The following is a 56120-nucleotide window of genomic DNA, read 5'->3' as shown; positions in this document are numbered from 1 at the left end:
GCCTCCGCCGACCCGACGCGGCTGACCGCCCGCGCCCAGCTCTACCTCCGCAAGCACGGCTTCGAGGGCGAGATCTACCCGGTGCATCCGCGCGAGTCGCAGGTGCTGGGGGAACGGGCCTACCCGACCGTGACCGACATCCCCGGCCCGGTCGACTTCGCCTATATCCTGCTGAACACCCCGCATGTCGAAGGCGTGGTGAACGCCATCGCCGCCAAGGGCATCCCCGCCGCCTGCGTCCTGGCCGACGGCTTCGCCGAGGCCGGGCCCGAGGGCGCCGCACTGCAGGCCCGGCTGCTGGCCACCGCGCGGGCCGCCAACCTCCGCCTGCTCGGCCCGAACTCCATGGGCCTCATCAACCTCAACGCCCGCATCGCCTGCTCGGTGAATGCGGCGCTCGAGGCCCCGTCCCTCCACGCCGGCCGCCTCGCCCTGGTCAGCCAGTCCGGCTCCATGATGGGCGCCATCATGTCGCGCGGCGCCCCGCGCGGCATCGGCTTCTCCCATATCATCGGCACCGGCAACGAGGCCGACCTGACCGCCGGCGAGGTCGCCGGGCTGCTGGTGGACGACCCGAACGTCGATGCCATCCTGCTGTTTCTCGAGGCCATCCGCGCGCCGGAGCACTACGCCGACCTCGCCCGCCGGGCGCATGCCGCGGGCAAGCCGGTCATCGCCTACAAGCTCGGCCGCAGCCCCTATGGCGCGGAGCTCGCCACCAGCCATACCGGGGCGCTGGCCGGCTCGGATGCCGCCGCCGAGGCCTTCTTCCGGGCGCATGGCATCGCCCGCGTCACCACCCTGGAAGGGCTGCTGGAGCTGCCGGCGCTGCTGGCCGGCCGCAAGCCCATGGCGCGTGCCCATCGCGCCGTCGGCGTCACCACCACCACCGGTGGCGGCGGCGCCATGGCGGTCGATTGCCTCGGCGTGCTCGGCATCGAGGCCCGCGCCCCCGACCCGGCCGCGGCCGCCCTGCTGGATGCCGCCGGCATCCAGCACCACGGCCGGCTGCTGGATCTGACCCTGGCGGGGGCAAAGCCGGATCGCGTGGCGGCGGCGATCGGCGCGCTGCAGGCGGCCGAGGATACCGACCTGGTGCTTTCGGTGATCGGCTCCTCCGCCCAGTTCAAGCCGCAGGATGCGGTGGCCGGCATCCTGCGGGCCCGCGATGCCGGCGGCGCCAAGCCCAGCGCCGCCTTCCTAGTGCCCCAGGCGGATGCCTCGCTCGCCCTGCTGGCGGCCGAGGGGATCGCCGCCTTCCGCACCCCGGAAGGCGCCGCCGACTGCATCCGCGCCTGGTGCGACTGGACCGCGCCGCGCCCCGAAAGCACCGCCCCCGCCATCGCCCACGACCTGCCCGCCCGGCCGGACGAGGCCGATGCCCGCCGGCTGTTTGCCGCCCTCGGCCTCGCCAGCCCCTTCGCGGTGCTGGCCGGCCCGCAGGATGCCGCCGTCACCCCCTACCCCGTCGCGCTGAAGATCCTCTCCCCCGACCTCGCGCACAAGACCGAGGTCGGCGGCGTGAAGCTCGGCATCGCCAATGCTGAGAGGCTGAAGCAGGAAGCCGCGGCCATGCACTACTGCGTCGCCCGGATGGCGCCGGAGGCGCGCCTGACCGGCTTTCTGGTGCAGCCCATGGTGAAGGGCCTGGGCGAGGCCATCCTCGGCTTCCGCCGCGATCCGGAGGTCGGCCCCGTGGTGCTGCTCGGCACCGGCGGCGTCACCGCCGAGCTCCATCGCGACGTGACCCTGCGCCTCGCCCCGGTCGACCTCGCCGAGGCCGAGGCGATGATCGCCGAGGTGAAGGGCCTCAAGCCGCTGGCCGGCTGGCGCGGCCTGCCGCGCGGCGACCTGGTGGCCCTGGCCCAGGCCGTGGTCGCCGTCTCCCGCCTCGCGGCGCGGGCGGACATCGCCGAGGCCGAGATCAACCCGCTCATCATCGGCGCCGAGGGCACGGGCGTCACGGTCGCGGATGCCTGGGTCGTGCGGGCCGCGGACTGAACGGCCAGTTGCGGCGATCCCGGCACCCATGGCCCCTGGACCGCCGAAGGGCCGGGGCAGTGAAGATCCGGGCGCCGAAGGGTCTGGGCGCCGCGGCCCGGGCCTGCCATCCTCCCGGCATGTCCGAGAACGATCCAGATGCGCTGATCCGCGGCCGCTACGGCATCACGCCGGATACGCCGCTCCCCTTCGCGCCCGTGCCGGAGGTCGCCCCGGCGCTGGCCGCCCTGCTCGACCGCCGCGTCACCCGCCGCTACGCCGCGGCGCCGGTGCCGGAGCCGCTGCTGCAAACCGTGCTCGCCGGCGCCCAGTCGGCGCCCAGCAAGTCGGACCTGCAGCAATATGCGATCATCGTCCTGCAGGATGCGGCGAAGATCGCCCGCATCGCCGACTGGATCGGCGGCATGGACTGGATCAAGCAGGCGCCGGTCTTCCTGCTGTTCTGCGGCGACATCCGCCGCGGCCGCCGCGTCGCAGCACTTCATGGCCGTGACCACGCCAACGACAACGTCGACACCTTCCTCAACGCCACGGCCGATGCCGCCCTGGCGCTGGGCTTCACCGTCATGGCGGCGGAGCACGCCGGGCTCGGCACCTGTCCGATCAGCTATGTCCGCAACCACGTCGAGAAGATCGCCCCGCTCTGCGCCCTGCCCAGGGGCGTCTTCCCCGTCGCGGGCCTGACCCTCGGCTGGCCGGAGGGGGCGCGCAATTGGCTCTCGCCCCGCCTGCCGCAGGCGCTGGTGGTGCATCGCGAGACCTACGACGACAGCGGCCTGGAGGCCGCCCTCCCGGCCTACGACGCCGCCCGCCCGCCGGCGAAGCCGCGCTACCCCGAGATCCACGGGCCGGTGCCCGGGGGCTGCGGCTGGAGCCAGAACGCCGCCCGCCAGCTCTCGGTGCCGGAGCGCTTCGGCCTCCGGACCTGGCTGAAACTGCAGGGATTGTCGCTTGACTGAACATTCCGGTGCCATCGAGCACCCGACCGACGACAACCCCGGAGGCCCCGCCGAGGCCAGGCGCGCGGCCACCCGCTCCGTCACCCCGCGCAACGCCGCCAGCCTGATCCTGTGGCGGCAGGCAGCCGCCGGGCCCGAGGTGCTGATGGGGCTGCGGCATGCCTCGCACCGCTTCATGCCGAACGTGCTGGTCTTCCCCGGCGGCCGGGTCGACCGGCCGGACCACCGGGCGGCGGCGCTCAGCGAGCTGCCGGACTTCACCCGGGCCTGCCTGGAACGCCAGGCGGCGCCCTCGCTGGCCCGGGCCATCGGCATCGCCGCGGCGCGCGAGCTGCACGAGGAGACCGGGCTGGTGCTCGGCCGGATGGATGGGCACCGGCTGCTGCCGGAGCTCGGCGTGGTCGAGTACCTCTGCCGCGCGGTGACGCCGCCCAACCGCTTCCGCCGCTTCAACGCCCGCTTCCTGATCGCCCCGGGCGAGGCGGCGCAAGGCGCCCTGAAGGGCAGCGGCGAGCTGGAGGAGCTGCGCTACTTCTCCTTCGAGGAGGCCTTCGGGCACAAGATCGCCACCATCACCGCCAAGGTCCTGGCCGAATTCCAGGCCTGGCTGGCGCTCTCCCCGGCGGAGCGGGAGGTGCGGGCGCTGGTCTGCTTCCGCGGCATGGACAGCCGCACCGCGGAACGCTAGCCGGCCCTTACCCGGCCGGCGCTGTCGTCCAGGCCTCGCCATCCCGCCGCGCCTGCCCCTCGGCGCCGAGCTTGATGAGGTGGCTCAGCAGGCTGCGCCCGGCCGGGCCGACCAGCCGCGGGTCCAGCGCGCCATAGACCGGCGGCACCAGCTCGGCCGGCGTCGCCCGCCCCGCCGCCCGCAGCGCCTGCAGCACCAGCGCCTCCCGCTCGAGCCGATGCGCCGCCAGCGCCGCCAGGAAGGGCTTCGGGTCGGTGATCGCCGGGCCATGGCCGGGCAACAGCATGGTGTCGTCGCGGGCCTGCAGCCGCGCCAGGCTGCGCATGTAGTCCGCCATGTCGCCGTCCGGCGGGGAGACCACGCTGGTCGACCAGCTCATCACGTGGTCGGCGCTGAACAGCACGCCGGTCTTCCCCGTGGGGCCTTCGAGCGCGAAGCACAGGTGGTTGGCGCAATGCCCCGGGGTATGCAGCGCCTCGAGCGCCCAGTCCCCGCCCTCGATCCGCTCGCCGTCGGCGACCCGCACGTCCGGGTGGAAGCCGTGGTCGCCGCCCTCGCCGCCGGCATCGGGCGGGGTCAGGTGCGGGCCGAAGCCGTAGGTCTTCGCCCCGGTGGCGGCGACCAGCGCCCGGGCGCCGGGGGAGTGGTCGCGGTGGGTATGGGTGACGACGACATGGGTGATGGTCTCGCCCTCGGTCGCCGCCAGGATGGCCGCCAGATGCGCCGCATCCTCCGGCCCCGGGTCGATCACCGCCACCGTCCCGCGGCCGACGATGTAGCTATTGGTCCCGCGGAAGGTGAAGGCCGAGGGATTGGGGCAGACGATCCGCCGGACGCCGGGCGCGGTCTGTTCCACCGCCCCATGCGCCAGCGGGTCCTGCTTCAGGAAGGGGATGCTCATTCTTGGCTTTCCTCGGGCTTGTCGCGGGGCTTGTCACGTTGGCGCACCAGCTCCCGGTGCAGGATGTACAAGCCGGCCGCCACGATCAATGCGCCCCCCGCCAGCATGCTGACCCCCGGCACGTCGCCGAAGGCGACCCAGCCGAACAGCACCGACCAGAGCAGCGCCGAATAGGAATAGGGCGCCAGGGAGGAGACCTGGGCGGAGGCCCAGGCCTCGGTCAGCAGCCATTGCGCGGCACCGCCGACCAGCCCCATCAGGATCAGCAGGGCAAGCTGCAGGGGCGTCGGCGTCACCCAGACGAAGGGCAGCAGCACCAGGGCGAAGCTGCCCATCAGCAGCGACTGCCAGAGGGTGATGGTGGTTGAGCTCTCGGTCGCCGAGAGCTGGCGGACCAGCAGCGTGGTCAGCGCCGAGAACAGCCCCTGCGCGACGGCGGTGCCGATCCCGAGGCCCGGCGCCCCGGCGACGCCGCCCAGCGCCCCCTGCCCGGCGGCGATGATCAGCACGCCGCAGAAGCCGGCCACCACCGCCGACCAGCGATGCAGGCCGACCTTCTCGCCCAGCAGCGGGATCGCCAGCATGGTCACGAACAGCGGCTGGGTGAAGCCGAGCGCGGTCTGCTCTGCCAGCGGCAGCAGGGTGAGGGCGAAGAAGCCGCAGGATTGCGCGGCGATGCCGGTGCCGGCGCGCAGCACATGCCCGCCGATGCGCTTGGTCTTCAGGGTGCCGACGCCGAGCCCCGAGCGCCACAGGATCGCCAGCAGCACCGGCAGGGCGAAGACGCTGCGGAAGACCATCAGCTCGATCACCGGGATGGTGGCCGAGAGGTCCTTCACCAGCACGCCCATGGCGGTGAACAGCGCATGCGCCGCCAGCATGCAGAGCGCGCCGCGCCTGACGTTATGCCGGAGCGCCACCCTTCAGCCTCCCCGCCGCGCGTTCCCCGGCGCGCCGCACCCGCTCCCGGTGCACGTTGTAGAGCCCGGCGGCCACCACCACCGCGGCGCCGCCGAGCGTGGTCCAGGCCGGCACCTCGCCCCAGATGAGATAGCCGATGCCGATGCCCCAGAGCAGCGGGGTGTACTCGAAAGGGGCGATGGCCGAGACCGGGGCCAGGGCGAAGCCCCGGGCGAAGAGCATCTGCGCCGCGCCATTGGCCAGGCCGAAGGCGACCAGCGCCAGGATGCCGAACAGGCTCGGCAGCAGCGGCGGCGGCCCGCCCCCGGCCGGCCACAGCGCCGGGAAGGGCAGCAGCAGCAGCCCGACCGGCACATGGGTCAGCAGCAGCCAGAATGCGATGGTATTGGGGTGGTCGGTGCGGGTCAGCACCCGGGTCCAGATCCGGGTCAGCGCCATGGCCGCGGTCGCCACCAGCAGCATGCCGGAGGTCCAGCGCCAGAGCTCGCCGCCCGGCTGCAGCATGAAGAGCACGCCGCAGAAGCCGACCGCGGTGCTGGTCCAGCGCCGCCAGCCCACCTTCTCCCCCAGCAGCGGGATGGCCAGCAGCGTCATCAGCAGCGGCGAGGCGCTGGCCACCGCGTAGCTGTCGGCCAGCGAGACCCCGGCCACCCAGGCATAGTACCAGGTGACCGAGATGCAGCAGTGCAGCAGGCTGCGCACCGCCAGCAGCCGGCGGTTGACCGGGAGCAGGCCGCGCCCGCGGGCGAAGCAGAAGACCAGGAAGGCGCCGATCGCCCCGCGCCAGACCAGCGCGGCGGCCGGGCCGATCTCGGGCAGCACCCATTTCACCGCGGCATCGGCGGCGGAGATGACGAGGTAGCCGATGCCGACGAAGACCAGCCCGCGCATGGCCTCCTCGCCGGTCGGCAGGGCGCGGTAGCCGGCGGCGGCGGCGGCGGCCGGCGCGGTCACGCCGAGGCTGCCGGGATGGGGGCGGCCGGGAGGGAGATGGCCGGGCAAGGCGGGTCAGTCCTCACGGCGGAGCAACCGGTAGCCCTCGATCTCCGCCGCCGGGCGGTAGCGCCGCAGCGTCTCCGCAAACAGCGGGTGACGCGAAAAATACTCCAGCACGTCGAACTCCTTCCCGCACCAGGGTATGCCGGGGTTGCGGGCGATCAGGATGGCGGCCGGTGGCGCGCGGGAGAAATCCTCGGCCACCGTCCGATAGACGAAGAATTCGGTGCGCGACATCTCCCAGGTTTCGCGGTAGCGCGCGCCATTCTCCGGACAGGTGCCGTAGACCCCCTGCAATAACCAAAGGTTCATGGTTCGCAGCGTCGACTGCGCCCGGGCGTAATTCAGCGCCGGGTAGACCGGGAAGATATCGGGCGAGAGCACCAGCAGCCGCTCGCCATAGGCCTCCCGCTTGAGCAGGTCGGAGACCTCGCCGGCGCGGGACCAGCTCCAGGTGATCTCGCGCCATGGCGCCTCGGCCCCGGCGAAATTATGGAGGCCGATGCCGAAGGCCGCGACCACGGCGAAGCCCGGCGCCACCCGCCGCGCCCGGCTGCCGGGCAGCGTCGCCTCCAGCCAGCGCGCCGCCAGCACCACCGCCAGCAGCCCGGCCAGCATCCGCACCGGCACCACGTGGTAGGACCAGCCCTTGTGCTGCACCACCGCGGAGACGGTGGCGCCGAAGGCCGCGACCGCCAGCACCCGGGGCAGCGCCCCGAAGCCGCCGCGCGCGGCGACCACCGCCAGCGGCAGCAGCAGCATCAGCGCGGTGCCCAAGCGCTCCGTCAGGATCACCTGCCACCAGGCGAAGCCGCCGAGGTCGAGGTAGAAGTCCCAGACCAGCGGCAGCACGTGGCCAAGGTAGTCCGGGAAGAGCACGGGAATGCTGAGGAGATAGGCCAGCCAGACCCCGGCCATGGTCCAGGGCACCGGGTCGCGCAGGGTCCGCCGCAGCCCGGCGCGGCCGAAGCCGCGGTGCAGCAGCACCAGCGCCTCCACCAGCCCCGGCACCGCCAGGAAATGCGGCTTCAGGGCGAAGCCGAGCCCGGCCAGCAGGGCGGTGCCGAGGGTGAGGCCGCGGCCGGTCGCCACCCCCTCCATCCGCCGCGCCGCGAGCAGGACGTAGGGGATGGCGGCCACCGCCATGAGGTGCTCGCGCTGGCCGAAGTCGTAGCCGGCCGCCAGCATCAGCAGCGGCAGCACCGCCGCCAGCGCCGCCGCCTCGAGCGGCGCCCCGGCCGCCGGCCGCGCCAAGCGCAGCGCCAGCCGGGCGGACAGGGCGCAGAGGCCGAGCAGGCAGACCAGCAGACCCTGCACCTCGTCGAGCGGCGTGAAGGCCCCGATCGCCGCCGGCAGGAGGTTGAGGACGAAGATCAGCGGCGGGTTGACGTCGATCAGCTCGGCATAGAGCCGCTCTCCGGCGATCCAGCGCGCGGCGAAGTTCAGCACGGCGGCGACGTCGTGGTTCAGCGGCGGCGCCACCACGGTCAGCAGGAAGGCGAGCACCGGCAGCAGCGCCAGCAGCCGGAACGGCCAGGCGGCGGGCGGGGCGGCGCGCCGCTGCGGCAGCGGAACGACGACAGACGGAATGTGATCGGGAGGGGTCATGGGGCCGGCGGCCGATCCTGCTAGCCGATTGCGGCCGGGATGCGGCACCGGGCGCGGCATTGCACCCCGATGTGTTGCGGCGGCGCCCTATTTCTGCCCCGCATCCCATGGCAAGAAACCAGCCGTGGAAGCCACCGAATACGACCTGATGGATGCCGTCGAGGCGGGGATGTGGTGGTACCGCGCCCTGCATGCGCATGTCATCGACGCCCTGGTGGCCGCCGGCCCTGCCCGAATCGGCCAGGGCGCGGGGCTGCTCGACGCCGGCTGCGGCACCGGCGGCATGCTCGCCCGGGTCCGGCAGGCGCTGCCCGACCTGCCGGCGACGGGCCTCGAGTATTTCCCGACCGCCGCGGCCCGGGCCAGCGCGAAGGCCGGGGTGCCGGTGGCGGCGGGCACGGTGAACGCCCTGCCCTTCGCCGATGCCAGCTTCGGCGCCGTCGTCAACCTCGACGTGCTGTCGCATGCGGCGGTGGATCCGGCCGCCGCCCTCGCCGAATTCACCCGGGTGCTGGCCCCGGGCGGGCTGCTGGTGCTCAACCTGCCGGCCTTCGACTGGCTGCATTCGGCGCATGACATCCGGGTGCAGAACGCCCGCCGCTTCACCGCGGCCGGGGCGCGCACGCTATTGGCAACCGCAGGTCTAGGCACTATCCGCATTTGTTACTGGAACGCGCTGCTGCTTCCGCTGATGGTGCTGCAACGCAAGATTTTGGCACGCGCGCCCAGCCATGGCTCGGATGTCGCCCCGTTCTCGCCCTGGCTGGACCGCACCCTGCACGGCGTGACCGTGGTGGAGCGCCGGCTGCTGGCGGCAGGGCTGCACTTCCCGGCCGGTGGTTCGGTCCTCGCCATCGCCAGCAAAGACCGAGGGTGACCACCATGGGTTTCGAGGACCGCCGCATGTCGCTCTCCATCGCCGAGCCTGCGGCTGCCGCCGCGCTGCCGCCGCAGCATCCGGTGGGACTCTCGATCGTCGTCCCGGTCTACCGGGGCGCCGCCACGGTCGGCAAGCTGGTCGAGGCGCTCACCGCCCTGGCCCCGGCCGGCGGGCTGGAGGTGGTGCTGGTGAACGACGGCAGCCCGGACAATTCCGGCGACGTCTGCCGGGCCCTGGCCGCGACGGCGACCATCCCGCTCACCTACATCGAGCACGCCCGCAACTTCGGCGAGCACAACGCGGTCATGACCGGCCTGCGGCACGCCCGCGGCGCCTATGTCATCACCATGGACGACGACCTGCAGAACCCGCCGGAGGAGGTCCTGAAGCTCTACGACCACGCCCGGCTCGGCGGCTGGGACGTGGTCTACACACGTTACGCGGAGAAGAAGCACGAGGGTTGGCGCAACCTCGGCAGCCGCTTCGCCAATGCGGTCGCCGACCAGCTGCTGGACAAGCCGAAGGGCCTCTACCTCTGCTCCTTCCGCTGCATGTCCGCCCTCGTCGTCGCCGAGATCGCCAAGTACCGCGGCCCCTACCCCTACGTGGACGGGCTGATCATGCAGGTGACCCAGCGCATCGACAGCATCGAGGTGAAGCACCTGGCCCGGGCCGAGGGGCGGTCCAACTACACCATGAAACGGCTCGTCATGCTGTGGATGAACCTCGCCACCAACTTCTCCATCCTGCCGCTGCGCCTCGCCATCTTCGCCGGCATCGCCATGGGCCTGCTCGGGCTGATCGGCGCCGTCATGGTGGTGGTCGAGGCGATGGTGACCGGGACACCCTCCGGCTGGGCCTCCTCGATGACCACCACGCTGCTGATCTCGGGCGTGCAGTTCCTCATCCTCGGCGTGCTCGGGGAATACGTCGGCCGCGCCTTCCTCTCGGCCAACGGCAAGCCCCAGGGGGTCGTCCGCCAGGTCATCCCGGCGCGCGAGCGGGAGGATGCCCGGCAGTGACCATCTACTGGGTCGCGCTGGCCGCGGCCATCTGCACCTCGCTCGGCGGCCAGGTGCTGCTGAAGGCGGGCGCGGTGGCGGAAGGCCATTTCATCGCCCAGCTGCTCCGCCCGTCCACGATCATCGGCCTCGGCGCCTATGGCGGCGCGGCGCTGCTCTACATCGTGGCGCTGCGGAAGATCCCGATGAGCGTGGCGCTGCCCTGCACCGCGGCGAGCTACGTCGCGGTGGCGCTGATCGGCCACTTCATGTTCGGCGAGCAGCTCGGCGCCCAGAAGATGGCGGCGATAGGCCTGATCTGCGGCGGCGTCGTCCTGCTGGCGAGCGCCCACGGCTAGGCCGCCCCGGGGCCCGAATTTAACAATACGGAACATTCCGGCGGCTATCCTCGGGCGTCTTTTCCCTGGGATAGGCCGACATGCTCAACCGCCTGCCGATCGCCGCGCGGCTCCACCTCACCACGCTCGTCGCCGTGCTCGGCCTCGTCGCCCTGGCCGGGATGGAGATCGCCGCCCGAATGCAGGAGGCGGAGGCCGACCGCACCGCCATCCTGCGCCATGTGGTCGAGGCCGCCGCCGCCATCGCCGCCGGGCAGCAGGCCGAGGAAGCCGCCGGCCGGCTTTCCCGGACCGAGGCCCAGGGCCGCGCGATCGAGGCCATCCGCGCCATCCGCTACCGTGGCCAGGAATACGTCTGGATCAACGACATGGCCCCGGTGATGGTCATGCATCCCTTCCGCCCGGAGCTGGAGGGCAGGCCGCTGGGCGAGGTGCGGGACCCCAGCGGCTTCCGGCTCTTCCTCGGCTTCGTCGCGGCGGTGCGCGCCACCGGCTCCGGCACCGTCGGCTACCTCTGGCCGCGGCCGGGGGACGACCAGCCGGTCGAGAAGATATCGTACGTCCAGCGCTTCGCCCCCTGGGACTGGGTGCTGGGCTCCGGCATCTACGTCGACGACCTGCGGGCGCTGCAGCACGCCATCCTGCTCAAGGGCAGCGCCGTCGCGCTGGCCGCCGCGCTGGTGGTCGCCCTGCTGGCCTGGGTGATCGCCCGCAGCATCGTCGGTCCCCTCGGCATCGCCACCCGGGCGACCGTCACCCTGGCCGGAGGCGACCTCGACACGCCGGTCCCCGGCACGGACCGGCGCGACGAGCTGGGCATCCTGGCCAGGGCGCTCGAGACCTTCCGCGCCGAGGGCCTGGAGAAGCGCCGCATGGTGGCGGAAGCCGCCCGGCAGGAGCAGGTCCGCGACCGCCGCCGCCTCGCCATGGTGCAGCACACCCAGGACTTCGGCGCCTCGATCTCCGGCGTCATGGGCCGGCTCGGCCATGCCGCGGATGCCATGCGGCAGGCGGCGGGCGAGGTCGCCAGCGGCATCGAGGGGACCCGGGACGGCACCGCCGAAACCCTGGCCGGCGCCGAGGCCTCGGCGCAGAACCTCGCCGCCGTGGCCGCGGCCACCGAGCAGCTCACCTCGAGCGTCACCGAGGTCGCCCAGCAGGTCGGCCATGCCGCGAAGGCCTCGGCCGATGCGGTGACCGAGGCCGGCGGCATGGAGCGCAGCATCGCCAGCCTGAGCGAGGTCACCGCCCGGATCGGCGGCGTCGTGCGGCTCATCAGCGAGGTCGCCGGCCAGACCAACCTGCTGGCCCTGAATGCCACCATCGAGGCGGCGCGGGCGGGCGAGGCCGGCAAGGGCTTCGCCGTGGTCGCCTCGGAGGTGAAGGCCCTGGCCGGCCAGACCGCCGCCGCGACCGAGGAGATCGGCCGCCACATCGCCACCATCCAGGCAGCGACCGAACAGGCGGTCGCGGCAATGCGGACGGTCGGCGGCGCCATCGGCCGGGTCGATGGCGTCTCCGCCGCCATCACCGCCGCGGTCGAGCAGCAGGCCGCCGCCACGCGGCAGATCGCCCGGCAGGTGCAGGCGGTCTCCCGCCAGACCGAGGTGGCCACCGCCTCCCTCGCCCGGGTGGCCACCGCCGCCGAGGCGGCCGGCGCGACCGGCGGCGTGGCCCGCACCGCGGCCGCGGATGTCGCGCGGGTCGCCCAGACCCTGCAGGGGGAGGTGGACCATTTCCTCATCGCCATGCGCCAGGTGGGCAACAGCCGCCGGCACTACGAAAGGCTGCCCGGCGGCAACGCCGCCGCGACCCTGCGCCTCGGCGGCAGGGAGCTGCCGGCCCGGCTGCAGGACATCTCGCGCGGCGGCGCCGCGCTGCTGGCGACCGTCCCGCCCGGCGCCGCGCCGGGGGACGAGGCGAGCCTGACCCTGGCGGAGGTCGGCCGTCCCGTCCCGGCCCGCGTCGTCCGCACCTTCACCGGGGGCCTCGCCCTGGTCTTCCTCGAGGATGCGGAGACCCAGGCGGTGCTGGATGGCGTCATCGCCCGCCTCGAGGCCGCCGGCCACGCCCCCGCCGCTGCCGCGGCGGTGGCCTGAGCCCTGCCGCCGGCCCCGTTGCGCGGGGCCGGTTGACCGGCGATGGCCCGCGCGGGACGATGCTGCACCGCGACAGGAACCCCCGCATGACCGATCTCTGGCGGCTTTCGGCCACCGACCTCGCCGCACGCATCCGCCGCCGCGACATCTCCGCCCGGGAGGCCGCCGCCGCGGCGCTGGCGCGGCTCGGGGCGGTCAACCCGCGCATCAATGCGGTGATCGCGCATGACCCGGCGGAGGCGCTCGCCGCCGCCGACGCGGTCGATGCCGCCCTCGGCCGCGGCGAGGACCCCGGCCCGCTCGGCGGCGTGCCCGTCACCGTCAAGGTGAACATCGACCAGGCCGGCTGGGCCACCACCAACGGGCTCCGCCTGCAGGAGAAGGCCATCGCCGGGCAGGACAGCCCGGTGGTGGGCAACCTGCGCAAGGCCGGGGCGGTCATCATCGGCCGGACCAATACCCCGGCCTTCTCGCTGCGCTGGTTCACCCGCAATTCGCTGCACGGCGCGACGCTGAACCCGCGCGACCCCGCCATCACCCCGGGCGGGTCCTCCGGCGGCGCGGCGGCGGCGGTGGCCGCCGGCATCGGCGCCCTGGCGCATGGCACCGATATCGGCGGCTCGATCCGCTACCCCGCCTATGCCTGCGGCATCCATGGCCTGCGCCCGACCATCGGCCGGGTGCCGGCCTGGAACCAGACCGGGCCGGACCGCTTCATCGGCGCCCAGCTCATGGCCGTCTCCGGCCCGCTCGCCCGCAGCATCGCCGACCTGCGCCTGGGGCTGGCGGCGATGAGCGGCGCCGATGCCCGCGACCCCTGGTGGACCCCAGCACCGCTGGAAGGCCCCGCCTATCCGAGGCGCGCCGCCTTCTGCACCGCCCCCGAGGGCATGAACACCGCGCCCGAGGTGGCCGCCGCGCTGCGCGACTCCGCGGCCCGGCTGGAAGCCGCCGGCTGGGTGGTGGAGGAGGTGGCCGCGCTGCCGCCACTGGCCGAGTCCGCCCGGCTGCAGGCGCTGCTCTGGCTGGCCGAGACCCGGCGCGGCGGCGGTGCCGCCTTCGCCCGGGAAGGCGACCCCGATGCGCTGGCGGTCTATGGCTACATGGAGCGGCTCTGCCCGGCGCCGGATCTGGATGCCTTCCAGGATGCGCTGCAGCGCCGGGTCGGACTGCTGCGGGAATGGCTCGCCTTCCTCGAACGCTACCCGGTGGCGATGATGCCGGTCTCCGGCGCGCTGCCCTTCCGCGACCATGCGGACGTCGAGAGCTTCGAGGGCTTCCAGGACATCCTGGCGGCGCAGCTGCCACAGGTCGGGCTGCCGCTGCTCAGCCTGCCGGGCCTGGCGGTCAGCACCGGGCTGGTCGGCACCGTCCCGGTCGGGGTCCAGCTCGTCGGCGGCCGCTACCGGGAGGATATCCTGCTCGCCGCCGCCGAGGCGATCGAGGCCGGCGGCACCCCGCCCTCCCCCGTCGATCCGGCGTGATGCGGCCGCATCCGATCCTCGGGGCGCTGCTCGGCCTGCTGGCCGGCTGCGACACCTACCGCGCCGCCACCCGCTGCAGCCCGGTCGAGGCGCGGCTCGAGAATGCCTCCGGGGCGGCGGTCGAGCAGCTCTACCTCGCGCCGGCCGGCGCGGACTGGGGAGCCGACCTGATCGGGCCGGACTTCCTCGGCCGCGGCGAATTGCCCAGCGGCGGCATCGCCCCGCTGCCCTTCCCCGACGCCGGCCCCTTCGCCCTGCGGGTGGTCTGGGCCGATGGCCGGGCGGCGGAGATGCAGGGGCTGGACGGCTGCGCCATCCAGCGGGTCACCTTGCTGCCGGCCGGGCTGCGGGCGGAATAGGCGGCCGGGCTATTCCGCCGCCAGCCGCATGGTGGCCGGCAGCACCGCCCGCAGCGCGACCACCAGCTCGGCGATCATCGCATCCGTATGGAAGGGTGTGGCGCAGAGCCGCAGCCGCTCGGTGCCGCGCGGCACGGTCGGGTAGTTGATCGGCGTGGCGTAGATCGCGTGCTCGGCCAGCAGCCGGCGCGCCACCTCGCGGCAGAGCGCGGCCTCGCCCACCCAGAGGGGGATGATGTGGCTCGGCCCCTCCATCCGCGGCAGGCCGGCGGCGTCCAGCGCCGCCTTCAGCGCCGCGGCCCGTTCGGCCAGCGCCGCCCGGCGCGCCGGGTCCCGCTTCAGCACCCGCACGCTCTCGAGCGCCGCGCCGGCCACGGCGGGCGGCAGGGCGGTGGTGAAGATCAGCCCCCCGGCGACGCTGCGGATGTAGTCCACCACGGTCGCGTCGCCGGCGACGTAGCCGCCCAGCACGCCGAAGCCCTTGGCCAGCGTGCCCTCGATGAGGTCGACCCGGTCCGCCACGCCGTCCCGTTCCGAGATGCCGCCGCCGGTCGCGCCGTAGAGGCCGACGGCATGCACCTCATCGAGGTAGGTCATGGCGCCGTAGCGCTCGGCCAGGTCGCAGATGGCGCCGATCGGGGCGATGTCGCCGTCCATCGAATAGACGCTCTCGAAGGCGATGAGCTTGGGCGCCTCGGGCGGCGCCGCGGCCAGCTTCGCTTCCAGGTCGGCCAGGTCGTTGTGCGCCCAGATGACCCGCTGCGCCGCCTTGGCGCCGCGCATCCCGGCGATCATGGAGGCGTGGTTCTTGGCGTCGGAGAAGACGATGAAGCCCGGCAGGGCTTCGAGCACCGCGGCGATGCCGGCCTGGTTGGCGATGTAGCCGCTGCCGAAGAGCAGCGCCCCGCCCTTGCCGTGCAGCCCGGCCAGCTCGGCCTCCAGCGCGGCATGCAGCGGGGAGGTACCGGAGATGTTGCGGGTGCCGCCGGCGCCCGCGCCATGCTCGGCGATGGCCCGGGTCGCCGCGGCGAGCACCGCCGGATGCGCGCCCATGCCCAGGTAGTCGTTGGAGGACCAGACGGTCACCTCCCGCACCCCGTCCGCCGCATGCCAGCGGTAGATCGGGAAGCGCCCGGCCAGTTTCTCCAGCCGGGCGAATTCGCGGTAGCGCCCCTCCTGGCGGAGGGCGCCGAGGCTGGCCTGGCAATGGGCGAGGAAGGCGGAAGGCGTATTCATCAGTCCGGCGCCGATGCTGTTGCTGGCGCCCATATGTCGCCGAAGCGGGGAAATTCACAGTGAATCCAGCGCAACCCTGCCTCCCGTTTCGCCGGCCGCGTGCCGGCCGGGGCGCTCAGAAGTCGTTGAGCAGCCGGTCGATCTCGGTCTGGGCCAGGTCGGGGCCCGCCTGCGCCGGCTCCGCCACCGTATGCCGCACGGCGTTGACCTGCAGCTTCTCGGCGGTCGGCACGATCCCGCCCGGCACCATCCCCTCGAGCATCGTCTCGACCTGCTGCAGGTGCTGGATCGCCCGGCGGATGCGCTGGCCGGTCACGTCCTGGAAGCTGCAGGCCTCGAAGATGGAATTCACCTTGGCCGAGACGGCCCGCAGCGACTCGGGGTCGTGCTTGCCGCCCTCGAGCCAGCTCTGGATCTCCTCGGCGGCTTCCATGATGACATTGGCCGCCTGCTCGGTCGCCTGGACCACCGCCTCCAGCTCCAGGCCGCTGTTCCGGGTGGTGGCGGCGGGGATGGCGACCAAGCTGGCGATCTGCTCATGGATCCGGCCCAGCTGGCCGGACAGGTTCTCCTCGGAGTAGTCGACCAGCTGCACCGTCGCATGCACCTCGGCGCTCAGCTCGGCGATCCGCCGGTCGACGAAGCCGCGGAGCTCGGCGAACATGCCGCCCATGTCGGCCCGCAACGCCTCCCGCAACGGCTCCGCCATCTCGGCGCTCGTCTCACGCTGCATCGACCCTGCCTCCACGCCCCGGCTCCGGCCAGAGGATGCCCGCGGGGAATGAACATGCTCTTTAAGCCGGTCCACGCGCCGGGTTTATGATTTGCCCGGCTTGCTCTAGGAGCGGGACCGCGACGTGGATGGGAGCAGGATGACGGTCAGCGTGGATCTCGGGCGGAACGATGCCGGCGCCCCCGCGCTGCTGGACCTCGAGGAGCTCCTGGCCACCCGCCTGCTGGTCCAGGGCAATTCCGGCTCGGGCAAGTCGCACCTGCTCCGCCGCCTGCTGGAGGGCAGCGCCCCCTGGGTGCAGCAGGCGATCATCGACCCGGAGGGCGACTTCGTCACCCTGGCGGACCGCTACGGCCACCTCGTCATCGACGCCGCGGCCCATTCCGAGCCCGGGCTGCAGCTGGCCGCCGAGCGCATCCGCCAGCACCGCGTCTCGGTCGTGCTCGACCTCGAGGGGCTCGATACCGAAGGCCAGATGCGCCGCGCCGCCGCCTTCCTCGGCGGGCTCTTCGACGTGGACCGGGAGTTCTGGTCGCCGATGCTGGTGGTGGTAGACGAGGCCCAGCTCTTTGCCCCGATGGTCGGCGGCGAGGTGCCGGACGAGGCCCGGAAGCTCTCCCTCGGCGCCATGACCAACCTGATGTGCCGCGGCCGCAAGCGCGGCCTGGCCGGGATCATCGCCACCCAGCGGCTGGCCAAGCTGGCCAAGAACGTCGCCGCCGAGGCCTCCAACTTCCTGATGGGCCGCACCTTCCTCGACATCGACATGGCCCGCGCCGCCGACCTGCTGGGCATGGAGCGGCGGCAGGCCGAGATGTTCCGCGACCTGCGCCAGGGGCATTTCATGGCGCTCGGCCCGGCGCTCTGCCGCCGGCCGCTGGCGGTGCGGATCGGCCCGGTCGAGACCGAATCGCGCGGCGCCGCCCCGAAGCTGACGCCGCTGCCCGGCATGCCGCTGGCCGAGGCCCGCGCCGTCATCCTGCAGCCGNGGCCCGCGCCGTCATCCTGCACCCGCCGGCCCCCGAGGCCCCCCGCCCCCGCCGCGCCCCGCCGCCGCCGCCGCCCGACATCCTGGCCCAGCTGGCCGCCACCCCCCGCCCCGCCCCGCCCGCCGCCCTGCCGCCGCCGGCCCCGGCCGAGCTCGCCGCCCAGCGCCGGGCGCTGGAGGCGGTGATGCGCGAGGTGCTGCAGGACCCCGACAGCGGCTACCGCCCGGTGGCGACGCTCTACCAGGACTTCCTGGTCCGCTGCCGCATCCACCAGATCGGCAGCCGGGTGCCGGACCTCGCCGGCTTCAGGCGGCTGCTGGCGGTGGGCAAGGCGGGGGTGACCGCCGAGCTCGCCGACCAGCCGGAATGGGCGGAGGCCCTGGCCCTGGCGGCGCCACTGCCGGACGACCTGCAGGGGGTCTTCCTGCTGCTGGCCCAGGCGGCGCTGGCCCAGGCCCCCTGCCCCTCGGATGCCGCCATCGCCCGGGCCTACGGCACCCGCTCGGCCGGGCGGGCACGGCGGGCGCTGGGCTACATCGAGGAGCAGGGCGCCATCATCCTGCGGCCGGATCTCACCGGCCGGCGGATCGTGACCATCGCCGGCCTCGGCTGGGAGACGACGGCCGGCGACCCAGGCGAGGCGTAGAGCAAGCTCCGCTCTGATGGACTCATCAGAGCGGAGATATTTGCTCGTCAGACAACAAGCTAGGGCGGGCTCCGTGAGCCCGTGCGAACGGAAACCGTTCTAGCGCCCAGAGCGGCGCCCTTCGCACCGGCTCATGGACCCGCCCCGGCTATTGTTCTGCGGTGGCCGGCCGCAGCCGGGCCACCGGGGCGTGGCCGAGGCCGAGCGCCAGCGGGACCGCCAGGGCGCTGGCCGCGGCCATCACCCAGAAGGCGCTGCCGCCGAGCGCCTCGTACAGCGGGCCCGAGACCAGCAGCAGCGCCGCCGTCCAGGCCCCGGCCCCGAGCGAGGCATGCAGCGACTGCGCCGTCGCCGCCTGGTCCGGCGCCGCCACCCGGGCCAGCACCGCCATGGCGGCCAGGTGCTGCGCCGCATAGGTCAGCCCGTGCAGCGGCTGCGCCAGGAGCAGGACCGGCACCGCATCGGTCACCGCCATGAGCCCCCAGCGCAGCAGCCCCGCCGCCGCCGCCAGGGCACAGAGCCGGCCGGGGCCGAGCCGCGCCAGCAGCGGCCGGCCGAGCCAGAAGAAGACCAGCACCTCCGCCGCGACCGAGAGCGACCAGAGCAGCCCGATCACCCCCGGGGCGATGCCGGCGGCCTGCCAGCGCAGGGTGGCGAAGCCGAGGTAGAGCGCGTGGCTGCCCTGCACCAAGCCCGAGACCAGCAGCAGGCGACGGAACTCCGGCAGGGCAAAGAGCGCCCGGATGGTCCCGGGACCGCCGGCCGCCGCGGTACCGGCCGGAACCGCCGCCCGCGCCGGGGGCGGCAGCCGCAACGCCGCCACCGCCGCCAGGCCGCAGAGCCCGGCGTTCAGCCAGAGCAGCACCAGCGGCGATCCGGCCATGCCGGCCAGCCAGCCGGCCAGGGCATTCGCCAGGATGAAGGCCGCCGCCCCCGCGCCCCGCACGATGCCGTAGTCCAGCCGGCCCGCGGCCGCCGACCGCACCGCCAGCGCATCCGGCAGCGGCCCCATCGGCCCGGTGGCCACGGCGTGCAGGACGCCGACCAGCAGCAGCGGCAGGAAACCGAGCGCCAGACCGTAGCCCAGGGCGGCCAGGCCGGCGGCGGCCAGCAACGCCGCCAGCACCTGCCGCGGCCGGTCCCAGAGGTCGGCCAGCCGGCCGGCGACCGGCATCGCCACCAGCCGCACGACGACGCCGAGGCCGAGCAGCAGCCCGATCTGCGAGGCCGAGGCGCCTTGCACCGCCAGCACCGCCGGCAGGAAGGGACTCAGGACGCCCCAGCCCAGGAAGAGCAGCACGAAGAGGCCGAGGTAGGCCCCCCGGTCGCTGCCGATCCGGTCGGACGTCACTTGACCTGGGGCAGATCCTCCACCCGCACCTCGCCCGACTGGCTGGTGAAGCGCATGCTGCCGCCCTGGGCCTGGACGCCGCCGATGCGGTGGTCGCCGGTGTCGTGCAGGGTCACGGTATCGCCGCGGCGGATGGCGAGGCGCCGGGCCTCGGGGAAGAAAGCGTAGTGGATGTCGTTCTGGCCGCCGCTGCTGGCCGGCTGGCCCAGCTCCTTCGGCCACCAGGGCGGCCCGAAGTCGAGCGGCTTCATCGGCTCCATGGGCTTCATGGGTTCCATCGGCTTCATCGGTTCCATGCGGTCTCTCCGGCGGCGTTCGGCGCTGAACGCCGCAGGGCGGCCGGAGTTGGCGCGGCGGAGGGAGGAGCCCCGATACCGGCGCCGCCTAGCCGAAGGCCCCCACCTCATGCGTGATCGCCGCCCCGCAGCCCCGCACCAGCCCGAACAGCGTCGCCATGGGCCGGAAGATCGCCGCATGTTCCGCGGCATAGCTCAGCCCTTCCCGCGGCGGCGCCGGCTCGCCGAAGTCGAGACCGACGACGGCGCCGGGAGCCGCGGGGAAGACCTCCTCGAGCAGGGTCAGTGCCGCCTCCACGTCAAGCTGCAGGATGCGGGTGACCAGCGTGTCCCGGGCCGCGCCGTGCCGCGGCGAGAATTCCGGCACCGCCACCGCCAGCAGCCAGATGCGGTGGATCAGCGCCAGGCGCAGCGCATGCAGCAGCACCAGCCGGTCCTGCATCACCGGCAGCTCCGGCCAGGCGTGGCGCAGCGCCAGGTGGTCGGCCTGCAGCCGGCGGAACAGCTTGCGGACCGGCGCATCGAGGTCGAGGCCCTCCACCGCCGTCGCCACTTCCAGCAACTCCTCGCGCCGGCCTGGCCGCCGGGTGAAGCCGGCGCGGTCGAGCCAGGGCCCGGGGTCGAGGGTATCGACCACCGCCCGCAGCACGCCGAGGTCGGAGCAGGCGGCGGCCCGCGCCGCCATGGCCAGCGCCCGGGCGAAGCGCGGGGACTTCGCCCGTAATTCCTGGAAGGCATCCGGATTGGCCGAGGCCGCCGCGCCCAGCCCATGCACCGAATTCGCCATCCAGCCGAGCTGCTGCAGGATGGCGTTGTTCGGGATGGCGCGCAGCTGGCCGGGATGGCTGATCCGCACCGGGCCGCCCATGCCATCGGCCTGCCGCACCGCCGGGCGTGAGCCGGTGCGGTCGAGCAGCCCCGGCCCGAAGGCGCCGAGGAGTGCGGCATAGCCGGGGTCGGCGACCAGCGCCTGCATCTCCCGCCGCACGGTGGCGAAGAAATCCGCGACGTAGTCGGCCTCGGCATAGACCGGGTCGTTCACGTCCCCGGCGGGCGCGAAGGCATGCCGGGCGATGCCGGCGATGGTCGCCCGGGCCAGCGCCGGGGTGCCGAACAGCAGGTAGCCGTCGCCACCCTGGAAGGCGGTCTCCTCCCGCAGCTTCAGCCCGGCCCGGTCGAGCGCCATCCGCGCCTGCGGCGGCGAGAGATAGGCGAAGCGGTCCGCCAGGCTGTCCGGGTGGCCGCCGCGGCCGACGCTCTCGCCATGGGTGTCGAAGAGCACCACCTCGATGCCGTCCAGCTTGTGCCGCCGCAGCAGCTCCACCAGCCGCAGCTTGAGGCGCTCCGCCAGGTAGCTGCCGGCGAGCTGGCCGACGTAGCGGCCGCTGTCGGAATAGCCGAATTGCAGGCAGATGCGGCCCTGGGCGCGCAGGTAGTCGCGGTAGTGCGGGCTGCGCAGCGCCTCCTCCAGCACCCGCTCGCCGCGGTCGAGCGCCTCCGCCGTCTCGAACAGCGGCGAGATCTCGATGGCGCGGTCGGCGCCCAGCCGCCTGGCCAGCCACAGCGCGGCGAGCAGGGTGTAGCCGGTCTCGGTCTCGGCGATGAGGAAGCGGATCGGGGCGGAGCCATCCACATGCTTGGCGATCTGGGCGCAGATCAGCATCAGCCGGGCGGCCGAGGCCTGTTCCGCCAGCAGCGCGCCGAAGTCGACCGGCAGCGGCTCCACCGCGCCGAGCGCCTCGTTGATCTCGACCAGCAGGCCGCGGCGCTGGGCCATGTCCTCGGCGCTGATGGTCAGGCCGAGGCGCTGGCGCACCGCATTGTGCAGCTGCGCCGCGTTCAGCCGCATGTGGGTATGGGCCAGCGCCAGCCCATGCGCCGCCAGCCCGGCGCGGGCGACGGCCAGGCCCATCCGGGCGGCGTCGTCCGGCGCGGCGGCCAGCGCCGCCGGGAAGAGCGCCATGAGCGGCTCGGTGCCGACCATCGCCGCGTCGCGCCGGCCGATCAGGGCCGTGGCCAGGGCCTGCACCGCCAGCGGCTCCGGCTTGTCCGGCACCGCCTCGATCTGCGCCTCGACCGCCGCGAGGGCGGCGGCCACCCGCTCGGCCAGCGGCGCGGCGCAGTCGCCGAGCCTGCCGAACTGTGCCGCCAGCCGTTCGAGCTGCAGCCGCTTCATGGTCAGCCGCAGCCGCAGCGTGTCCCACCAGCCGATGTCGGTGCGGCCGTCGGTGTCGTAGCCGACCCAGGTCGCCAGCAGCACCGGCCGCGGCACCAGGCTGGACCAGCGGTCGGGCCAGACGGCCTTGCCTGCGCGCAGCAGCGCCTCGGTCAGCCCGTCGATCGCATCCCGCCCGCGCTCGATCGCCGCCGCGGCCTGGCGGAATTCCTCGGCCAGGGTGGGTGCGCTGGGCCGGTGGCCGAGGCCGAGCGGGAACGCCGCCCCGCTCGCCGCCACGGCCAGCGCCGCGCCGGTCTCGGGCGGCAGGGAGAAGGTCGGGTGGGCGGTGAAGACCGCGGCGAAGCGCGGCGTCTCCAGCAGGGCGCGGTAGCGGGCGAAGGGGACGGGGCTGTCGTCCGGGTCCGGCCGCACCAGCCGGGCCGCCAGCGCCGCCATGTCCGGCACGCCGCCGCCGGCCGCGGCCGGCTCCAGCCCGACATAGGCGGCGAGGCGCCGGGCGCGGTCGGTCGCCGCCGCATCGGCCAGCCGCTGCACCATGTCGCCCAGCTGGGCGAGGTCGAGCGCCCCGTCATCCATCCGCCGGCTGATGGCGAGGGCGATGAGCAGCACCGGGTCGCCGAAGGGGTCCTGCGCCGCGGCGGCGCGGGCCTCCCGGAGGCGGGCGAGGAGTTCCTCGAGGGGGTCGGGGGCGATGTCGGGCATGCCGTGATGTTGCACCTGCGAAGGAGAGGAAGGCCAGCCGTTTCCGCCCGGCCGGCCGAGGCGCCCCCGGGCTCAGCCGCCCTGGGCGACCTCGCGCATGATCCGCGGCAGCTCCGCCGGGATCTCCCGGGCGAGGAAGCCGATCGGCCCCTGGGCCTGCGCCAGGCGGTTGCCGGCCTCGCCATGCAGGAAGACGCCCCAGAGGGTCGCCACCACCGGCGCGGCGCCGCGCGCCATCAGCGCCGCGATGATCCCGGCCAGGGTATCGCCGGAGCCGGAGGTGGCGAGGCCGACGTTGCCCTGGTCGCAGGACCAGGCCTGGCCCTGCGGCGAGACGATGTGGGAGCAGCCGCCCTTCATCACCACCACGGCGCCGAGCAGCGCCGCGGCCTGCCGGGCCGCCCCCAGCGGATCGGCCTCGACCGCCGCCTTCGGGAGGTCGAGCAGCCCGGCCATCTCCCCGGCATGCGGCGTCAGCACCAGCCGCCCGGCGTGACGCCGCAGCGCCGGCCGGCAGTCGCGCAGCCCCGCCAGCGCCTCGGCATCGAGCACGAAGCCCGCGCTGCCCTCGGCGTCGGCCAGCAGGTCCCGGGTCAGGGCGGCGACCGCCGCCGCATCGAGCATGCCCGGTCCCAGCACCACGGCATCCACGCCGCCGATGCGGCCGGCGAGGCGGGACGCCTCGGCCGGGTCGATCCCGCCCGCGGGGGTTTCCCCGAGGCCGGTGACCCGGGCCTCCGGCATGGCGAGGGCAAGCTGGGGGGCCATGCTGCGGACGGTGGCGATCTGCAGCTTGCCCGCCCCGGCCCGCAACGCGGCCATGCCGCTGAGATAGGCCGCGCCCGGCACCTCGGTGCTGCCGCCGATCACCAGCACCCGGCCGCGGCGGTTCTTGTCCTCACCCTCGCGGTGCTCGGGCAGCGGCATGGCGCGCAGCAGCGCGGCGTCGACCGGCTCGACGGCGCTCATCGGGCCGCCCTCGGGGCGTCCGCCTCGGCCGTCACCGGGGCGCCGCCGGCCTCGAGCGGCACGGTGAAGTTGTAGGTCTGCAGCACCAGCCCGCCGCGCGGCCCGGCCGCCGCGTCGAAGCCATAGGCGGTGACCCCGCAATTGGCGACGTCGCCCTCGGCATCGATCGCCAGGATCTGTTCCTCGGTCATCTGCTCCAGCAGGTAGCGCAGGCAGAGCACCACCACCTGGTGCGCCACGATCAGCACCCGCGCCCCGGCATGGTGCAGCGAGATGGTATCGAGCGCCCCGCGCAGCCGCAGGATGACGTCGCACCAACTCTCGCCGCCCGGCGGCCGGTGGTAGAACTTGCCGAGGATCCGCCGCATCTCGGCCTGGTCGGGGTGATCCGACTCGATCCCGTAGCGGGTCAGCCTGTCGAGGATGCCGAATTCCTTCTCCCGCAGCCGCTCGTCGAGGATGAAGTCGGCGGGCGCCGCCGCCACCCCGCCGGCGGCCTGCATGAGCTCGGCGGTCTGCCGCGCCCGCAGGTAGGGCGAGGCCAGGACCACGTCCGGCCGCTCCGGCTGCTCGGCGAACCAGCGCCCGAGCGCCGAGGCCTGGGTCTCGCCCCGCTGGCTGAGCGGCACGTCGACGTCGCGGCCGAGGGTGTCGATCCGCGGCAGCCGGGCCGCATGGGCGAGGTCGCGGGCGACGTTGCCGCTGCTCTCGCCGTGGCGGACGATCCAGAGCCGGTCGGGCCATCGCTGGCGGCCGCCGGGGCTGGGCATCGATGGGGTCATGGGGTGGGGCTCATGGCGGCTCGCTCAGCGGTGCAGCCATGGCTAACGCGGCGGGTGGCCGAGGTATGCGCGCCCGGCGGCGGGAAATCCCCGCCGCCGGGCGCTTTCGCGGGTGCCTCAGCCCGCCAGGTTGCGCAGCCCGGCGCAGACGCGGCCGACCTGCTCGTCGGTCAGCTCCGGGTACATCGGCAGGCTCACCACCTCCTGCGCCGCCCGCGAGGTCTCGGCGCAGCCGGCCGGGCCGAGGGCGGTGCGGCCGGCATAGGCGGATTGCTCGTGCACCGGCACCGGGTAGTGGATGCCGGTGCCGACGCCATCGGCCCGCAGCCGCGCCATCAGCTCGGCCCGCGCGCCGGTGCGGAGCACGTACTGGTGAAAGACATGCTCGCTGTCCGCCCGGCGCACCGGCGGCGACAGCGGGCCGCCCTCCAGCGCCGCGTCGTAGGCGGCGGCGATCTCCCGTCGGCGGGCGTTGTTGGCGTCCAGCACCTGCAGCTTCACCCGCAGGATGGCGGCCTGGATCTCGTCCAGCCGGCTGTTCACCCCGACCAGGGAGGAGACGTAGCGCTCGCGCCAGCCGTACTGGCGGATGGCGCCGATGCGGTCGGCCAGCTCGAAGTCGTCGGTCGCCAGGATGCCGCCGTCGCCGAGGGCGCCGAGATTCTTGGTGGGATAGAGCGAGAAGGCCGCGGCATTGCCCATGGTGCCGACCCGGCGGCCGCCGAGCATGGCGCCATGCGCCTGGGCGCAGTCCTCGATCAGCGCCACCCCGGCCCGCTGGCAGGCCGCCAGCATCGGGTCGAGGTCGCAGGCTTGGCCATAGATGTGCACGGCGATGGCGGCGCGGATCGGCGGCAGGCCCGGCGGCGGGTCCTCGAGCACCGCGGCCAGCTCGTCCGGGTCCATGGTGAAGGTGTCGGGGTCGATGTCGAGCAGCAGCGGCGTGGCGCCGGCCATCTCGATCGCCGCCACGGTGGCGACCGCGGTATGCGAGACGGTGGCGACGGTGCAGCCCTCGCCGATGCCCATCCCGCGCAGGATCAGCGCCAGCGCGTCGGTGCCGTTGGCGCAGCCGACGGCGCGGGTGGTGCCGAGCCACTGGGCGAATTCCTGCTCGAAGGCCTCGCCCTCCTTGCCCAGGATGTACCACCCCGAATTAAGCGCGCGGGCCACCGCGGCATCGATCTCGGCCTGCTGCGCCCGGTAACCGGCCCCGGGATCGGCCTGGGCGATAATGCTCTGCGTGGCGTTCATGACGGTGTCCCTTGGACCGTGTCGCAAGACTCTTCGCGGAAGGCGGCCGGGGAGGATACTAGCCGATTCTCTCCCCGCCGGCGTCCTCGTCCGGCTATCGCCGGGCTCAGGTGTAATCGGCCAGCCGCGTCCGGTACCAGTCGAGCGACCGGGCCAGCCCCTCGTCCAGCCCGACCCGGGGCGCCCAGCCGGTGGCGGCCCGGAAGGCCCGGTCGTCGGCGTGGTAGCTGCCGATGTCGATCGGCGCCCGGTCGGCGGGGAAGGACTTCACCGCGTAGTGGCCCTGGCCGCCATTGGCCGAGATCAGCCGGTCGGCGAGCTCCAGCAGGCTGGCCGGCGGCGAGCCGCCGAGGTTGAAGACCCGTCCGGCGACCGCCGGGCGCGGCGCGTATTCGGCCGAGCGCAGGAAGGCGTCCACCACGTCGTCGACATAGGTCATGTCGCGCAGCTGCTCGCCGCCCCAGACCTCGAACCCCTCGCCCTTCAGGCACTGGCGGATCCAGATGCCGAGGAAGGTCTGCCGGGCGTCGCGGATGCGCAGGCGCGGGCCATAGCAATTGGTCAGCCGCAGCGAGACGACGGGGCGGCCGAGCACCCGCTGCTCCAGCAGCCAGTACTGCTCGCCGGCCCATTTCGAGACGCCGTTGGCATCGGGCGGATTGACCGGATGGACCTCGTCGACCGGCAGGTAGGTCGGCCGGCCGTAGAACTGCCGGGTCGAGGCATGCACCACCGTCGCCTGCGGCGCCGCCTCGCGCATCACCTGGATCAGCCGCACCTGCGAGACGGCGTTGATGGCGATATCCGCCACCGGGTCCTTCTGCCCGCCCATGTGGCTGGTCTGGGCCGCCATGTTGAAGAGCACGTCGACGCCCTGGCAGAGCGAGGCCAGCTCCACGTCGCGGATGTCGCCGCGCACGAGCAGCACCGAGGCGCCCTCGAGATTGGCGATATTGGCGCCGCCGTCCTCGAACATCGCGTCGAGCGCGGTCACCCGCGCGCCCTGCGCGGCCAGGGCATGGCACAGGGCGCTGCCGAGGAACCCTGCCCCGCCGGTCACCAGCACGCGCTTGCCGCGCCAGAAGGCGGCTCTCTCCGCGTCGGTCATCGATCCCTGTCCTTCCCTGCCGCGCCACTTGGCACGGCGACACCCTATCCGTCACCGATGAATGCGGCGGAACCGCGCCTATTCCCCGGCCCCGCCGCGGCGCACCACGCCGGTCTCGCCGCGCTGCGCCGCGGCGGCACCGAGCGGGCGCGATGCCGCCCCGGAGATACCATGCCCGGACATTCCACCCATGGGGGAATAAGCAATCCGCGAGGCAGCGGAACCGTGACCATCCGGCGCCGGTCCCGGCTGGTCCGGCAGCCCGGCGCGGCTGCCGCGCATGATCTCGAAGAAGCCGAAGAGCAGCAGCAGCTGCGCCAGCAGCATCTGGATGCTGGCCAGCAGCCGGATGCCGTCGTCCGACGGCAGGATATCGCCGTAGCCCACGGTGGAGAGCGTCACCACGCTGAAATGCAGGGCATCCGAGAAGCCGACGTGGATCGGCCCATGGGTGCTGTTGAACAGCGGCGCCGAGGAGAGCCCGTCGGCGATCCGGTAGAGGCAGCCGAAGACCACCGTCAGCAGCGCCCAGAGGCTGGAATAGGCGGCGATCGGCACCGCCAGCCGGGACAGCCGCAGGGTCACCGCCCGGAAGATCACCGCGATGTCGACCAGCAGCCGTACCACGTCGCCGACCGCGACGGCGCTGACCACGGCGATCACGCCCATGGCGCCAATCAGCGCCAGCCCCTGCCCCGTCTCGTCCAGCCGGTTGATCGGGAAGGCGAGCGAGACCACGCCGACCACCCCGATCACCGCCAGCCAGCGGGCGAAGCGCGGCAGGTGGGCGAGGTCGGCCGCCTGCTCCTCCTGCGCCCAGGCGGCCAGCGTGGCGCGCCGCAGCCAGCAGGCGCCGACGAAGCTGGCGACCGGCAGGATGAAGCCGATGCCGCGCGCCCAGCCGGCCGCGCCCGGGAAGCCGGCCCGGCCGAGCACGACATAGAGGCAGGCATACATCGCCAGGCCATTGGCGGTGCCGAGCGAGAAGGCCGGACCGTGCGGAAACAGCAGGTACAGGGCGCCGATCGCCGCCGCGGAGCTGCCCAGCACCACCAGCGGGAAGGCACCGCCCCGGTCGGCGATGCCGCCGGCGACCAGCAGCATCAGCACCAGCGACAGGCCGAGCGCCGAGAGGAAGCCGCGCGGCGTGCGCCGCCGGCGCAGCCGCGCCGCGGGCGTCACGCGACGTCGGCGGCCGGCAGGGCGGCGACGCCGGTGATCTCGACCCGCCAGCGCGGGTCGACCAGCGGCGCCTGGATGGTCATCCGCGCCGGCTTCGCCCTGGGGTCGAGCCAGCGGTCCCAGGCGAGGTTCATGGCCGCCGCATCGCGGATATCGGCCAGCACCACGGTGATGCTCAGCAGCCCGGCCTTGCTGGTGCCGGCCTCGGCCAGCAGGATGTCGATCTGCGCCAGCACGTCGGCGGTCTGGCCTTCGGCATCGAGACTCGGGTCATCGGCCACCTGGCCGGCGAGATAGACCAGCCCGCCATGCACGACGGCACCCGAGAGCCGTCCCTCCTCCGCCAGCCGCCTGATCGCCGCCATCGCCTGCCTCCCCGCCCGGTCCGAAGCGGCACGTTACGCAGAAAGCGGCAGCGCGGGTACCCGCCACGACAGCGCCACGATACTGCCCGCCGCAGCGCCTCCGGCGGCGGCCGGCCAGGGCAGCCTGGCTTCGGCCGCCCTTGGTCGCGCGGCGGGCCCGGCCTAGCCTTCCCGCAGCAGCCAGGGAGGCCGGCAATGGCGATCATCGATGCCCAGGTCCATGTCTACGAGCGCAACCACCCCGGCCGCCCCTGGGTCGATGCCCTGAACGGCCCGCCCGAGGTCACCGCCGATACCATGGTCGCCGCCATGGATGCGGTCGGCGTCGACGGCGCGCTGCTGGTCTCGGTGCATTCCATGTACCGCTACGACGCCAGCTACGCGGTGGAGGCCCACGCCGCGCATCCCACCCGCTTCGCGCTGATCAAGCCGGTGGACCCGGCGGACCCCGCCGTCGCCGAGACCATCGCCGACTGGAAGGCGCAGCCCGGCACCGTCGCCATCCGGGTGATGATGCGCGCCGACGTCCCGACCGATCCGGCCGACCCTGGGCTGAACCGGGTGCTGGCCGCGGCGGGGCGGCATGGGCTGCCGGTGAACCTGCTGGCCTATGGCCGGCTGGAGCAGGTCGCCGGCCTAGCGGCGCGCAACCCGGATACCAGCATCGTCGTCGACCACCTCGGCCTGCCGCAGCCCTTTGTGCCGCCGGCGCCGCCGGAGCCCTGGGCCGAGCTGCCGAAGCTGCTGGCGCTGGCGGCGCGGCCGAACGTCGCGGTGAAGATCACCGGCGCCTGCACCCTGTCGCACCGGCCCTACCCTTACGCGGATATCTGGGCGCCGCTCAGCCGGATCTTCGAGGCCTTCGGCCTCGAGCGCTGCCTCTGGGGCACCGACTGGACCCGGGCGGTGGCGCTGCTGAGCTATGCCGAGGGCGTGGAGGCCTTCCGCAGGTCCGACCTGCTGTCGGACAGCGACCGCGCCATGCTCATGGGCGGCAGCGCGGCGCGGATCTACCGCTGGACGCCGGGATAGGCCCCCGGGGGGAGCACCGCTCCCCCCGGCTTCGCCTCAGGCCCCGTCGAGCCCCGCCAGCACCCGCGGCGGCGACATCGGCAGCGCATAGAAGCGCTTGCCGAGCGCATTCGCCACCGCATTGGCGACCGCGGCCAGCGGCGGCACCAGCGGCACCTCGCCGACGCCGCGCACGCCCTGCGGGTGCTTCGGGTTGGGGATCTCGATCATGACCGTGTCGAGCATCGGCAGGTCGGAGCAGACCGGCATCCGGTAGTCGAGGAAGCCGGCGTTATCGACCTTGCCGTTCCTGTCGTAGATGTATTCCTCGCTCAGCGCCCAGCCGATGCCCTGGGCGGCGCCGCCCTGCATCTGGCCTTCGACGTAGCTCGGGTGGATGGCACGGCCGACGTCCTGGAACGAGGTGTAGCGCAGCACCCGGACGATCCCGAGCTCGGCATCCACTTCCACGTCGCAGATATGGGTGGCGAAGCCGCCCTCGGCGCCGGTGGTATTGAGCTGGACGCCGGCGCCGATCGGGCCGCCGGTCTCGCTCGCGCGGGCGGCGAGGTCGGCCAGGCTGAGGCCGGGGAATTTGCCGGCGTTGTCGCCGGCCGGCCGGGCCTCGCCATCCTCCCAGGTGACCGCCTCCGGGTCGATCTTCCAGATCTTCGCGGCGCGTTCACGGAGGGTGGTGATGACCTTCTCGGTCGACTGGGTGACCACCATGGCGGAGGCAAACAGCACGCGGCTGCCGCCGGTGAGGTTGCTGTAGCCGATGCTGGCGGTGTCGCCGATCTGGACCGAGACCCGGTTGTAGTCGATGCCCAGCAATTCCGCGGTGATGTTGGCGATCGAGGCGCGCGAGCCGCCGATGTCCGGATGGCCGGTGGTCACCGCGACGTTGCCGTCCTCGGTGATGTTCACCTGGGCGCTGCTCTCGCCGCCGGCGTTGAACCAGAAGCCGCTGGCCACGCCGCGGCCCTGCAGCTTGCCCAGCGGCGCCTTGTAGTGGTCATGCGCCCTGGCCGCCTCGAGCGTCTCGACGAAGCCGATGCGCGGGAAGACCGGGCCATGCGCCGCCTTGGTCCCCTGCTTCGCTGCATTCTTCAGCCGCAGCTCCAGCGGGTCGATCTTCAGCGCCTCGGCCAGCTCGTCCAGCACGCATTCGACCGCATAGGCGCCGATCGGCGCGCCCGGGGCGCGATAGGCCGCGACCTTGGAGCGGTTGGAGACGACGTCGAAGCCGAGGGAGTGGACGTTCGGGATGTCGTAGGGGGCGAAGGCGCAGCCGGCGGCGCCGCGGATCGGCGAGCCCGGCAGGGCGCCCGCCTGGAGGTAGAAGGTGCCCTGGCCGGCGACGATCTTGCCGTCCCGGGTGGCGCCGATCTTGACCGTACTTTTGGAGCCCGAGGTCGGGCCGGAAGCGCGGAAGACCTCCTCGCGGCTCATGGTCATCTTGACCGGGCGGCCGGATTTCTTGGCGAGCAAGGTCGCCACCGGCTCGAGGTAGATGATGGTCTTGCCGCCGAAGCCGCCGCCGATCTCGGCCGGGATGGCGCGGATGTCGCTCTGCGGGATGCCGGTCAGCAGCGAGGTCATGGCGCGGACCATGAACTGCCCCTGGGAGGAGCTGAAGATCACCGCCTTGCCGTCGCCGGAGACGCTGACCAAGCAGGCATGCGGCTCGATGTAGCCTTGGTGGACCGGCTCGGTGCTGAAGCTGCGCTCGATGATGACATCGGCCCCGGCGAAGCCGGCCTCGACGTCGCCGAGCTTGTGCTCGAGCTTGCCGGCGATGTTGGAGGGCTTGCCTTCGAACTGGATGAAGTCGTGCAGGATGGGCGCGCCCGGCTGCATCGCGTCATCGATGTCGATGACATGCGGCAGCACCTCGTAGTCCACCACGATGAGCCTGCAGGCCTCGGCGGCGATCTCCTCGGAGGTGGCGGCGACGGCGGCGACGGGGTGGCCGTGGAACAGCGCCTTCTCCCGCGCCATCACGTTGCGGCACATCCAGCGCATGTCCTGGATGCCCAGCATGACCGACTTGTCGAGCGGGAAGTCCACCAGATCCTTCGCCGTCACCACCGCCTTCACCCCCGGCAGGGCCTCGGCCTTGCTGGTGTCGATCGACTTGATCCGGGCATGGGCATGCGGGCTGCGCAGCACCTTGCCCCAGATCAGCCCGGGCAGCGTGGTATCGGCGGAATAGGCGGCACGGCCGGTGACCTTGTCGGCACCGTCCGGACGGATGGTGCGCTGGCCGATCCACTTGTTGCTGATGACGTTCATGCCGCGTTCTCCCGCATGTCGGCGGCGGTCTCGAGCACCGCCCGGACGATCTTGTCGTAGCCGGTGCAGCGGCAGAGGTTGCCGGCCAGCCAGAAGCGGACCTCGGTCTCGCTGGGGTCGGGGTTGCGCTCGAGCAGCGACCGCGCGGCCATCAGCACGCCGGGGGTGCAGATGCCGCACTGCAGCGCCGCCATCTCGAGGAATTTCTGCTGCAGCGGATGCAGCGCCTCGCCGGTCGCCATGCCCTCGATGGTGGTGATGCTGGCGCCCTCGGCCTCCATCGCCAGCATCAGGCAGGCGCAGACCAGGCGGCCGTCGAGGGTGACGCTGCAGGCGCCGCAGTCGCCGGAGCCGCAGCCTTCCTTGCTGCCGGTCAGGCCGAGCGGGCCGCGCAGGACGTCGAGCATGCTCTGGTGGGGCTCGCAGAGGAACTCCATCGGCTCGCCGTTGATGGTCGTCGAGATATGCTGCTTGGCCATGGGCTCAGCCCCCCTTCGCGCGGTCGGCGGCGATCGCCACAGTGCGCTTCAGCAGCACGCCGGCAACCTTGGTGCGGTAGACGATGGTGCCGCGCTTGTCGTCGATCGGCTTGCAGGCGGCGCGGCAGGCGGCGGCGGCGGCCTCGACGGAGGCCTCGTTCAGCGTGCTGCCGATCAGGGCGCGGGCGGCATCCCCGACCAGCAGCACGGTGGGCGCCACCGCGCCGAGGCCGACCCGGGCGGCGGTGACCTTGCCGCCGGCCATGGTCAGGCTGACGCCGACGCCGACCACCGCGATGTCCATCTCGGTGCGCGGGATCATGCGCAGATAGGCGTCGCTGGAGCCGGCCGGGCGCGGCGGCAGGGTGAAGCTGACAACGATCTCGCCGGGCTTGAGGTTGGTGCGGCCGGGGCCGGCGGGGACCGCCTCGACCGGCATCTCGCGCCGGCCGGCGGGGCCCTGCACGGTGACGACGGCGCCGGCGGCGATCATGGCGGGAACGCTGTCCCCGGCCGGGGAGCCGTTGCAGAGGTTGCCGCCGGGCGAGGCGCGGCCCTGGACCTGGGTGGAGCCGATGAGGTTCACCGCCTCGAGCACGCCGGGCCAGACCCGGCCGAAGCGCGGATGCTCGCCGAGCGCCGCGCCGGAGACCGCGGCGCCGATCCGGAAGCCGCCGCCGGCGGTCTCCTCGATGCTGGTCATCTCCGAGATCTTCTTGATGTCGACGATCAGCCCGGGGCGGATCACGCCGGCACGCATCTGCACGAGGAGGTCGGTACCCCCGGCCAGGATGCGGGCGGCGCCCTGGGCTGCGGCAAAGGCACCGACCGCTTCGTCGAGCGTCTTCGGCGCCAGGTATCGGATGTCTGTCATTGGTTGTTTCCCGTCCCCGGTCCACCCCCGTTGGTCCGGAGGCGTCGCCCCTGGTCAGGCACGCAGGGTCCGGGAAGGCTACGCTGGCAGGCGGAGGTGGTATAGCCCTCTTCATTCCGCCTGACGGCGTCCCGGCAGGCCGGATTCAGGGTCCGGCAGGTGCCGGCCCGGCGATTGACCCGGCGGCGGGCGGCGCCGCATCCTCGGCCGGATGCGCCCGCGAGAGGCGCCGCTACCCGGAGGAGTCGCCATGCAGATCGTCCGCGCCGCAGACCGCCCCACCAGGCCCGCCCCGGCCGCCAACTTCACCGGCACCGTCTACCAGGATGAGGTGGTCACCGGCACCCTGCCCTCCCGGCTGCGGGCCAGCGTGGTCTCCTTCACGCCGGGTGCCCGGACCGCCTGGCACCGGCATCCGGTCGGGCAGACCCTCTATTGCCTCTCGGGCGTCGGCCGGGTGCAGCGGGAGGGCGAGCCGGTGCGGGCGCTGCATCCCGGCGACACCGTGCTGATCCCGCCGGGCGTGCGGCACTGGCATGGCGCCGCGCCGGACCGGATCTTCGCGCATCTGGCCATGTCCGAGAACGGCCCGGGCGGCGAGGGTACCGAATGGCTGGAGGCGGTCGCTGAGGCGGATTACGCCGCGGCGCCGCCAGCAGCCTGAGGCCTGCCGGCGCCCGGTCCGGGCGTCAGTCGATGATGGCCTGGTAGGTCAGCACCCGCAGCTCCCGCCGGATCGGATAGGTCGAGGAGGGCATGAGCTGGGTGAGGAGGATGACCGCCATCTCCTCCGCCGGGTCGATCCAGAAGGCGGTGCTGGCGGCCCCGCCCCAGGCGTATTCCCCCGGCGTCCCCAGCACCTGCGCCCGGGCGGGATCCAGCATGACGGAGAAGCCGAGGCCAAAGCCGATGCCCTCGTAGCTGGACTCGCTGAAGCGGGGCTGGCCCATCGCCGCCATGTCGCCGCCGAGGTGGTTGGCGGTCATCAACTCCACCGTCTTGCGGCCCAGCAGGCGGGTGCCGTCCAGCTCGCCCTTGTTCAGCATCAGGCGGCAGAAGCGGAGGTAGTCGCCGGCGGTGGAGCAGAGGCCGCCGCCGCCCGAGCAGATCCGGCCGGGCTGGATGAAGCGGCTGGTCGCGGGATCGTCGATCAGCGCCGGCCGGCCATCCGGGCCGCGGGCGTAGTTGGCGGCGAAGCGGGGCAGCTTCTCCGGCGGCACCTGGAAGCCGGTGTCGGCCATGCCGAGCGGCCGGAGCACCCGCTCCTGCAGGAAGTCCTCGAATGGGCGGCCGGAGATGACGGCAACGAGGTGCCCGAGCACGTCGGTGGCGATGCTGTAGTTCCAGGCGGTGCCGGGCTGGGCCAGCAGCGGCAGCCGCGCGGCACGTTCCACCACCTCGCCCAGGGTCGCGTCGGAGGTCTGGAAGTCGACGCCCTCGGACCGGTAGAGCGCATCCACCAGGGTGGATTCCATGAAGCCGTAGGTCAGGCCGGAGGTATGGGTCAGCAGGTCGCGGAAGCTGATGTCGCGGACCGCCGGCACCGTCTCCACCCGGCCGCGGGCGCCGCCGGCCATGACGCGCTGGTCACGGAAGCAGGGCAGGAAGCGGGTGATCGGGTCGTCGAGCTGGAAGCGGCCCTCTTCGTACAGCATCAGGATGGCCAGGCTGGTGAGCGGCTTGGTCATCGAATAGATGCGGACGATGGTGTCCTCGGCCATCGCGGTGCCGCGCGCCTGGTCGGCCAGCCCGGCAGAGCGGCGGTAGGCCACGCCGCCACGGCGGGCGACGGTCACGCTGAGGCCGGCGAGCTTGCCCTCCTCCACCAGCCGGTCCATCCAGCCGTCGATCCGGCCGAGGCGCTGCGACGACAGCCCCACGGCTTCGGCATCCGTCCGCACGACCATGTCCATGGATCTTCTCCGCCCCCGGCCCCGCAATCCGGAGCATCCGGGGAAGGTGTAGCCCAGGCCGGCAGAGGCTGTCTAAAGCGCCAGCGTGACCAAGCCCGCGACCGGCACCGATCAGTAGGGCGGCGGCCTCTGCTCGCGCTGCCGGCGGCCGGCCTCCGTCCACCAGTCGAGATCCTCGGCGAAGCGCGGGAAGGCGCGGGCCAGCGCCTCGCCCCCCTCCCCCACCGGCGCCCCGCCCTCGTCGAGGGCCTTGGTGATCGGCCCGACCATCAGGGTGCTCGAGATGACGACCATGCCCATCTCGGAAAGGATGCCGTGCCAGACGAAATTGGCCCGGGCCCCGGCCAGCCGTCCGGCCGAGTAGCTGGCGATGGCCGCCGGGCGCCAGAACCATTCCTCGAGGAAGTGGTCGGTCAGGTTCTTGAGGCCCGGCTGGACCCCCCAGTTGTACTCGCCGGTGACGAAGACGAAGGCATCGGCACGCCGGATCTTCCCTGCCAGCGTCTCGAGAGGCTCGGGCGCCGTGCCGGCGGGATATTCCTTGTACATGCGGTCCAGCATGGGCAGGCCGATGGCCTGGGCATCGATCAGCTCGGCCTGGGCTCCGCGCGCGGCGAAGGCGGCGACGAGGTAGCGGGCCAGCCGGATGCCGGCGCGGTCCGCGCGGTAGGAGCCGTAGAGGACGAGAATCGACGCAGCCATGGAACCTCCTGGACCGGCCCGGGCGCGTCCGGCGCCGGCGCTGCGACCGATGATAGCAGCCCGGCCAAGGCCCCGGCGTCACGCGGCCGTGGGCGACGGCGGCAGGATCGGCGGACGCCATCGCCGACCGCACCTGAGGTCGTTTCTCAGCGCCGCGCTGCAAGTGCTTCAGCCGGCCCGCTATAGTTGCCAGTTAATGAACCGGCGTTCGGCGGGCAACGCGGCGCCTCTGCGCGTGCTTTCGAGGAGAGCACAACTTATGCGGGTAAAATCGCCGTGGGGCCACCACCAGACCCCTCACAGATCAGCAAATCGGGCGCAGTATCTTACCCAGAGCTTGCTGAGCTTTTATGTGGGGAGTTGCAGCGATGGCTGTGCTGCTGGTCGAGGATGATACCGTTGTCCGGCTGACGCTGGCCGATTTTCTCCACGAGACTGGTCTTGAAGTCCTGGAGGCGTGCAGCGCCGACGAAGCGATGCGGATCCTGGTGGACCCGCTGCAGCACGTGGACATCCTGGTGACAGACCTCGACCTCGGTCCCGGTGACGATGGCCTGGTCCTGGCGAGCAAGGCGCGGCGGCGCCTCCCGGACCTGCAGGTCGTCTATGCGACCGGCAGTCCCGAGAAGTTCGTCGGCCACGTCTTAGCTCCCTGGGAGAAGCGCTTCGCCAAGCCCTTCGATCCTACGGTCCTGGCCAGCACCGTGGTCGGGCTCAGCGAGACGATCGACCGCCAGCGGCTGGCTCAGCTGCGACCGGCTCCGGCGATGGTGGCGTCGAGCCTGTAGCCGCCGTTCTCGGTCAGCAGCAGACGGGGCTGGGCCGGATCGGCCTCGATCTTCTGCCGCAGGCGGTAGACGTGGGTCTCGAGGGTGTGGGTCGAGACCGCGCTGCTGTAGCCCCAGACCTCGTTGAGCAGCACCTGGCGCGCCACGCGCTTGCCGCCGGCGCGGTAGAGGAACTTCAGGATCGCGCATTCCTTGTCGGTGAGCCGGATCTTGCGGTTGCGGGCGGGCTCCTGCAGCAGGCGGACGCTGGGGCGGAAGACGTAGGGGCCCATCAGGAAGACCGCGTCCTCTGAGTTGTCGAACACCCGCAGCTGGGCCCGGACCCGGGCGAGCAGCTCGGGGAGGCGGAAGGGCTTGGCGAGGTAGTCGTTGGCGCCGGCGTCGAGGCCCCGGACCACGTCCTTCTCCGCATCCGCGCCCGTCACCATGATCACCGGCATACGGCGGCCGTCGCGGCGCAGCTTGGCGCAGAAGTCGCGGCCGTCGCTGTCGGGCAGGCCGACGTCGAGCAGGATCGCGTCGTAGCGGGCGCTGGCATTGGCCAGCAGCAGCTCGGCCGCGGCCGCGCTCTCGGCTTCGTCGGCGCTGAACTCGCCCCCGGAGAGGATCTGCTCGGCCATGGTGGCCCGGAGGGCGGCATCGTCTTCGACGATCAGGATATGGCGCAGGGCAGACATCGGGGGCTCCGGACGATTTCTTTGGTTCACCAGTGAACCTGCAGATCGTCTACAGGTTGAACCTACAGGTGCAAAATCACTCATTTGCGAGTTTTGTCGCAAAATTCGAGAAGTCGTGACCGGATGCCTCATCTTTGTCGACGGCGAGACGCAGTGCCGGGCTGCGGCACGCCCGACCGGCTGATCGCGTCAACGGCGCGGCGGCCCGGGGCGTGTACAACCGAAACGCAAGCTCCGCAGCCTCATCCAACGCATCCGTTACGGCGGGTCCGGTCACAAGACATCAGGGCATGCCCCGGGGGACCCACTCCGGAGCTCGTCCTCCGCTCAGTCGCTTTTACGCCCGGAAGCGCCGGTTTTTGGACAGGCCGGGCCATCGCAGGCTGGCCTTGAACGCGAAGCCGGCGCGAAGGGGCCCGGTGCCCGTGTCGCGTCCTGGCACCGATGCGGCATGCGCCTGGCCGGCCGCCGTGGTCAGAGTTGCGCCTCGATCGGCAGCAGCCGGACCAGACCGGCCAGGATCCGCCGTCGCAGCGAGGCATGCGGCTCCCCGGTCTCGATGCGATGCTGCCCCTGCGCGTCCCGGTCGCTCCAGACGAGGCGGCCTTCGGCCAGGCGCGGCCGCCAGCTCCGGGATGGCAGCGCCAGGCGGTCATGCTCGGCCTGCAGCCCGAGCGCCAGGCTGGTGTGCTCGGCGAAGACGCCCATTTCGGTGTTGAGCACCGTGGACCGCGGATCGAGGTTGAAGGAGCCGACGCAGACCAGCCGGCCGTCGACGACGAAGGCCTTGGTATGCAGGCTGGCCCCGCGGGAGCCGAAGAGGCTGGAGGTTTCGTCGCCGCTCGGCTTCAGCTCGAACAGCGCGATGCCGGCCTGCAGCAGCCGGCGGCGGTAGCGCGCGTAGCCGCCGTGGACCGCGACGACATCGGTCGCCGCCAGGGAGTTGGTGACGACGGAAATCCGGACGCCGCGCCGGGCCAGGCTCTCCAGCAGGGCGAGGCCGGCCTCGCCGGGGACGAAGTACGGGGAGATCAGCAGCGCCTCGGACTGCGCCTGGCGCAGGGCCTCGGCGACCTCGGGACCCAGGCCGCCGGCCGCCCGGGCCAGGCGGCGGGCCCGCAGCCCGCGGCGCGCCTTCCGCGGGGAATCGGCGACCACCCTGATGGCCCCGGCCGCCATCGCGGCGAGGTTGCGGGCCAGGTGCTCCGACAGCGTCGCCGTGCTGGGCAGCAGCGGATGGAAGGCGCGGGCGGCCGGCGAGGCCGCGGTGGCCGCGAAGCGGCGGCGCAGCGCCGGCAGCCCCCCTTTCGCATCCCGGGCGGCGCTGACCTCCCCGGCGCCCCGGGCCAGGGGGCTGCGCCAATAGGTTTCGAAGACCGCGGCCGCCTCGCGCGCCGGGGTGCCGGCCATGACGAGGTCGAGGTCGCGGAAGTTGAATTCCTCGGCGGCGTCGAAATAGGCATCGCCGATGTTGCGGCCGCCGGCGATCGCCAGGCAGCCATCGGCAATCCAGGCCTTGTTGTGCATCCTCCGGTTGAGGTGCCAGCCGCCGAGCAAGACCTCGAGGGCGAAGCCGAACCGGCCGAAGGCGGGCCAGCGGGTGCCGTTGAAGAGCCGCACCTCGATGCCGGGATGGCCGTCGAGGGCCGCCAGGACACGCTCGTGCCCGAGCGCGAAGACGTCGTCGAGCAGCATGCGCACCCGCACCCCGCGGTCGGCCGCCAGCAGCGCCTCCTGCGCCAGCAGCCGGCCGGTCAGGTCGCCGTGCCAGGCATAGTACTGGAGGTCGAGGCTGCGGCCGGCGGCGCGGGCGGAGGCGACCCGCAGGGCGAAGGCCTCGCGTCCCGAGACGACCAGGGCCGCCGCGGCCTCGGCGGCGCCGATCCCGGCCAGCGCCTGCGCCACCGTCGCGTCAAGGGCGGTGGCATCCGACGGCGGCCATGCGCCCTGGGGCGCGGCCGAGGCTTCGCCCGGGGCAACGACGGTCTCCGGCATCACCGGCGACAGCGACTGGCCATGGCCCATGTCCCCTCCCGCACGCCGCCTGATCCTTGCTGCAGCCTCAACGGTCGGGACGCGTCCGGGTTTGGCCGTGTCGCCGCCCGCTCAGGCCGCCTTGGCCTGCATCGGAGCGGCCGCCTCCAGCCCCGGCATGGCGAGCCTGATCCTCGCCTTGAGCGGCAGGTGATCCGAGGCGACCCGGGCCAGCGGGCTGTGATGCGCCTCGATGGTGAGGACGCGCGCCCGCGGGCAGCCCAGGATGCGGTCGAGCGAGAGCAGGGGCCGCCGCGAGGGAAAGCTCGCCGGCGTCTGGCCCACCGGGCCGAACAGGGGCTCGAAGGCGCGCAGGCCGGAACGGCGGGCGTCGCCCCGCCACTCGTTCAGGTCGCCCATCATCAGCGTCGGCAGGTCGGAGCCCGCCGCCAGGGCCGCCAGCACCGCCTCGACCTGGCGGGTGCGGCAGCGGCGGAGCAGGCCGAAATGGGCGGCGATGACCTGCAGCGGCGCGCCCGACCCGGGCAGGACCAACTCGGCGATGACGGCCCCGCGCGGTTCCGCACCCGGCAGGGCGAGGCGCCGGAAGCGGCAGATCGTGCCGGGGCGGACCAACAGGGCATTGCCATGCCAGCCGAGCCCATCGGGGATCTGCGAGACCGGGACCGGTACCAGCCCGGCACGCTGCTCGAGGGTGCGGACATCCAGCAGCCCGGTGCGGCGGCCGAAGCGGCGGTCCGCCTCCTGCAGGGCAACGACGTCGGCATCCAGCTCCGCGATGACGGAGGCGACGCGGCAGGGGTCGAACTTCCCGTCGGTGCCAACGCATTTGTGGACATTGTAGGAGGCGACCCGCAGGTCGATCGAGGGTGATGCGGGCGGTACCGCCTCGAGGCCCCGGCCGATGGCACCATGGGCTGCGGCGCGGCGGTCGATGCCATGCAGGTGACGGCCAGCGACGGCGTGGGAAACGGGCTGGCCCAGGCTCGACAGGCGCGACAGCTTCAACGGGCAAATCCTTGAGTTGCGGCAAGGTACCACTGATCCGGGCAAACAGGTGGCGTGGCAAGGCGGAAATCCAAGCCATGGGCCTCCGCGTGGCGATCCGTGCTGCCATGCAACCGCCCGTTCAGGTGCGGCGACCACCCCCTCGCCAAGCGCGGGATGCCGGCGGGCATCCGGCAAGCCGGGCGCAGCCAGGACCCTGGCTGCGCCCGGCCAGCGGACCGATCGACCTCAGGCGAGGTCGAAGCGATCGAGGTTCATCACCCGGGTCCAGGCCGCGACGAAATCACGCACGAACTTCCCCTGCGCATCGTCGCTGCCATAGACCTCGGAGACGGCGCGCAGCTGGGTATTGGCGCCGAAGACCAGATCGACGCGGGTTGCCGTCCACCGCGGCGCGCCGGTCGTGCGGTCGCGGCCCTCGTAGATGCCCTCGGTCTCCGGCGCCTTGGTCCAGCTCGTTCCCATGTCGAGCAGGTTGACGAAGAAGTCGTTCGTCAGCTGCCCCGGCCGCCTGGTGAGGACGCCTTCCACGACCTGGCCGTGGTTGGCGCCGAGGACCCGCAGGCCGCCCAGCAGCACCGTCATCTCCGGGGCCGTCAGCTTCAGCTGCTGCGCCCGGTCGAGCAGCAGTTCCTCGGGCGGGCTGCTGTAGTGCGCCTTGAGGTAATTGCGGAACCCGTCGGCGACCGGCTCGAGCACCTCGAAGGACTCCGCATCGGTCTGCTCCGCCGAGGCATCGGTGCGCCCGGGCGCGAAGGGCACCTCCACCGCCTGCCCGGCCTGCTGCGCCGCCTGCTCGACGGCGGCGCAGCCGCCGAGCACGATCAGGTCGGCGAGCGAGACCCGCTTGCCGCCGGCGGCCGAGCCGTTGAACTCGCGCTGGATGCCCTCGAGCTTCGCCAGCACCGCCGCCAGCCTGGCCGGCTCGTTCACTTCCCAGTCCCGCTGCGGCGCCAGGCGGATGCGCGCCCCGTTGGCCCCGCCGCGCTTGTCGGAGCCGCGGAAGGTCGAGGCCGAGGCCCAGGCGGTCGAGACCAGCTGCGCGGTGGTGAGTCCGGCGGCGAGGATCTTGGCCTTGAGCGCCGCGATGTCGGCGGCATCGACCAGCGGATGGGTCACCGGCGGGACCGGGTCCTGCCAGATCAGCTCCTCGGCCGGCACTTCCGGTCCGAGGTAGCGCAGCTTCGGCCCCATGTCGCGATGGGTCAGCTTGAACCAGGCCCGGGCGAAGGCATCCGCGAACTGGTCGGGATTCTCGTGGAAGCGCTTCGAGATCGGCGCGTAGATGGGATCCATCCGCAGCGCCAGGTCCGTCGTCAGCATCATCGGCGCATGCCGCACGGCGGGGTCGTGCGCGTCCGGCACGGTGTCCTTCGCCGCCGGGTCGGTCGGCGTCCACTGCCAGGCGCCGGCCGGGCTCTTGGTCAGCTCCCATTCGTAGCGGAACATGGTGTCGAAGTAGCCGTTGTCCCATTGGGTCGGGGTCGGCTTCCAGGCCCCCTCCAGGCCGCTGGTGATGGCGTGCAGGCTGTGGCCCTGGCCGAAGCTGTTCTTCCAGCCGAGGCCCATCTCCTCGATCTCGGCGCCCTCGGGCTCACGGCCGACATGGCTGACCTCGCCGGCGCCGTGGCATTTGCCGAAGGTGTGGCCGCCGGCGATGAGGGCCACGGTCTCCTCGTCGTTCATCGCCATGCGGGCGAAGGTCTCGCGGATATCGCGGGCGGAGGCGAGCGGGTCCGGCTTGCCGTTCGGCCCCTCCGGGTTCACGTAGATCAGCCCCATCTGGACCGCGGCCAGCGGCTTGGCCAGGTCGCGTTCCCCGGTGTAGCGCTTGTCGCCCAGCCAGGTGTCCTCCTCGCCCCAGAAGATGTCCTCGCCCGGCTCCCAGTGGTCGACGCGGCCGCCGCCGAAGCCGAATGGCTTGAGGCCCATGGACTCGATCGCGCAATTGCCCGCGAAGATGATGAGGTCGCCCCAGGAGATGCTGCTGCCGTACTTCTTCTTCACCGGCCAGAGCAGCCGCACCGCCTTGTCGAGGTTGCCGTTGTCCGGCCAGCTGTTCAGCGGCGCGAAGCGCAGCGTGCCGGCGCCGGCGCCGCCGCGGCCGTCGCCGGTGCGATAGGTGCCGGCGCTGTGCCAGGCCATGCGGATGAAGAGCGGCCCGTAGTGGCCGTAGTCCGCCGGCCACCAGTCCTGCGATGTCTTCATCAGTGCGAAGAGGTCCTGGCGCAGGGCGTTCAGGTCGAGTTTCTTGAACGCCTCCGGGTAGCTGTAGCCCTTGCCCAGTGGATTGATCTCGGGCGGGTTCTGATGAAGAATCTTGAGGTTCAACGCATTCGGCCACCAGTCGCGGTTCGACCGGCCGCCGAAGCTCGTGTGCCGTGCCCCGCCGTGCATGACGGGGCACTGGCCGCTGCTGGTGCTGCTGTTGCCGTCCATGATGTCCTCCGGTGCTGATTGCTTTCCCCGCGGACCGAGCCCCGGCCGCGGTTGCCTCGCCGCTGCTTCGCTCCGTGCCCGGCGCGAGACAGGAATACCGGGTGGCGCCCGATGCTGGCCCGTCGCCCCGGCCAATCCCGGCGGGGCGCGTCACCGTCTGCAGGCGTTCTCCGGTCCGCCGTGCCTCCTTCGTTGCCTGGCGTGGCACGACGCTACCGGCATCCCCACGGTAAAAGGAAGCAAAGGCTTCCAACCTTTTTGATAGGCTCCGTCTATCATGGCAGTGACACTGACCCGATGAACCTGCGCGACCTCAGATACCTGCTGGCGGTCGCCGAGCATGAGCATGTCGGCCGCGCCGCCGAGGCCTGCGGCATCAGCCAGCCGACGCTCTCGGTCCAGCTGCGCAAGCTGGAGGAGCTGCTCGGCGTCGCCCTGTTCGAGCGCGGCAGCAAGAAGGTGGTGCCGACCGCCGCCTGCGAAGCACTGATCGGCCATGTCCGCACCGCGGTGGCCGAGGCGGATGCGATCCTCGCCGTGGCCCGCGGCCTGCACGACCCCATGGCGGGGCGCTTCCGGCTCGGCATCATCCCGACGCTGGCGCCCTATCTGCTGCCGCTGGTCTTCGGCCCGCTGCGCGATGCCCTCCCGGCGCTGGAGCTGGAACCCTGGGAGGACCAGACGACCGTGCTGCTCAAGCGGCTGCGGGCGCATGAGCTGGATGCGGCCCTGCTGGCCTCCGAGGTCGACGGGCCGGACCTGGCGAGCCAGCCGCTCTTCGCCGAGCCCTTCCTGGCGGCGCTGCCGCCCGACCATCCGCTGGCCGGGCAGGCGGTGGTGGCCGAGGCCGAGCTGGCGCCGGATATCCTGGTGCTGGCGGACGGGCACTGCCTGCGCGACCAGGCGCTCGAGGCCTGCGGGCGCAGCGGGGCGCTGGGCCATACGCTGCGGGCCGCCAGCCTCTCGACCCTGCTCAACATGGTGGCCGCCGGCTACGGCACGACGCTGCTGCCCGCCCTGGCCGCCGGCGCGGCGCAGGACGCGGGCATCGTGCTGCGGCCGCTGGCCACCAATGCGGGGCGGACCGTGCGGATCGCCTGGCGCACCAGCTTCCCCCGGCGCCTGGCCCTGGATGCGGTGGGCGGGGTCATCGCCACGCGGCTGCGCGGCTTCGCGGCCGGGGCGGCCACGGGGATGGTCTAGCGGGCCTGATGGGTCGCCGCCGCCGTCGCCGCCGCTACTCGGACCGCACGCCGGAGGCCAGGACGATCTGGCGCCAATTCTCCGAATCCTCGCGCATCAGGGCGAGCATCGCCTCGGGCGAGGTCCAGGCCGCTTCCGCGCCCTGGCTGGCCAGCTCCCTCCGCACCCCGGGCGCCTCGCTCGCGTCCTTCAGCGCGGCCGAGAGCCGGGCGGCGATGGGCGGCGGCAGCCCGCGCGGCGCCACGGCGCAGTACCAGTTCTCCGCCAGGAGCTTCGGGAAGCCGACCTCGCCGGTGGTGGGCACCTCCGGCAGCGCCGGGCTGCGCTGGCGCGCCGCCAGCGCGAGGGGCGTCATCGCGCCGGCGCGGATATGCGGCAGCAGCGGCGGCAGATCGGCGAAGAGCAGCTGGATCTGCCCGGCGATCAGGTCGGTCACCGCCGGCGCGGCGCCGCGATAGGGCACGACCTCCACCGCCGCCCCGGTCTGCGCCCGGAACAGCAAGGCCGTCAGGTGGCTGATGCCGGCGGCGCCGGCCGTGCCGATGTTGAGCCTCCCCGGCTGGCGCCGTGCCAGGTCCAGCAGCGCCGGCATGGTCGTCACGCCGAGGCCGGGATGCGCGACCAGCGCTTCCGGCACGCGGGTGACGACCGATAGCGGCGTCACCTCCTCCGGCACGCGATAGGGCATCCTCGGCTGGGTATGCGGCAGGATGGTGAGCGAGCCGCCGTCGATGATGCCGAAGACATAGCCGTCGGCCGGGGACTTCACCACGAAATCGGTGCCGCTGACGCCCGAGCCGCCGGCCCGGTTCTCGACCAAGACGGTCTGCCCCAGGATAGGTCCCAGCGCCTGGGCGTAGAGGCGGGCGATGATGTCGTTCGGCCCGCCGGGCGGATAGGGCACGACGGCGCGGACCGGCCGGTTCGGCCAGGCCCCACCGTCCTGGGCGGCTGCCCCTGCCGGCGCAAGGGCGGCCGTGGCGAGCAGGCGGCGGCGCCCGAGCAGCAGGTCGATGGAGCGCATGGTGTTTCCCGGACCGGTGTCGCTCCCGCATGATGCGGCCGGTCAGGGCGCCGTGCCAAGCGGTGCCGCCGTCAAAGGCCGACGGCGCGTGCCGCCGCCTCGACCAGGTCCTTGTCGGCGGCGCCGAAGACGGTGCGGGCGAAGCGCGCCGCGCCACGGCTGGACATCCCCTCGGCCCGCGCCAGCAAGGATACCGCCACCGCCTCGGCCGTCACCCCCAGCAGGGCGGCCAGGGCCTTGACCTCGGCGAGCCCGGCCGCCGCTTCCAGCTGCACCAGGACCTCGGGCGGCACGTTGCCCTGCAACCGGCCTTGCCGCAGCGCCTCCATGTTGCCGGTCCAGTCCACCTGGTCGAGGCTGCCCCGCAGGTTTCCCGGTGCGGCTGCGGTCGCCGTAATCGGCACCCCCCGGCTGGCCCCGGACCGGGCGCGGCTGGACAGGCGCCCGAATGCCCCGGCACCGCGCGGCGGTGGCGGGAAGCCCGGATCCCGCCGGCCCGCCTCGGCACTGCCGGACTGGACCATGCGCGGCGGCCGGCCGGAGCGGGGCGCGGGCGAGGCGGTGGCGTCGGGCGGCAGAGCCATCCCGGCCGCGGCACGGGCGGAGGCCGGCATGGCGGCCACCACCGGACCCGCATAGCAGGCGGCGTCCATCGGCATGAGCGGGTCCGGGCCGGCCAGGGGTCCCAGGGACATGAGTGGCACCTTGCGCTGTGCCGGGATGCCCTGCTGCGCCTCGCCCGCCGCATCCACCAGGACCATCGAGGTCAGGTGGCAGACCACCCCCTCGGCCTCCGCCAGGGCCACGGCCTCCGCCGCCCCCAGGCGCGGCAGCGCCAGCCAGGCGGCATAGGCGGCGATCGCCCGCCCCTCCCCCGCCTCGGCCCCGGTCTCGGCGGGAGCGGCCGGCGTAGCCGCAGGCTCCCAGCGGGCGGTGGCCCGCATGCCGCCCGTCAGGGCTGCGGCGCTCTCAGGCGCCTGGCCGGCGGCGATCCCCGGCTGGTGCAGCCGGGCGCCGCGCAGGGAGGCGATGGCCCGCTGCAGCACCTCGGCGAGGTCGAGGCCGGAGGAGACGAAGATCTCCCCGCCGGTCAGCGCCGCCAGGTGCCCGACATTCGCCTCGAGGCTGTCCTCGCCGACCAGCACCACGGTGAAGCGGGCGCCGCGCCGGGCCAGGCCATGCACGTCGAGGGCGTGGCTTTGGCCGTCGGTCACCAGCAACACATCCGCTGCCCCCTGCCCGGCGAGCGCGGCCTCGATCGCCTCTCCCGTCTCGGTCCCGCCGGTGGGCGGCCGCAGCCGCGCGACCAGCGCGCCCACGGCGGCGGCGCCGACCCCGAGGCCCAGATGCCGCGGCCGGCTGTTGAACTCCCAGACATCCAGCCGGTCGGCGGGGCGCAGGCCGGCAGCGATGTCCGCCAGGCCATGCAGGGCCACCGCGTGCTTGGAGGGCATGCGGGCCCGGCTCCCATGGCCGCCGGCCGCGGCCTCGTCCATCGAGCCGGAGTTGTCCAGCAGCAGGAGGGCGTCGAGCACGGCTTCGCCCGCCGGCGCCGGCTCGATCGCCAGGGTCACGGCGCGCCCGTCGGCCGCCAGGCCATGCAGCAGGCGCGGGGCCGCGCCCGTCACCCGGATGGCGATGGGGGCATTGAGGGTGACGCGGGCCCTGCCCTCCACCAGTCGGCCGCCCTCAAGGGAGGCGAGGCCGCTGTCGCAGCGCACCTCGAGATCCGCCTCCAGCAGGATGGGCGCATGCATCAGGTCGTCGCTGTCCGGCAGCGGGCTGCGGCCATAGACATCGCCGACTGTGGTCGGGATGACCAGCCGGGCGCCGCCGCCGGCCGCGGCCAGCGGAATGGCCCAGGTGCCCAGGACGGCGACCTCCTGGCCCGGCGGGACGTGGCCGACGCTGATCATGTGCACCCCGCGCAGCACCTCCTCATGCAGCACCGCGGTGCGGCCGTCATCGATCGCCGCCTCGTAGGTCGCGCGGGCCGCCGACCTGCGCTGGGTGGCGGCGACGACCCGCCGCTCGCCGATCCGCGCCGACATGCCGACCAGCGCCGCCTGGACCGGCACCGGGAAGGTCATGGTGGCCTCGATGGAGTGGTCCTCGTCGTTGCGGAAGCACCGCTCCGCCGTCACCAGCGCCAGGTTGCCGAGGAAGCGGACGGCGAAGCGGGTGGCGGCCAGGGGGATGGGCCGCTGGGTGCCGGCCAGCACGGCGAGGTGGCGGAAGCGGCCCAGCGGGTCTTGGATGGGGGTGGCGCTAGCCGGCATCGGGGGGTTCCTTGGTGGGATGCTGGAGGAAGGCGCGGAGCGCGGCCTCGGCGCGGTCGCCGATGGCGCGGGGGTGGGTATCGGCGGCGAGCAGCGCCGGGGTGATCACCAGCGTGACGCCGGGCGCCAGCGGGATCCGCTCGGCATCCCGCGCCTGGGCCTCGGCCTCGAGCAGGATCCGGATCTGCGCCGGCTTGTAGTCCTGCCGCAACCGCTGGTAGCGGCGAATCGCCTCGACATGGCTCTCCCGGTACTCCGGCCTGGCACGGCTGCCGTCCGGATTGGGGATGAAGCCCTCGGCGATCAGGTAGCGGATCTGCCGGGGTGTCTCCCCCACCACCTCCGCCAGCTCAATGATGTTCACGAAAGCCTCTATCGACATTCTTTCTTGTCGATAGATGCCCCCTGGCTCGGGACCACGCAAGCCATTTCGACATGTTTTTTTGTCAGTAATCCGAGAGGGTGATCTCGGGCTCGGTCCGGTGCCGGGAGTTCGGCAGGATGCCGCGAGCAGCCCCCGGTCGGGCGGCGCGGATCGACGCGGAGCGACACTCCGCCCTGAATCGTCGGTGCGATACTGAACCTCAGGGCCCGGCCGTGCGCTGTCTCCCGATAGGCAAGGATCTCCGCATGAAGCCCATTCTCGTCATGACCCTATGCGCCGTGCTCGGCACCGCGGCAGCCCCTGCTTCGGCGCAGGACATGCAGGACACCATCGGCCGCATCCTGCAGGGTTTCCAGGGAGGGCAGAGCCAGCAGCAGGATCAGCGTGGCGGCGCCCAGCGCCGGGGCGACGAGCGGCGGCCGGTCTATGACGACCGCTCGGATCCGCGGGATCGCATGCGCATGCTCGACGAAGCGGACCGGCGGCTGGATGCGCAGCAGCGGCAGCTCGACGAGGACCGGCGCCGGATCGAGGCGGAGCGGCGCAGCCTGTCGCGGCAGTGACGCGGGGTGGCCCGGGGCGGCGCAATCCGCAGCGTCGCCAACGGGCGCGCAATAGATGAGTGATTACAATGCAATAAGTCCGGTATACGGTCGAACGTGACCCTAGGTTAAAACTAGGGTTTGATTGTGAGTGGCCAGCATTTTTCGCGCCGCCAAGGTGGCTTCCCCGACCACGGCGCGGACCGATGGACGGCACAGCGTGACTGGGCCGAACCGGAACATGGTTTCTATGCGTTCTGCACAGACATTCACCAGGCCGCCACTGAAGCCGATGCCGACCGCCTCTTTGCCTGGTTCATCCGGATTTGCCTCCTGGCGCAGACCCGGAAGATCGAGTTTGCGTTGGTTGGCGAGGAGGCGGAGCGCGGCGGCTTGGCGTCCAAGGCCGATTGGTTGCTCCGCTGGCAGATTTAGTCTGCGAGGTCTCGCCGCTCCGATATCAAAATAAATGAGGATCGAGCTGCTCCTACCGGGCCGGGCTTGGTAGTTTAGGCTGACGCGTGGAGGGGCGCGCCCTGCCGGCCTTCAGGCAAACGAACCCCAGAGTGCGACGGCGGCCAGAATGATTGCTAAGCCGATGGCGCCGTAGAGCCGGTACGGACGAGACGCGTCGAGGGTGCTGGTGGGAACGAGGGGAGAAACAGGCCCCTCACGCTCAGCCTTGCGGACAGCGGCGATCATCTCTGGTGACGGCGGTTCGCCTGCAGCTTCGTCATCAGTGCCGAGCGACGCCATCGAGGGGTCCAGTACCGCCACCTTGTCGCCCGTGGCGCCACTGACAATGTCCTGCCGGAGCTGAGCAACGGTCGATCGCGGGCCACTCGGTGCTGGCACCCTTGGCCTCGGCTCCAACTCGGTCGGATCATCGTGGCGTGGCATATCATCGTGGCCGGTCATTCGATGTCCTGTGGTATGGAGAGGGACATGGAACGCCGAGACCTCGTCGGCAGCGGCAAAGAAAGGCGATGTGGTATCGAGTTGCCGCACCCTTGCCGCCGGTGCCCAGGCAGCAGCTTCACGACCCAAACCTGGACCGGCGATGTGACCGCCCGCGGCGTGCCATAGAGCAGCTGCTTACCGGATGGTCGTCGAGGACCATGCTGTAGGCGTGGTCGCCTGGCAGGCCATTCGATCCGGATGTCGCGGCAGATAAAGGTCGAGCCACCCATGGAGCTGGGACTGGCTGTTCCCGCCAAGATGCGGACCGACTATGACTTCAACTCTTTCCGTTACCGGATGGTGTGCGTTGAGGCGTACCCTGGATTCGGATCGCGCCCGTGCCCGGCATCGCCGCTGTCAGGCCGTCCGGGTAATGCGGAGGAGGACGAGCCACCTTGCCTGAGCGGCGCCAATGTTCCTGCCCCAGGCGGCTACAAGACCCTGCTGCAAATCCTTGCCGGCCTATGGCCCTAAGCGCTTGATTTTACTCGATAAACGCCTGATGGCGTCCCCAACGGGATTCGAACCCGTGTTACCAACGTGAAAGGCTGGTGTCCTAGGCCTCTAGACGATGGGGACCAAGGCAGGGCGCTGGCTGGTGGATCGCCCGCCGGCCCGGTGCGACCGGACTACCAGGCTAAGCACTCGGACAGCGCCGGGCGGTGACTACACCGGCCGGGTGGCCTCGTCTAGCCACCCGCGGCAGGGTAATTTACCACGCCATGCAGGCCATGGCATTTCAACCAAAGGGATTTTAGTAAGGGCACAGCTCCCCCCCCACGGCGTAGATTCGGCCGCCGCCTGATCGCGGTTGCGCCAGCCGGGACGCGATCGCGCGAGCAAGGGTTCCGCGAAGCCGCCCGGGCCGCTAGGCCAGGGTCATGCACCGACGCAACCTCCTCCTGGGCGCCGCCGCGCCGCTGATCCTTGCTCGGCCCGGCCTCGCCAGCGCGAGCCGGCCCGCGCCCCCTGCCCCGCGCCGCCTGGTGCTGCGGCATGCGGCAACCGGGGCGCGCTTCACCGGCATCTATCACAACGGCCTTTCGGTCGATCCGGGAGCCCTGGCGGAGATCTCGGCGGTGCTGGCGGACAGTCGCACCGGCACGGTGCAGGGCTTCGACCCCAGCGTCCTCGACATCCTGTGGGAAACCGGGCAGCGCGCCCGCGCACGGGGGGAATTCCTGGTCGTCTCCGGCTTCCGCACGCCGGAGACCAACGCGGCGGTCTGCGGCGCGGGCAACAGCCAGCATCTGCGCGCCGGCGCCCTCGATGTCTGCGTCAGCGCCGCGCAGCTGGCCAGCTTCGGCGAGGCGGCGCTGGGCCTGCGGCGCGGCGGAGTCGGCGTCTATGCGGCGAAGAGCTTCATCCACCTCGACAGCGGCCCGGTCCGGCGCTGGGGCGACGTGCCGGGCGGCAGCAGCGGGAGTAGCGGTACGCCGACCCCGGTCGTGCCCGACCGGCTGAGCCGCATCGCCGATGCCTGGGCCTCCGCCCGGCTACCCTGAACCGGGCGGCGCAGGCTCAGCGCCGGTAGTAGCGGCGCGGCGGCGGGGCGTAGTAGCGCGGGCGGGGCGCCACGTAGCGCCGGCCGTAGGCTCGCGGCGGCGGGGCATAGCGGCGGCGGTACTGCGGACGTGGCGGTGCCGCATAGGGCCGGCGATACTGCACCGGCACCAGCAGGCGGCCGGCGGTCCCGGTGACGGTGGTGCCGCCGGTGGCGACCCCGGCCGCAGCGGCCTTGCCGGTCGGGGACATCGCCATCGGCCCGGCCAGCAGGGCGAGGGTCAGCAGGGAAAGCTTCAAGATCCGGCGCATCATCCATCCTTCGGCTGCGTGGCGACAACGCGCGGCGAGGGCGAAAGAGCCGGCCGCGCCGCCCATCTTTTCGCCGGCGGCGGGAATCAGGCCGGGGCAGCATCCACCACGTGCAGGCAGGCGCTCACCTGGTCGTTCCAGCGTTCCGCCCGCAACTGGCCGCAGAGGTGCAGCGGGGCGGCGTTGCGGGCCAGCAACGCCTCGGCCAGGGGGCCTTCCTTGGCGCGGAAGCAGATGGCCTTGAGCCTGCCGCCGGCCTCGCCTTCAACGAAGGCGCGGATGGTGTTGCCCTCCTTGCCGATCCGGTCGGCCCGGACCACCCGGGCGCGCGGCAGGACGAAGACCGGCTCCTCGTTGCCGGCACCGAAGGGCGCCAGCCGCCCGACCTGCTCCGCCAGGGCCGATGTCGCGGCCGGGACCGCCATGGTCCCCTCCACCACCAAATCGGCGGCGCCGGGTAGGCCATTGGCATCGGCCAGGCGTTCGTTGAGGAAGCCATGCAGTTCCTCCTGCCTCGCGGCCAGGAAGCTGAAGCCGGCGGCCATGGCATGGCCGCCGCCGGTCTGCAGCATCCCCGCCTGACGGGCGGCAATGATGGCGGCCCCCAGGTCGACGCCGGGCACCGATCGGCCGGAGCCCTTGGCCAGCCCGGCGGCGAGGCCGGCGACGCAGGCCGGCCGGTTGAAGCGCTCCTTGAGCCGACCGGCGACGATGCCGACCACGCCGGGATGCCAGCCCTCCCCGACCACCAGCAGCACCGGCTGGCCGGCCGCCACCTGGGCCTCGGCCGTGGCGAAGGCGGCGCCGAGGACCTCCGCCTCCACGTCCTGGCGGCGCCGGTTCACTTGGTCGAGCCGCTCGGCCATGGCGCGGGCCTCGACCGGGTCGTCGCAGAGCAGCAGCCGGAGGCCGAGGTCGGCCTCGTCGATCCGGCCGGAGGCATTGATGCGCGGGCCGAGGACGAAGCCGAGGGAATGCGCGGTCGGCTGGTCCCGCACCAGCCCGACGTCGAGCAGGGCGGCGACGCCGGCATGACCACGCCGGGCCATCACCTTCAGCCCCTGGGTCACCAGGGCCCGGTTGACCCCGGTGAGCGGCATGACGTCGCAGACGGTCGCCAGCGCCACCAGGTCCAGCAGGTCGAGCGGCGACGGTTCCGCCTTGCCGGCGAAATGGCCGGCGCGGCGCAGCGTGCGGTGCAGCGCCACCACCGCCAGGAAGGCGACCGCGGCGGCGCAGAGGTGCCTAAGGCCGGAGGTGCAGTCCAGCCGGTTGGGGTTCACCGCCGCGGCGACCCGCGGCACCGGGCCCTCGGCCTTGTGGTGATCCAGCACCACCACATCCGCCTGCCCGACGGCGGCGGCCAGCGCCTCATGCGCCGCGATGCCGCAGTCGACGCAGACGATCAGCGTGGCGCCGCGCGCGCAGAGAGCGCGGATGGCGGCCGGGTTTGGGCCGTAGCCCTCCTTGAGCCGGTCCGGGACGTAATGGGTTACGGTGCAGCCCAGCCGCCGCAGCGCCCGCACCATCAGCGCCCCGGAGCAGGCGCCGTCGACGTCGTAGTCGCCGAAGACCGCGATGGTCTCCTGCTCCCGCACCGCCCGCGCCAGGCGGTCGGCGGCGACATCCATGTCGACCAGCAGGGAGGGGTCGGGCAGCAGGGCGCGCAGCGTCGGGTCGAGGAAGTCGGCCACCGCCTCCAGCCCGATGCCGCGGGCCGCGAGCAGGCGCCCGACCAGCTCGGGCAGCTCGGCCCGCTGGGCGATGGCGAGGCCCAGCCGGGCCTCGCTCTCGCGCCAGATCCAGCGCCGGCCGGTCAGGCTCCGGCCGACGCCGAGGACGGCTTCCGGCAGCGCCTCAGCCAACGAAGGAGGCGGGCTTCCGCGCAAAATTGTGGTGCCCCTCGACGTAGCGCACCGTGCCGGACTTGCTGCGCATGACGATGGAATGGGTGATGGCGCCGGTCGCGGTGCGGCGGATGCCGCGCAGCATCGGACCGCCGGTCACGCCCGTGGCGGCGAACATCACGTCGCCCTGCGCCATGTCTGCGGTGGTGTAGATGCGGTTCGGGTCGGTCACGCCCATGTCGCGGGCGCGGGTGACCTGCTCGTCGTTCTCGAACAGCAGCCGGCCCTGCAGCTGGCCGCCAATGCAGCGCAGCGCGGCTGCGGCCAGCACGCCCTCGGGCGCGCCGCCGGAGCCGAGGTACATGTCGACGCCGGTCTCGGGCTCGCTGACCGCGATGACGCCGGCCACGTCGCCGTCGCCGATCAGCATGATGCGGGCGCCGGCGGCGCGGCAGGCCTTGATGATCGCCTTGTGCCGGTCACGGTCGAGGATGCAGATCATCAGGTCGTTGATCTCGCATTTCTTCGCCCGCGCCAGCTCGCGCAGGTTGGTCTCGACCGGGGCATCGAGGCTGACCACGCCCTCGGGCAGGCCGGGGCCGATGGCGATCTTGTCCATGTAGATGTCGGGCGCGTGCAGGAAGCCGCCGTGCTCGGCCAGCGCCAGGGTGGCGATGGCGTTCGGGCCGCCCTTGGCGGTGACCGAGGTGCCCTCGAGGGGATCCACGGCGATATCGACCAGTGGGCCGCCGAGGCCGATCTTCTCGCCGATGTAGAGCATCGGCGCCTCGTCCATCTCGCCCTCGCCGATCACGACGGTGCCGGTGATGGCGACGGTGTCGAAGGCCTTCCGCATGGCATCGACGGCGGCGCCGTCGGCGGCGTTCTTGTCGCCGCGGCCGATCCAGCGGGAGGCGGCGATGGCGGCGGCTTCCGTCACCCGCACCAGCTCCAGCGCCAGGTTGCGGTCGACGACCTTGCCGTATTGGGTTTCGGTCTCTGGCATGATCTGCTCCCTGGAGCTGCGACGTGGGTTACAAGGTCTCGATGCGGATGAGCGCCGGCTTTTCCAGCACCGCGCCCAACGCGCCGATACGCACAAGGGCGGCACGCATGGCGGCTTCCTCGCAATCATGCGTGGTCAGCACCACCGGCACCGCCTCGCCGGGCGCCCGGCCGCGCTGCAGCATGGATTCGAGGCTGATCGACTGGTCGCGCAGGATGCCGGTGACGTCGGCGATGACGCCGGGACGGTCGAGCACCATCAGCCGCAGGTAATACGGGCCGACATGGCGGTCCATCGGCACCGAGGGCGCGGTGCCGAGCGCACCGCCGGCGGCGCCCCAGACCGGGGTATGGCGGTCGCGCGCGATGTCGATCAGGTCGGCGGCCACGGCGCTGGCGGTCGGCCCGGCCCCGGCCCCGCGGCCCTCCAGCATGACCCGGCCGACGAAATCGCCCTCCGCCACGACCGCGTTGAAGACGCCGTCCACCCGGGCGATGGGGGCGGCGGCCGGCACCATGCAGGGATGGACCCGGGCCGAGATGCCCGCCGCGGTCCGGCTGGCGATGCCGAGCAGCTTGATCCGGTAGCCCAGCTCGCCGGCCAGCGCGATGTCGAGCGCGGTGACCTCGCGGATGCCCTCGACATGCACGGCGCCGAAATCGACCGGCCGGCCGAAGGCGAGCGCGGCCAGGATGGCGAGCTTGTGCGCGGCATCGACGCCGTCGATGTCGAAGCTCGGGTCGGCCTCGGCATAGCCGAGCGCCTGGGCCTCGGCCAGCACCTCGGCGAATTCGCGCTTCTGCTCGCGCATCACCGTCAGGATGTAGTTGCAGGTGCCGTTGAGGATGCCGGCGACGCGGAGGATGTTGTTGGCGGCCAGGCCCTCGCGCAGCGCCTTGATGGCGGGGATGCCGCCGGCGACCGCGGCCTCGAAGGCCAGCGGCAGGCCACGGGTCTCGGCCTGTTCGGCGATGGCGGCGCCGTGGACCGCCAGCAGCGCCTTGTTGGCGGTGACCACCGGCTTGCCGGCGGCAATCGCCGCTTCCACCAGGGCGCGGGCCGGGCCGTCGCTGCCGCCGATGAGCTCCACCACCACTTCGGTGCCGGGGTCGGTCGCCAGGGCGACCGGGTCGTCGTACCAGCGGACCGCCTCGAGCGGCACGCCGCGGTCCCGCCCGCGGTCGCGGGCGGAGACGGCGCCCACGACGATCGGCCGGCCGGCGCGGGCGGCGACGATATCGGCATTGGCCGCCAGCAGCTTGAGGAGGCCGACGCCGACCGTGCCCAGGCCGGCGACCGCGATGGAGAGGGGCTTGCTCATGCGCCGCTCAGCTCCTTCTCGACCTCGACCGGGGCGTCGCTGCCCTGCAGCGCGGGACCGGCATTGTCGCCCTGGAGGAAGCTGCGGATGCCGCGCAGCGCCTGGCGGATGCGCTGGTTGTTCTCGACCAGGGCGATCCGGACATGGCCGTCGCCATGCTCGCCGAAGCCGAGGCCGGGGGCGACCGCGACCTTCGCCCGGGCCAGCAGCAGCTTGCTGAACTCGACGCTGCCGAGGTGGCGGAATTTCTCCGGGATCGGCGCCCAGAGGAACATCGAGCCTTCTGGCGAGGGCGCCTCCCAGCCGGCGGCATGGAGGCCCTTCACCAGCAGGTCGCGGCGTTCGCGGTAGAGGGTCCGCATCTCGGCGACGGTGTCCTGGGGGCCGTTCAGCGCCGCGGCGGCGGCGATCTGGATCGGGGCGAAGGCGCCGTAGTCGAGGTAGGACTTCACCCGGGTCAGGGCGCCGATCAGCCGCTCGTTGCCCGCGGCGAAGCCCATGCGCCAGCCCGGCATGTTGTAGGTCTTGGACAGCGAGGTGAACTCGACCGTCACGTCCTTCGCGCCGGGCACCTCCAGCACCGAGGGCGGCGGCGTGGTGCCGAAGTACAGCTCGGCATAGGCGAGGTCGCTCAGGATGAACAGCTCGTGCCGGCGGCAGAGCGCGACCAGGTCGCGGTAGAACTCGATACTGGCGATATGCGCCGTCGGGTTCGAGGGGAAGTTGACGATGACCGCGGTGGGCTTGGGCACCGAATGCCGCACGGCGCGGTCGATGGCGGCGAGCATCTCGTCGTCCGGGGTGCAGGGCAGGCTGCGGACCGAGGCGCCGGCGATGATGAAGCCGAATTGGTGGATGGGGTAGCTCGGGTTGGGCACCAGGATGGTATCGCCCGGGCTGCTGATGGCGGTGGCCAGGTTGGCCAGGCCCTCCTTGGAACCCAGCGTCGCCACGACCTCGGTCTCCGGGTTCAGCTTCACCCCGAAGCGCCGGTCGTAGTAGCCGGCCAGGGCGCGGCGCAGGCCGGGGATGCCCTTCGACATGGAATAGCGATGGGTGCGCGGGTCCTGCACCGCCTCGATCAGCTTGGCGACGATATGCGGCGGCGTCGGGCTGTCGGGGTTGCCCATGCCGAGGTCCACGATGTCCTCCGCGGCTGCGCGTGCCTTGGCCTTGGCGGCGTTCACTTCCGCGAAGACATAGGGCGGCAGGCGGCGGATGCGGTGGAATTCCTCGGTCATCGACTTGGTCCGATCGGGTTGCCCCGGGCCAGAAGCCTGCCCGGTGCGCCGGTATAGCGGAGCAGGCCGCGGGGGGCGAGGCTAAGGTCGGGGTGCGGGCGGCGGACCCAGCAGGTCGGGCGGCGGCGCGGCCGGGGCGAAGTCCGGCATGGCGGGCGGCGGGGCGGGCTCGGGCGCGGCGGCGGCGCCGCTGCCGCGCTGGCCCGGGGCGGGGTCGCCCGGACCGGTCCAGGGAATCGCCGGGGCGGAGGTGAGCGCCGCCCGGGGC

The 56120-nt window shown here is 72.8% G+C and carries 50 protein-coding genes, 1 tRNA gene and 1 pseudogene (1 of these 52 running past the window's edge); 17 read left to right on the top strand and 35 right to left on the bottom strand.

Annotated features, from left to right (window positions below; translation table 11 throughout):
- The 3 genes from QWZ14_RS11210 to QWZ14_RS11200 form a co-directional block, all read left to right on the top strand.
- Positions 1 to 2001: the 3' portion of an acetate--CoA ligase family protein gene (locus QWZ14_RS11210; protein WP_290316743.1), read on the top strand. It extends 54 nt beyond the left edge of the window; the window shows 2001 of its 2055 coding nt (coding positions 55-2055); the start codon falls outside the window, past its left edge; its stop codon occupies positions 1999 to 2001.
- A gap of 119 nt (positions 2002 to 2120) precedes the next feature.
- On the top strand, positions 2121 to 2960 hold the full coding sequence (locus tag QWZ14_RS11205) for a nitroreductase family protein (RefSeq protein WP_290316742.1): 840 nt from the start codon (positions 2121 to 2123) through the stop codon (positions 2958 to 2960).
- The gene (locus QWZ14_RS11200; protein ID WP_290316741.1) at positions 2953 to 3648 is read left to right on the top strand and encodes an NUDIX hydrolase; all 696 of its coding nucleotides are present in this window, start codon (positions 2953 to 2955) and stop codon (positions 3646 to 3648) included. The genes QWZ14_RS11205 and QWZ14_RS11200 overlap by 8 nt, the downstream gene beginning before the upstream one ends.
- A 7-nt stretch (positions 3649 to 3655) precedes the next feature.
- On the opposite strand, the gene QWZ14_RS11195 is transcribed toward QWZ14_RS11200, so the two are convergent.
- Genes QWZ14_RS11195 through QWZ14_RS11180 form a run of 4 tightly spaced genes read right to left on the bottom strand, consistent with a single transcriptional unit; the run spans position 3656 to position 8074 of the window.
- The gene (locus QWZ14_RS11195) at positions 3656 to 4549 is read right to left on the bottom strand and encodes an MBL fold metallo-hydrolase (RefSeq protein WP_290316740.1); all 894 of its coding nucleotides are present in this window, start codon (positions 4547 to 4549) and stop codon (positions 3656 to 3658) included.
- On the bottom strand, positions 4546 to 5469 hold the full coding sequence (locus QWZ14_RS11190; RefSeq protein WP_290316739.1) for a DMT family transporter: 924 nt from the start codon (positions 5467 to 5469) through the stop codon (positions 4546 to 4548). Before QWZ14_RS11190 ends, QWZ14_RS11195 begins: the two co-directional genes overlap by 4 nt.
- The gene (locus QWZ14_RS11185; RefSeq protein ID WP_290316738.1) at positions 5453 to 6472 is read right to left on the bottom strand and encodes a DMT family transporter; all 1020 of its coding nucleotides are present in this window, start codon (positions 6470 to 6472) and stop codon (positions 5453 to 5455) included. Before QWZ14_RS11185 ends, QWZ14_RS11190 begins: the two co-directional genes overlap by 17 nt.
- Positions 6473 to 6478: 6 nt before the next feature.
- Entirely contained in the window at positions 6479 to 8074 is a 1596-nt protein-coding gene (locus QWZ14_RS11180) for a hypothetical protein (protein ID WP_290316737.1), read from the bottom strand.
- Between the two features lie 124 nt (positions 8075 to 8198).
- Between QWZ14_RS11180 and QWZ14_RS11175 the strand changes: the two genes are divergently transcribed.
- The 6 genes from QWZ14_RS11175 to QWZ14_RS11150 all read left to right on the top strand — a co-directional run bounded on the left by QWZ14_RS11175 (position 8199) and on the right by QWZ14_RS11150 (position 14256).
- A complete protein-coding gene (locus QWZ14_RS11175) occupies positions 8199 to 8951 on the top strand; it encodes a class I SAM-dependent methyltransferase (RefSeq protein ID WP_290316736.1) in 753 nt (250 codons plus the stop codon).
- A gap of 5 nt (positions 8952 to 8956) precedes the next feature.
- The gene (locus QWZ14_RS11170) at positions 8957 to 9976 is read left to right on the top strand and encodes a glycosyltransferase family 2 protein (protein ID WP_290316764.1); all 1020 of its coding nucleotides are present in this window, start codon (positions 8957 to 8959) and stop codon (positions 9974 to 9976) included.
- Positions 9973 to 10314: a DMT family transporter gene (locus QWZ14_RS11165; RefSeq protein ID WP_290316735.1), complete on the top strand. Its 342-nt coding sequence runs from the start codon at positions 9973 to 9975 to the stop codon at positions 10312 to 10314. The genes QWZ14_RS11170 and QWZ14_RS11165 overlap by 4 nt, the downstream gene beginning before the upstream one ends.
- A gap of 80 nt (positions 10315 to 10394) precedes the next feature.
- A complete protein-coding gene (locus QWZ14_RS11160) occupies positions 10395 to 12413 on the top strand; it encodes a cache domain-containing protein (RefSeq protein WP_290316734.1) in 2019 nt (672 codons plus the stop codon).
- 86 nt (positions 12414 to 12499) lie between these two features.
- Positions 12500 to 13897, top strand: coding sequence for an amidase family protein (locus QWZ14_RS11155; protein ID WP_290316733.1), 1398 nt, complete (start codon positions 12500 to 12502; stop codon positions 13895 to 13897).
- Positions 13897 to 14256: a hypothetical protein gene (locus QWZ14_RS11150; protein ID WP_290316732.1), complete on the top strand. Its 360-nt coding sequence runs from the start codon at positions 13897 to 13899 to the stop codon at positions 14254 to 14256. The genes QWZ14_RS11155 and QWZ14_RS11150 overlap by 1 nt, the downstream gene beginning before the upstream one ends.
- A gap of 9 nt (positions 14257 to 14265) precedes the next feature.
- Here the strand turns inward: QWZ14_RS11150 and hemA are convergent, their stop codons facing one another.
- A complete protein-coding gene (gene hemA, locus QWZ14_RS11145; protein WP_290316730.1) occupies positions 14266 to 15492 on the bottom strand; it encodes a 5-aminolevulinate synthase in 1227 nt (408 codons plus the stop codon).
- 115 nt (positions 15493 to 15607) lie between these two features.
- Positions 15608 to 16225 (bottom strand): hypothetical protein, encoded by a 618-nt coding sequence (locus tag QWZ14_RS11140; RefSeq protein WP_290316728.1) that lies wholly within the window; start codon positions 16223 to 16225, stop codon positions 15608 to 15610.
- Positions 16226 to 16364: 139 nt separating this feature from the next.
- Here QWZ14_RS11140 and QWZ14_RS11135 point away from each other — a divergent pair.
- Positions 16365 to 17860 (top strand): annotated as a pseudogene (locus tag QWZ14_RS11135) (helicase HerA domain-containing protein).
- Between the two features lie 148 nt (positions 17861 to 18008).
- Here QWZ14_RS11135 and QWZ14_RS11130 read toward each other — a convergent pair.
- The 9 genes from QWZ14_RS11130 to QWZ14_RS11090 all read right to left on the bottom strand — a co-directional run bounded on the left by QWZ14_RS11130 (position 18009) and on the right by QWZ14_RS11090 (position 28048).
- A complete protein-coding gene (locus QWZ14_RS11130; RefSeq protein WP_290316727.1) occupies positions 18009 to 19211 on the bottom strand; it encodes an MFS transporter in 1203 nt (400 codons plus the stop codon).
- The gene (locus tag QWZ14_RS11125; RefSeq protein WP_290316726.1) at positions 19208 to 19507 is read right to left on the bottom strand and encodes a hypothetical protein; all 300 of its coding nucleotides are present in this window, start codon (positions 19505 to 19507) and stop codon (positions 19208 to 19210) included. Before QWZ14_RS11125 ends, QWZ14_RS11130 begins: the two co-directional genes overlap by 4 nt.
- An 88-nt stretch (positions 19508 to 19595) precedes the next feature.
- Positions 19596 to 22388, bottom strand: a complete 2793-nt coding sequence (locus tag QWZ14_RS11120; RefSeq protein ID WP_290316725.1) for a phosphoenolpyruvate carboxylase — start codon at positions 22386 to 22388, stop codon at positions 19596 to 19598.
- Between the two features lie 72 nt (positions 22389 to 22460).
- Positions 22461 to 23357 carry an NAD(P)H-hydrate dehydratase gene (locus tag QWZ14_RS11115; protein ID WP_290316724.1) on the bottom strand — a complete coding sequence of 299 codons (897 nt, stop codon included), beginning with the start codon at positions 23355 to 23357 and terminating at the stop codon, positions 22461 to 22463.
- The gene (locus QWZ14_RS11110; protein ID WP_290316723.1) at positions 23354 to 24139 is read right to left on the bottom strand and encodes a histidine phosphatase family protein; all 786 of its coding nucleotides are present in this window, start codon (positions 24137 to 24139) and stop codon (positions 23354 to 23356) included. Before QWZ14_RS11110 ends, QWZ14_RS11115 begins: the two co-directional genes overlap by 4 nt.
- A 117-nt stretch (positions 24140 to 24256) precedes the next feature.
- Positions 24257 to 25393 (bottom strand): DegT/DnrJ/EryC1/StrS family aminotransferase, encoded by a 1137-nt coding sequence (locus QWZ14_RS11105; protein WP_290316722.1) that lies wholly within the window; start codon positions 25391 to 25393, stop codon positions 24257 to 24259.
- A gap of 106 nt (positions 25394 to 25499) precedes the next feature.
- Complete coding sequence (locus tag QWZ14_RS11100) at positions 25500 to 26501, bottom strand: NAD-dependent epimerase/dehydratase family protein (protein WP_290316721.1); 1002 nt, start codon at positions 26499 to 26501, stop codon at positions 25500 to 25502.
- 78 nt (positions 26502 to 26579) lie between these two features.
- Positions 26580 to 27683: a potassium channel family protein gene (locus tag QWZ14_RS11095; RefSeq protein ID WP_290316720.1), complete on the bottom strand. Its 1104-nt coding sequence runs from the start codon at positions 27681 to 27683 to the stop codon at positions 26580 to 26582.
- On the bottom strand, positions 27680 to 28048 hold the full coding sequence (locus tag QWZ14_RS11090) for a RidA family protein (RefSeq protein WP_290316719.1): 369 nt from the start codon (positions 28046 to 28048) through the stop codon (positions 27680 to 27682). Before QWZ14_RS11090 ends, QWZ14_RS11095 begins: the two co-directional genes overlap by 4 nt.
- Before the next feature lie 195 nt (positions 28049 to 28243).
- On the opposite strand from QWZ14_RS11090, the gene QWZ14_RS11085 reads away from it, so the two are divergent.
- Complete coding sequence (locus tag QWZ14_RS11085) at positions 28244 to 29080, top strand: amidohydrolase family protein (protein ID WP_290316718.1); 837 nt, start codon at positions 28244 to 28246, stop codon at positions 29078 to 29080.
- A 36-nt stretch (positions 29081 to 29116) separates the two neighbouring features.
- Here the strand turns inward: QWZ14_RS11085 and QWZ14_RS11080 are convergent, their stop codons facing one another.
- The 3 genes from QWZ14_RS11080 to QWZ14_RS11070 are packed head-to-tail and all read right to left on the bottom strand — an operon-like array spanning position 29117 to position 32707.
- Positions 29117 to 31354 (bottom strand): xanthine dehydrogenase family protein molybdopterin-binding subunit, encoded by a 2238-nt coding sequence (locus tag QWZ14_RS11080; protein WP_290316717.1) that lies wholly within the window; start codon positions 31352 to 31354, stop codon positions 29117 to 29119.
- Positions 31351 to 31833, bottom strand: a complete 483-nt coding sequence (locus QWZ14_RS11075) for a (2Fe-2S)-binding protein (protein ID WP_290316716.1) — start codon at positions 31831 to 31833, stop codon at positions 31351 to 31353. Before QWZ14_RS11075 ends, QWZ14_RS11080 begins: the two co-directional genes overlap by 4 nt.
- Positions 31834 to 31837: 4 nt before the next feature.
- The gene (locus tag QWZ14_RS11070; RefSeq protein ID WP_290316715.1) at positions 31838 to 32707 is read right to left on the bottom strand and encodes an FAD binding domain-containing protein; all 870 of its coding nucleotides are present in this window, start codon (positions 32705 to 32707) and stop codon (positions 31838 to 31840) included.
- A gap of 250 nt (positions 32708 to 32957) precedes the next feature.
- Here QWZ14_RS11070 and QWZ14_RS11065 point away from each other — a divergent pair, with 250 nt between their 5' ends.
- The gene (locus QWZ14_RS11065; RefSeq protein ID WP_290316714.1) at positions 32958 to 33371 is read left to right on the top strand and encodes a (R)-mandelonitrile lyase; all 414 of its coding nucleotides are present in this window, start codon (positions 32958 to 32960) and stop codon (positions 33369 to 33371) included.
- Between the two features lie 25 nt (positions 33372 to 33396).
- Here QWZ14_RS11065 and QWZ14_RS11060 read toward each other — a convergent pair whose 3' ends face one another.
- Both QWZ14_RS11060 and QWZ14_RS11055 read right to left on the bottom strand, forming a co-directional pair.
- The gene (locus QWZ14_RS11060; RefSeq protein ID WP_290316713.1) at positions 33397 to 34620 is read right to left on the bottom strand and encodes a serine hydrolase domain-containing protein; all 1224 of its coding nucleotides are present in this window, start codon (positions 34618 to 34620) and stop codon (positions 33397 to 33399) included.
- 111 nt (positions 34621 to 34731) lie between these two features.
- Positions 34732 to 35322, bottom strand: coding sequence for an NADPH-dependent FMN reductase (locus QWZ14_RS11055; RefSeq protein ID WP_290316712.1), 591 nt, complete (start codon positions 35320 to 35322; stop codon positions 34732 to 34734).
- 368 nt (positions 35323 to 35690) lie between these two features.
- On the opposite strand from QWZ14_RS11055, the gene QWZ14_RS11050 reads away from it, so the two are divergent.
- On the top strand, positions 35691 to 36110 hold the full coding sequence (locus QWZ14_RS11050) for a response regulator (protein WP_290316711.1): 420 nt from the start codon (positions 35691 to 35693) through the stop codon (positions 36108 to 36110).
- Here QWZ14_RS11050 and QWZ14_RS11045 read toward each other — a convergent pair.
- From QWZ14_RS11045 to katG, 4 genes are all read right to left on the bottom strand, one after another.
- Positions 36068 to 36787 carry a response regulator transcription factor gene (locus QWZ14_RS11045; protein WP_290316710.1) on the bottom strand — a complete coding sequence of 240 codons (720 nt, stop codon included), beginning with the start codon at positions 36785 to 36787 and terminating at the stop codon, positions 36068 to 36070. The genes QWZ14_RS11050 and QWZ14_RS11045 overlap by 43 nt on opposite strands.
- A gap of 474 nt (positions 36788 to 37261) precedes the next feature.
- Positions 37262 to 38812, bottom strand: a complete 1551-nt coding sequence (locus QWZ14_RS11040; RefSeq protein WP_290316709.1) for a phospholipase D family protein — start codon at positions 38810 to 38812, stop codon at positions 37262 to 37264.
- Between the two features lie 81 nt (positions 38813 to 38893).
- Positions 38894 to 39790: an endonuclease/exonuclease/phosphatase family protein gene (locus QWZ14_RS11035; protein WP_290316708.1), complete on the bottom strand. Its 897-nt coding sequence runs from the start codon at positions 39788 to 39790 to the stop codon at positions 38894 to 38896.
- A 228-nt stretch (positions 39791 to 40018) separates the two neighbouring features.
- On the bottom strand, positions 40019 to 42229 hold the full coding sequence (katG, locus tag QWZ14_RS11030) for a catalase/peroxidase HPI (RefSeq protein ID WP_290316707.1): 2211 nt from the start codon (positions 42227 to 42229) through the stop codon (positions 40019 to 40021).
- 297 nt (positions 42230 to 42526) lie between these two features.
- On the opposite strand from katG, the gene QWZ14_RS11025 reads away from it, so the two are divergent.
- The gene (locus QWZ14_RS11025; protein ID WP_290316706.1) at positions 42527 to 43432 is read left to right on the top strand and encodes a LysR substrate-binding domain-containing protein; all 906 of its coding nucleotides are present in this window, start codon (positions 42527 to 42529) and stop codon (positions 43430 to 43432) included.
- Between the two features lie 34 nt (positions 43433 to 43466).
- On the opposite strand, the gene QWZ14_RS11020 is transcribed toward QWZ14_RS11025, so the two are convergent.
- The 3 genes from QWZ14_RS11020 to QWZ14_RS11010 all read right to left on the bottom strand — a co-directional run bounded on the left by QWZ14_RS11020 (position 43467) and on the right by QWZ14_RS11010 (position 47099).
- The gene (locus QWZ14_RS11020; RefSeq protein WP_290316705.1) at positions 43467 to 44456 is read right to left on the bottom strand and encodes a Bug family tripartite tricarboxylate transporter substrate binding protein; all 990 of its coding nucleotides are present in this window, start codon (positions 44454 to 44456) and stop codon (positions 43467 to 43469) included.
- A 71-nt stretch (positions 44457 to 44527) separates the two neighbouring features.
- Positions 44528 to 46735 (bottom strand): VIT and vWA domain-containing protein, encoded by a 2208-nt coding sequence (locus tag QWZ14_RS11015; protein WP_290316704.1) that lies wholly within the window; start codon positions 46733 to 46735, stop codon positions 44528 to 44530.
- The gene (locus tag QWZ14_RS11010; protein WP_290316703.1) at positions 46725 to 47099 is read right to left on the bottom strand and encodes a helix-turn-helix domain-containing protein; all 375 of its coding nucleotides are present in this window, start codon (positions 47097 to 47099) and stop codon (positions 46725 to 46727) included. The genes QWZ14_RS11015 and QWZ14_RS11010 overlap by 11 nt, the downstream gene beginning before the upstream one ends.
- A gap of 266 nt (positions 47100 to 47365) precedes the next feature.
- On the opposite strand from QWZ14_RS11010, the gene QWZ14_RS11005 reads away from it, so the two are divergent.
- Together QWZ14_RS11005 and QWZ14_RS11000 are read left to right on the top strand one after the other, a co-directional pair.
- On the top strand, positions 47366 to 47683 hold the full coding sequence (locus QWZ14_RS11005) for a hypothetical protein (protein ID WP_290316702.1): 318 nt from the start codon (positions 47366 to 47368) through the stop codon (positions 47681 to 47683).
- A gap of 126 nt (positions 47684 to 47809) precedes the next feature.
- Positions 47810 to 48097 carry a hypothetical protein gene (locus QWZ14_RS11000; protein ID WP_290316701.1) on the top strand — a complete coding sequence of 96 codons (288 nt, stop codon included), beginning with the start codon at positions 47810 to 47812 and terminating at the stop codon, positions 48095 to 48097.
- Between the two features lie 111 nt (positions 48098 to 48208).
- On the opposite strand, the gene QWZ14_RS10995 is transcribed toward QWZ14_RS11000, so the two are convergent.
- Positions 48209 to 48580: a hypothetical protein gene (locus QWZ14_RS10995; protein WP_290316700.1), complete on the bottom strand. Its 372-nt coding sequence runs from the start codon at positions 48578 to 48580 to the stop codon at positions 48209 to 48211.
- Positions 48581 to 49125: 545 nt separating this feature from the next.
- Positions 49126 to 49201: transfer RNA gene (locus tag QWZ14_RS10990), tRNA-Glu, on the bottom strand.
- 302 nt (positions 49202 to 49503) lie between these two features.
- Between QWZ14_RS10990 and QWZ14_RS10985 the strand changes: the two genes are divergently transcribed.
- Positions 49504 to 50127: a YcbK family protein gene (locus QWZ14_RS10985; protein WP_290316699.1), complete on the top strand. Its 624-nt coding sequence runs from the start codon at positions 49504 to 49506 to the stop codon at positions 50125 to 50127.
- 16 nt (positions 50128 to 50143) lie between these two features.
- Here the strand turns inward: QWZ14_RS10985 and QWZ14_RS10980 are convergent, their stop codons facing one another.
- The 6 genes from QWZ14_RS10980 to QWZ14_RS10955 all read right to left on the bottom strand — a co-directional run.
- Positions 50144 to 50437 (bottom strand): hypothetical protein, encoded by a 294-nt coding sequence (locus tag QWZ14_RS10980; RefSeq protein ID WP_290316698.1) that lies wholly within the window; start codon positions 50435 to 50437, stop codon positions 50144 to 50146.
- Positions 50438 to 50523: 86 nt separating this feature from the next.
- Positions 50524 to 52302: a single-stranded-DNA-specific exonuclease RecJ gene (gene recJ, locus QWZ14_RS10975; RefSeq protein WP_290316697.1), complete on the bottom strand. Its 1779-nt coding sequence runs from the start codon at positions 52300 to 52302 to the stop codon at positions 50524 to 50526.
- Positions 52295 to 53290, bottom strand: coding sequence for a class II fructose-bisphosphatase (gene glpX / locus QWZ14_RS10970; protein WP_290316696.1), 996 nt, complete (start codon positions 53288 to 53290; stop codon positions 52295 to 52297). Before glpX ends, recJ begins: the two co-directional genes overlap by 8 nt.
- A 28-nt stretch (positions 53291 to 53318) precedes the next feature.
- Positions 53319 to 54611 (bottom strand): homoserine dehydrogenase, encoded by a 1293-nt coding sequence (locus QWZ14_RS10965; protein WP_290316695.1) that lies wholly within the window; start codon positions 54609 to 54611, stop codon positions 53319 to 53321.
- Complete coding sequence (locus tag QWZ14_RS10960; protein WP_290316694.1) at positions 54608 to 55852, bottom strand: LL-diaminopimelate aminotransferase; 1245 nt, start codon at positions 55850 to 55852, stop codon at positions 54608 to 54610. Before QWZ14_RS10960 ends, QWZ14_RS10965 begins: the two co-directional genes overlap by 4 nt.
- Positions 55853 to 55933: 81 nt before the next feature.
- Positions 55934 to 56120: hypothetical protein (locus QWZ14_RS10955; protein ID WP_290316693.1), on the bottom strand; the 187-nt coding region annotated here is incomplete at its 5' end.

It is taken from the genome of Paeniroseomonas aquatica, assembly GCF_030409335.1.
Lineage (GTDB): Bacteria > Pseudomonadota > Alphaproteobacteria > Acetobacterales > Acetobacteraceae > Belnapia > Belnapia aquatica.
This window is presented reverse-complemented; position numbering and strand designations above follow the sequence as displayed.

Coding starts and splice junctions, on each gene's coding strand:
- QWZ14_RS11205 (WP_290316742.1), top strand. CDS start 2,121: ATGTCCGAGAACGATCCAGATGCGCTGATCCGCGGCCGCTACGGCATC.
- QWZ14_RS11195 (WP_290316740.1), bottom strand. CDS start 4,549: ATGAGCATCCCCTTCCTGAAGCAGGACCCGCTGGCGCATGGGGCGGTG.
- QWZ14_RS11180 (WP_290316737.1), bottom strand. CDS start 8,074: ATGACCCCTCCCGATCACATTCCGTCTGTCGTCGTTCCGCTGCCGCAG.
- QWZ14_RS11170 (WP_290316764.1), top strand. CDS start 8,957: ATGGGTTTCGAGGACCGCCGCATGTCGCTCTCCATCGCCGAGCCTGCG.
- QWZ14_RS11160 (WP_290316734.1), top strand. CDS start 10,395: ATGCTCAACCGCCTGCCGATCGCCGCGCGGCTCCACCTCACCACGCTC.
- QWZ14_RS11155 (WP_290316733.1), top strand. CDS start 12,500: ATGACCGATCTCTGGCGGCTTTCGGCCACCGACCTCGCCGCACGCATC.
- QWZ14_RS11150 (WP_290316732.1), top strand. CDS start 13,897: ATGCGGCCGCATCCGATCCTCGGGGCGCTGCTCGGCCTGCTGGCCGGC.
- hemA (WP_290316730.1), bottom strand. CDS start 15,492: ATGAATACGCCTTCCGCCTTCCTCGCCCATTGCCAGGCCAGCCTCGGC.
- QWZ14_RS11140 (WP_290316728.1), bottom strand. CDS start 16,225: ATGCAGCGTGAGACGAGCGCCGAGATGGCGGAGCCGTTGCGGGAGGCG.
- QWZ14_RS11125 (WP_290316726.1), bottom strand. CDS start 19,507: ATGGAACCGATGAAGCCGATGGAACCCATGAAGCCCATGGAGCCGATG.
- QWZ14_RS11120 (WP_290316725.1), bottom strand. CDS start 22,388: ATGCCCGACATCGCCCCCGACCCCCTCGAGGAACTCCTCGCCCGCCTC.
- QWZ14_RS11115 (WP_290316724.1), bottom strand. CDS start 23,357: ATGAGCGCCGTCGAGCCGGTCGACGCCGCGCTGCTGCGCGCCATGCCG.
- QWZ14_RS11110 (WP_290316723.1), bottom strand. CDS start 24,139: ATGACCCCATCGATGCCCAGCCCCGGCGGCCGCCAGCGATGGCCCGAC.
- QWZ14_RS11105 (WP_290316722.1), bottom strand. CDS start 25,393: ATGAACGCCACGCAGAGCATTATCGCCCAGGCCGATCCCGGGGCCGGT.
- QWZ14_RS11100 (WP_290316721.1), bottom strand. CDS start 26,501: ATGACCGACGCGGAGAGAGCCGCCTTCTGGCGCGGCAAGCGCGTGCTG.
- QWZ14_RS11090 (WP_290316719.1), bottom strand. CDS start 28,048: ATGGCGGCGATCAGGCGGCTGGCGGAGGAGGGACGGCTCTCGGGTGCC.
- QWZ14_RS11085 (WP_290316718.1), top strand. CDS start 28,244: ATGGCGATCATCGATGCCCAGGTCCATGTCTACGAGCGCAACCACCCC.
- QWZ14_RS11080 (WP_290316717.1), bottom strand. CDS start 31,354: ATGAACGTCATCAGCAACAAGTGGATCGGCCAGCGCACCATCCGTCCG.
- QWZ14_RS11075 (WP_290316716.1), bottom strand. CDS start 31,833: ATGGCCAAGCAGCATATCTCGACGACCATCAACGGCGAGCCGATGGAG.
- QWZ14_RS11070 (WP_290316715.1), bottom strand. CDS start 32,707: ATGACAGACATCCGATACCTGGCGCCGAAGACGCTCGACGAAGCGGTC.
- QWZ14_RS11065 (WP_290316714.1), top strand. CDS start 32,958: ATGCAGATCGTCCGCGCCGCAGACCGCCCCACCAGGCCCGCCCCGGCC.
- QWZ14_RS11060 (WP_290316713.1), bottom strand. CDS start 34,620: ATGGACATGGTCGTGCGGACGGATGCCGAAGCCGTGGGGCTGTCGTCG.
- QWZ14_RS11055 (WP_290316712.1), bottom strand. CDS start 35,322: ATGGCTGCGTCGATTCTCGTCCTCTACGGCTCCTACCGCGCGGACCGC.
- QWZ14_RS11050 (WP_290316711.1), top strand. CDS start 35,691: ATGGCTGTGCTGCTGGTCGAGGATGATACCGTTGTCCGGCTGACGCTG.
- QWZ14_RS11045 (WP_290316710.1), bottom strand. CDS start 36,787: ATGTCTGCCCTGCGCCATATCCTGATCGTCGAAGACGATGCCGCCCTC.
- QWZ14_RS11040 (WP_290316709.1), bottom strand. CDS start 38,812: ATGGGCCATGGCCAGTCGCTGTCGCCGGTGATGCCGGAGACCGTCGTT.
- katG (WP_290316707.1), bottom strand. CDS start 42,229: ATGGACGGCAACAGCAGCACCAGCAGCGGCCAGTGCCCCGTCATGCAC.
- QWZ14_RS11025 (WP_290316706.1), top strand. CDS start 42,527: ATGAACCTGCGCGACCTCAGATACCTGCTGGCGGTCGCCGAGCATGAG.
- QWZ14_RS11020 (WP_290316705.1), bottom strand. CDS start 44,456: ATGCGCTCCATCGACCTGCTGCTCGGGCGCCGCCGCCTGCTCGCCACG.
- QWZ14_RS11015 (WP_290316704.1), bottom strand. CDS start 46,735: ATGCCGGCTAGCGCCACCCCCATCCAAGACCCGCTGGGCCGCTTCCGC.
- QWZ14_RS11005 (WP_290316702.1), top strand. CDS start 47,366: ATGAAGCCCATTCTCGTCATGACCCTATGCGCCGTGCTCGGCACCGCG.
- QWZ14_RS10995 (WP_290316700.1), bottom strand. CDS start 48,580: ATGACCGGCCACGATGATATGCCACGCCACGATGATCCGACCGAGTTG.
- QWZ14_RS10985 (WP_290316699.1), top strand. CDS start 49,504: ATGCACCGACGCAACCTCCTCCTGGGCGCCGCCGCGCCGCTGATCCTT.
- QWZ14_RS10980 (WP_290316698.1), bottom strand. CDS start 50,437: ATGCGCCGGATCTTGAAGCTTTCCCTGCTGACCCTCGCCCTGCTGGCC.
- glpX (WP_290316696.1), bottom strand. CDS start 53,290: ATGCCAGAGACCGAAACCCAATACGGCAAGGTCGTCGACCGCAACCTG.
- QWZ14_RS10965 (WP_290316695.1), bottom strand. CDS start 54,611: ATGAGCAAGCCCCTCTCCATCGCGGTCGCCGGCCTGGGCACGGTCGGC.
- QWZ14_RS10960 (WP_290316694.1), bottom strand. CDS start 55,852: ATGACCGAGGAATTCCACCGCATCCGCCGCCTGCCGCCCTATGTCTTC.